Annotated in this window: 54 protein-coding genes and 3 tRNA genes (2 of these 57 running past the window's edge); 31 read left to right on the forward strand and 26 right to left on the reverse strand. The window is 65.9% G+C overall.

Translation table 11 applies throughout. The annotated features are described in order from the left end of the window. On the reverse strand, window positions 1-411 hold the 5' end (the start) of the coding sequence (locus tag IPF36_RS13370) for an efflux RND transporter periplasmic adaptor subunit (protein WP_255519758.1). 696 nt of this gene lie to the left of the window's left edge; the window shows 411 of its 1,107 coding nt (coding positions 1-411); its start codon is at window positions 409-411; its stop codon lies off the left edge, out of view. A 339-nt stretch (window positions 412-750) separates the two neighbouring features. On the opposite strand from IPF36_RS13370, the gene IPF36_RS13375 reads away from it, so the two are divergent. Continuing rightward, the gene (locus IPF36_RS13375) at window positions 751-1,464 is read left to right on the forward strand and encodes a TetR/AcrR family transcriptional regulator (RefSeq protein ID WP_195428172.1); all 714 of its coding nucleotides are present in this window, start codon (window positions 751-753) and stop codon (window positions 1,462-1,464) included. A 9-nt stretch (window positions 1,465-1,473) separates the two neighbouring features. On the opposite strand, the gene IPF36_RS13380 is transcribed toward IPF36_RS13375, so the two are convergent. Next, complete coding sequence (locus IPF36_RS13380) at window positions 1,474-2,121, reverse strand: TetR/AcrR family transcriptional regulator (protein ID WP_135704841.1); 648 nt, start codon at window positions 2,119-2,121, stop codon at window positions 1,474-1,476. A gap of 336 nt (window positions 2,122-2,457) precedes the next feature. On the opposite strand from IPF36_RS13380, the gene IPF36_RS13385 reads away from it, so the two are divergent. From IPF36_RS13385 to IPF36_RS13445, 13 genes are all read left to right on the forward strand, one after another. Further along, window positions 2,458-3,105, forward strand: a complete 648-nt coding sequence (locus IPF36_RS13385; RefSeq protein WP_135706230.1) for a paraquat-inducible protein A — start codon at window positions 2,458-2,460, stop codon at window positions 3,103-3,105. Then, window positions 3,102-3,776, forward strand: a complete 675-nt coding sequence (locus IPF36_RS13390; protein WP_195428174.1) for a paraquat-inducible protein A — start codon at window positions 3,102-3,104, stop codon at window positions 3,774-3,776. Before IPF36_RS13385 ends, IPF36_RS13390 begins: the two co-directional genes overlap by 4 nt. Continuing rightward, on the forward strand, window positions 3,760-5,391 hold the full coding sequence (locus IPF36_RS13395; RefSeq protein WP_195428346.1) for an intermembrane transport protein PqiB: 1,632 nt from the start codon (window positions 3,760-3,762) through the stop codon (window positions 5,389-5,391). The genes IPF36_RS13390 and IPF36_RS13395 overlap by 17 nt, the downstream gene beginning before the upstream one ends. Further along, window positions 5,388-5,993, forward strand: coding sequence for a membrane integrity-associated transporter subunit PqiC (locus tag IPF36_RS13400; RefSeq protein ID WP_195428176.1), 606 nt, complete (start codon window positions 5,388-5,390; stop codon window positions 5,991-5,993). The genes IPF36_RS13395 and IPF36_RS13400 overlap by 4 nt, the downstream gene beginning before the upstream one ends. Window positions 5,994-6,133: 140 nt before the next feature. Next, window positions 6,134-6,949, forward strand: coding sequence for a GntR family transcriptional regulator (locus IPF36_RS13405; RefSeq protein WP_135704839.1), 816 nt, complete (start codon window positions 6,134-6,136; stop codon window positions 6,947-6,949). 271 nt (window positions 6,950-7,220) lie between these two features. After that, complete coding sequence (locus tag IPF36_RS13410; protein ID WP_133094108.1) at window positions 7,221-7,769, forward strand: 2,4'-dihydroxyacetophenone dioxygenase family protein; 549 nt, start codon at window positions 7,221-7,223, stop codon at window positions 7,767-7,769. Between the two features lie 143 nt (window positions 7,770-7,912). Next, the gene (locus IPF36_RS13415; protein WP_255519759.1) at window positions 7,913-9,016 is read left to right on the forward strand and encodes an SMP-30/gluconolactonase/LRE family protein; all 1,104 of its coding nucleotides are present in this window, start codon (window positions 7,913-7,915) and stop codon (window positions 9,014-9,016) included. A 202-nt stretch (window positions 9,017-9,218) separates the two neighbouring features. Beyond that, on the forward strand, window positions 9,219-10,472 hold the full coding sequence (locus IPF36_RS13420; RefSeq protein ID WP_195428178.1) for a CaiB/BaiF CoA-transferase family protein: 1,254 nt from the start codon (window positions 9,219-9,221) through the stop codon (window positions 10,470-10,472). After that, window positions 10,465-11,232 (forward strand): enoyl-CoA hydratase/isomerase family protein, encoded by a 768-nt coding sequence (locus IPF36_RS13425; RefSeq protein ID WP_195428180.1) that lies wholly within the window; start codon window positions 10,465-10,467, stop codon window positions 11,230-11,232. The genes IPF36_RS13420 and IPF36_RS13425 overlap by 8 nt, the downstream gene beginning before the upstream one ends. A 10-nt stretch (window positions 11,233-11,242) precedes the next feature. Then, the gene (locus tag IPF36_RS13430) at window positions 11,243-13,033 is read left to right on the forward strand and encodes an acyclic terpene utilization AtuA family protein (RefSeq protein ID WP_195428181.1); all 1,791 of its coding nucleotides are present in this window, start codon (window positions 11,243-11,245) and stop codon (window positions 13,031-13,033) included. Further along, a complete protein-coding gene (locus IPF36_RS13435) occupies window positions 13,030-13,845 on the forward strand; it encodes a GntR family transcriptional regulator (RefSeq protein ID WP_195428183.1) in 816 nt (271 codons plus the stop codon). Before IPF36_RS13430 ends, IPF36_RS13435 begins: the two co-directional genes overlap by 4 nt. A gap of 38 nt (window positions 13,846-13,883) precedes the next feature. Then, on the forward strand, window positions 13,884-14,645 hold the full coding sequence (locus IPF36_RS13440; RefSeq protein ID WP_195428186.1) for a cupin domain-containing protein: 762 nt from the start codon (window positions 13,884-13,886) through the stop codon (window positions 14,643-14,645). Window positions 14,646-14,698: 53 nt separating this feature from the next. Next, window positions 14,699-15,691 (forward strand): tripartite tricarboxylate transporter substrate binding protein, encoded by a 993-nt coding sequence (locus IPF36_RS13445; protein ID WP_135704833.1) that lies wholly within the window; start codon window positions 14,699-14,701, stop codon window positions 15,689-15,691. 654 nt (window positions 15,692-16,345) lie between these two features. On the opposite strand, the gene ppk2 is transcribed toward IPF36_RS13445, so the two are convergent. Continuing rightward, complete coding sequence (gene ppk2, locus IPF36_RS13450) at window positions 16,346-17,263, reverse strand: polyphosphate kinase 2 (RefSeq protein ID WP_135704832.1); 918 nt, start codon at window positions 17,261-17,263, stop codon at window positions 16,346-16,348. A 79-nt stretch (window positions 17,264-17,342) separates the two neighbouring features. Further along, window positions 17,343-18,731, reverse strand: coding sequence for an FAD-binding oxidoreductase (locus IPF36_RS13455; protein WP_133094101.1), 1,389 nt, complete (start codon window positions 18,729-18,731; stop codon window positions 17,343-17,345). Window positions 18,732-18,962: 231 nt separating this feature from the next. Here IPF36_RS13455 and IPF36_RS13460 point away from each other — a divergent pair, with 231 nt between their 5' ends. Further along, complete coding sequence (locus IPF36_RS13460; RefSeq protein WP_133094100.1) at window positions 18,963-20,075, forward strand: CapA family protein; 1,113 nt, start codon at window positions 18,963-18,965, stop codon at window positions 20,073-20,075. 85 nt (window positions 20,076-20,160) lie between these two features. Here the strand turns inward: IPF36_RS13460 and IPF36_RS13465 are convergent, their stop codons facing one another. Beyond that, a complete protein-coding gene (locus tag IPF36_RS13465) occupies window positions 20,161-20,490 on the reverse strand; it encodes a hypothetical protein (protein ID WP_133094099.1) in 330 nt (109 codons plus the stop codon). Window positions 20,491-20,616: 126 nt separating this feature from the next. Further along, window positions 20,617-22,230 (reverse strand): DUF342 domain-containing protein, encoded by a 1,614-nt coding sequence (locus IPF36_RS13470; RefSeq protein ID WP_195428188.1) that lies wholly within the window; start codon window positions 22,228-22,230, stop codon window positions 20,617-20,619. A gap of 264 nt (window positions 22,231-22,494) precedes the next feature. On the opposite strand from IPF36_RS13470, the gene IPF36_RS13475 reads away from it, so the two are divergent. After that, window positions 22,495-23,352 (forward strand): SAM-dependent methyltransferase, encoded by an 858-nt coding sequence (locus IPF36_RS13475; RefSeq protein WP_133094097.1) that lies wholly within the window; start codon window positions 22,495-22,497, stop codon window positions 23,350-23,352. Window position 23,353: 1 nt separating this feature from the next. On the opposite strand, the gene IPF36_RS13480 is transcribed toward IPF36_RS13475, so the two are convergent. Next, window positions 23,354-23,971: a DUF1415 domain-containing protein gene (locus IPF36_RS13480; protein ID WP_135704829.1), complete on the reverse strand. Its 618-nt coding sequence runs from the start codon at window positions 23,969-23,971 to the stop codon at window positions 23,354-23,356. A gap of 89 nt (window positions 23,972-24,060) precedes the next feature. Here IPF36_RS13480 and IPF36_RS13485 point away from each other — a divergent pair, with 89 nt between their 5' ends. Further along, on the forward strand, window positions 24,061-25,335 hold the full coding sequence (locus IPF36_RS13485; RefSeq protein WP_135704828.1) for a TIGR03862 family flavoprotein: 1,275 nt from the start codon (window positions 24,061-24,063) through the stop codon (window positions 25,333-25,335). Here IPF36_RS13485 and IPF36_RS13490 read toward each other — a convergent pair. Both IPF36_RS13490 and IPF36_RS13495 read right to left on the reverse strand, forming a co-directional pair. Further along, the gene (locus IPF36_RS13490) at window positions 25,332-26,957 is read right to left on the reverse strand and encodes an NAD(P)/FAD-dependent oxidoreductase (protein ID WP_195428190.1); all 1,626 of its coding nucleotides are present in this window, start codon (window positions 26,955-26,957) and stop codon (window positions 25,332-25,334) included. The two genes, IPF36_RS13485 and IPF36_RS13490, sit on opposite strands and share 4 nt — an antisense overlap. A gap of 69 nt (window positions 26,958-27,026) precedes the next feature. Then, complete coding sequence (locus tag IPF36_RS13495) at window positions 27,027-27,416, reverse strand: hypothetical protein (protein WP_240745934.1); 390 nt, start codon at window positions 27,414-27,416, stop codon at window positions 27,027-27,029. A gap of 175 nt (window positions 27,417-27,591) precedes the next feature. Between IPF36_RS13495 and IPF36_RS13500 the strand changes: the two genes are divergently transcribed. Both IPF36_RS13500 and IPF36_RS13505 read left to right on the forward strand, forming a co-directional pair. Beyond that, complete coding sequence (locus IPF36_RS13500; protein WP_195428192.1) at window positions 27,592-29,028, forward strand: PLP-dependent aminotransferase family protein; 1,437 nt, start codon at window positions 27,592-27,594, stop codon at window positions 29,026-29,028. Window positions 29,029-29,228: 200 nt separating this feature from the next. Then, a complete protein-coding gene (locus IPF36_RS13505) occupies window positions 29,229-30,734 on the forward strand; it encodes a sensor domain-containing diguanylate cyclase (RefSeq protein WP_195428203.1) in 1,506 nt (501 codons plus the stop codon). A 58-nt stretch (window positions 30,735-30,792) separates the two neighbouring features. Here the strand turns inward: IPF36_RS13505 and lpxO are convergent, their stop codons facing one another. From lpxO to IPF36_RS13520, 3 genes are all read right to left on the reverse strand, one after another. Continuing rightward, window positions 30,793-31,695 carry a lipid A hydroxylase LpxO gene (gene lpxO, locus IPF36_RS13510; protein ID WP_195428213.1) on the reverse strand — a complete coding sequence of 301 codons (903 nt, stop codon included), beginning with the start codon at window positions 31,693-31,695 and terminating at the stop codon, window positions 30,793-30,795. Between the two features lie 138 nt (window positions 31,696-31,833). Continuing rightward, window positions 31,834-32,157, reverse strand: a complete 324-nt coding sequence (locus tag IPF36_RS13515) for a hypothetical protein (RefSeq protein WP_133094090.1) — start codon at window positions 32,155-32,157, stop codon at window positions 31,834-31,836. 247 nt (window positions 32,158-32,404) lie between these two features. Beyond that, window positions 32,405-32,848, reverse strand: a complete 444-nt coding sequence (locus IPF36_RS13520) for a carboxymuconolactone decarboxylase family protein (RefSeq protein WP_133094089.1) — start codon at window positions 32,846-32,848, stop codon at window positions 32,405-32,407. Window positions 32,849-32,979: 131 nt separating this feature from the next. Between IPF36_RS13520 and IPF36_RS13525 the strand changes: the two genes are divergently transcribed. After that, complete coding sequence (locus IPF36_RS13525) at window positions 32,980-34,428, forward strand: PLP-dependent aminotransferase family protein (RefSeq protein WP_195428215.1); 1,449 nt, start codon at window positions 32,980-32,982, stop codon at window positions 34,426-34,428. 154 nt (window positions 34,429-34,582) lie between these two features. Beyond that, entirely contained in the window at window positions 34,583-34,891 is a 309-nt protein-coding gene (locus IPF36_RS13530) for a hypothetical protein (RefSeq protein WP_116317469.1), read from the forward strand. 73 nt (window positions 34,892-34,964) lie between these two features. On the opposite strand, the gene IPF36_RS13535 is transcribed toward IPF36_RS13530, so the two are convergent. Next, window positions 34,965-35,648 (reverse strand): Fe2+-dependent dioxygenase, encoded by a 684-nt coding sequence (locus tag IPF36_RS13535; protein ID WP_135704826.1) that lies wholly within the window; start codon window positions 35,646-35,648, stop codon window positions 34,965-34,967. Between the two features lie 180 nt (window positions 35,649-35,828). On the opposite strand from IPF36_RS13535, the gene IPF36_RS13540 reads away from it, so the two are divergent. Then, complete coding sequence (locus tag IPF36_RS13540) at window positions 35,829-36,110, forward strand: hypothetical protein (RefSeq protein ID WP_133094086.1); 282 nt, start codon at window positions 35,829-35,831, stop codon at window positions 36,108-36,110. Between the two features lie 127 nt (window positions 36,111-36,237). On the opposite strand, the gene IPF36_RS13545 is transcribed toward IPF36_RS13540, so the two are convergent. The 3 genes from IPF36_RS13545 to IPF36_RS13555 all read right to left on the reverse strand — a co-directional run bounded on the left by IPF36_RS13545 (window position 36,238) and on the right by IPF36_RS13555 (window position 37,065). Next, window positions 36,238-36,313: transfer RNA gene (locus tag IPF36_RS13545), tRNA-Met, on the reverse strand. Window positions 36,314-36,538: 225 nt separating this feature from the next. Beyond that, window positions 36,539-36,799 carry a hypothetical protein gene (locus IPF36_RS13550; protein ID WP_063237150.1) on the reverse strand — a complete coding sequence of 87 codons (261 nt, stop codon included), beginning with the start codon at window positions 36,797-36,799 and terminating at the stop codon, window positions 36,539-36,541. 189 nt (window positions 36,800-36,988) lie between these two features. Beyond that, window positions 36,989-37,065: transfer RNA gene (locus tag IPF36_RS13555), tRNA-Arg, on the reverse strand. A 134-nt stretch (window positions 37,066-37,199) separates the two neighbouring features. Between IPF36_RS13555 and greB the strand changes: the two genes are divergently transcribed. Beyond that, window positions 37,200-37,763, forward strand: a complete 564-nt coding sequence (greB, locus tag IPF36_RS13560) for a transcription elongation factor GreB (protein ID WP_133094085.1) — start codon at window positions 37,200-37,202, stop codon at window positions 37,761-37,763. A 98-nt stretch (window positions 37,764-37,861) separates the two neighbouring features. On the opposite strand, the gene IPF36_RS13565 is transcribed toward greB, so the two are convergent. The 4 genes from IPF36_RS13565 to IPF36_RS13580 form a co-directional block, all read right to left on the reverse strand. After that, window positions 37,862-40,393, reverse strand: a complete 2,532-nt coding sequence (locus tag IPF36_RS13565) for a bifunctional (p)ppGpp synthetase/guanosine-3',5'-bis(diphosphate) 3'-pyrophosphohydrolase (RefSeq protein WP_218959574.1) — start codon at window positions 40,391-40,393, stop codon at window positions 37,862-37,864. Between the two features lie 91 nt (window positions 40,394-40,484). Beyond that, window positions 40,485-40,688 (reverse strand): DNA-directed RNA polymerase subunit omega, encoded by a 204-nt coding sequence (rpoZ, locus tag IPF36_RS13570; protein ID WP_006578656.1) that lies wholly within the window; start codon window positions 40,686-40,688, stop codon window positions 40,485-40,487. 95 nt (window positions 40,689-40,783) lie between these two features. Further along, window positions 40,784-41,446, reverse strand: a complete 663-nt coding sequence (gene gmk, locus IPF36_RS13575) for a guanylate kinase (protein ID WP_133094084.1) — start codon at window positions 41,444-41,446, stop codon at window positions 40,784-40,786. Window positions 41,447-41,491: 45 nt separating this feature from the next. Continuing rightward, complete coding sequence (locus IPF36_RS13580) at window positions 41,492-42,427, reverse strand: YicC/YloC family endoribonuclease (RefSeq protein ID WP_135704825.1); 936 nt, start codon at window positions 42,425-42,427, stop codon at window positions 41,492-41,494. Window positions 42,428-42,643: 216 nt separating this feature from the next. Between IPF36_RS13580 and IPF36_RS13585 the strand changes: the two genes are divergently transcribed. The 5 genes from IPF36_RS13585 to hemW all read left to right on the forward strand — a co-directional run bounded on the left by IPF36_RS13585 (window position 42,644) and on the right by hemW (window position 47,349). After that, window positions 42,644-43,678 (forward strand): serine/threonine-protein kinase, encoded by a 1,035-nt coding sequence (locus IPF36_RS13585; RefSeq protein WP_135704824.1) that lies wholly within the window; start codon window positions 42,644-42,646, stop codon window positions 43,676-43,678. Between the two features lie 55 nt (window positions 43,679-43,733). After that, window positions 43,734-44,648 (forward strand): PP2C family serine/threonine-protein phosphatase, encoded by a 915-nt coding sequence (locus IPF36_RS13590; protein WP_133094081.1) that lies wholly within the window; start codon window positions 43,734-43,736, stop codon window positions 44,646-44,648. 108 nt (window positions 44,649-44,756) lie between these two features. Further along, window positions 44,757-45,476 carry a ribonuclease PH gene (gene rph / locus IPF36_RS13595; RefSeq protein WP_133094080.1) on the forward strand — a complete coding sequence of 240 codons (720 nt, stop codon included), beginning with the start codon at window positions 44,757-44,759 and terminating at the stop codon, window positions 45,474-45,476. A gap of 14 nt (window positions 45,477-45,490) precedes the next feature. Further along, window positions 45,491-46,108: an RdgB/HAM1 family non-canonical purine NTP pyrophosphatase gene (gene rdgB, locus IPF36_RS13600; protein ID WP_133094079.1), complete on the forward strand. Its 618-nt coding sequence runs from the start codon at window positions 45,491-45,493 to the stop codon at window positions 46,106-46,108. After that, window positions 46,105-47,349: a radical SAM family heme chaperone HemW gene (hemW, locus tag IPF36_RS13605; RefSeq protein ID WP_133094078.1), complete on the forward strand. Its 1,245-nt coding sequence runs from the start codon at window positions 46,105-46,107 to the stop codon at window positions 47,347-47,349. Before rdgB ends, hemW begins: the two co-directional genes overlap by 4 nt. 86 nt (window positions 47,350-47,435) lie before the next feature. Here hemW and IPF36_RS13610 read toward each other — a convergent pair whose 3' ends face one another. After that, entirely contained in the window at window positions 47,436-47,942 is a 507-nt protein-coding gene (locus tag IPF36_RS13610; protein ID WP_133094077.1) for a glycine zipper 2TM domain-containing protein, read from the reverse strand. Window positions 47,943-48,254: 312 nt separating this feature from the next. Here IPF36_RS13610 and IPF36_RS13615 point away from each other — a divergent pair. Further along, window positions 48,255-48,344 (forward strand) — tRNA-Ser (locus tag IPF36_RS13615). 43 nt (window positions 48,345-48,387) lie between these two features. Here the strand turns inward: IPF36_RS13615 and IPF36_RS13620 are convergent. The 5 genes from IPF36_RS13620 to IPF36_RS13640 are packed head-to-tail and all read right to left on the reverse strand — an operon-like array spanning window position 48,388 to window position 52,337. Beyond that, complete coding sequence (locus IPF36_RS13620; RefSeq protein ID WP_195428217.1) at window positions 48,388-48,762, reverse strand: hypothetical protein; 375 nt, start codon at window positions 48,760-48,762, stop codon at window positions 48,388-48,390. 45 nt (window positions 48,763-48,807) lie between these two features. Next, entirely contained in the window at window positions 48,808-49,983 is a 1,176-nt protein-coding gene (locus tag IPF36_RS13625; RefSeq protein ID WP_135704822.1) for a betaine/proline/choline family ABC transporter ATP-binding protein, read from the reverse strand. After that, window positions 49,980-50,630, reverse strand: a complete 651-nt coding sequence (locus IPF36_RS13630) for an ABC transporter permease (RefSeq protein WP_133094239.1) — start codon at window positions 50,628-50,630, stop codon at window positions 49,980-49,982. The genes IPF36_RS13625 and IPF36_RS13630 overlap by 4 nt, the downstream gene beginning before the upstream one ends. A 22-nt stretch (window positions 50,631-50,652) precedes the next feature. Further along, window positions 50,653-51,594 carry a glycine betaine ABC transporter substrate-binding protein gene (locus IPF36_RS13635; protein ID WP_135704821.1) on the reverse strand — a complete coding sequence of 314 codons (942 nt, stop codon included), beginning with the start codon at window positions 51,592-51,594 and terminating at the stop codon, window positions 50,653-50,655. Window positions 51,595-51,620: 26 nt separating this feature from the next. Continuing rightward, complete coding sequence (locus IPF36_RS13640) at window positions 51,621-52,337, reverse strand: ABC transporter permease (RefSeq protein ID WP_133094073.1); 717 nt, start codon at window positions 52,335-52,337, stop codon at window positions 51,621-51,623. A 675-nt stretch (window positions 52,338-53,012) separates the two neighbouring features. Here IPF36_RS13640 and IPF36_RS13645 point away from each other — a divergent pair. Together IPF36_RS13645 and IPF36_RS13650 are read left to right on the forward strand one after the other, a co-directional pair. Beyond that, window positions 53,013-53,951 (forward strand): pirin family protein, encoded by a 939-nt coding sequence (locus tag IPF36_RS13645; protein WP_195428219.1) that lies wholly within the window; start codon window positions 53,013-53,015, stop codon window positions 53,949-53,951. A 355-nt stretch (window positions 53,952-54,306) separates the two neighbouring features. Beyond that, a protein-coding gene (locus tag IPF36_RS13650; protein ID WP_195428221.1) for an ABC transporter ATP-binding protein crosses the window boundary here: on the forward strand, window positions 54,307-55,296 show its 5' portion. 570 nt of this gene lie beyond the right edge of the window; only the first 990 of its 1,560 coding nucleotides appear in the window; the start codon lies at window positions 54,307-54,309; its stop codon lies off the right edge, out of view.

Here is a 55,296-nt window from a genome sequence, read left to right on the forward strand (position 1 = left end):
CAGCTCGGCTTGCGAAGCAAAGTTCTGGGCCAGCAGTTGCTCGGTACGCTTAACGTCCACCCGCGCCTGGGCTACCCGGCTTCTTGCCGCATCAGCCTCCGCGCCCGCCGCGGCTACCTGCAACGTTTCTTGCGTGGGATCGAGCTGGAACAACGGCTGGCCGCGCTTGACATGGCTGCCGACTTCCACCATGCGCGCGACGATCTTGCCGCTGGTGCGGAATCCCAGCTGACTTTCGTAACGCGCACGAATCTCGCCTGAATAGGTCGCACCGACCGACCCGGCGGTGCGCCCGGCGACCACTGTCCGCACTGGCCTCACGTCCTTGCGTTCGGGTTCCGGACCCGGTGTGCACGCGGCCAGATGTGCCGCGATGACGGTAAGAGCTGCCGCTCGAAGGTTCCTGTTCAATTTCTGCGCTCCACTAAGGTCCGTCGCTCGCCTGCGATTCATCAGCGATCCACGCCACGGACTCGTGCTGGCTTCATTGACGGCAGGCCTGTTCGGGCTTTCGCCCTTCCTGAAAGCCCGAAGTCTACTTCATAATGATTTATTTGTCATGATGACATACAATGTATTTTTGTGTGTGTGAGGACGGGTCGCCTTTGAGGTCCCGGAGCGCAGGAGACGAAGACAGCCCGTGCGCAAAACGACAATGGCGATACGCGAAGTGATGCGACGGAGGCTGCAGATGCAGGAAGACCGGCGCGCGGGTCGCCGACGCATTAACCATGAGGAGAGAACAGATCAATGGCCCCGATGCAGACCCGATTCGCAACGGAAGCAGAACCGTGGAAGACTGGCGACCACCGTCAGCGCGTCGCGGCAAAACGGCGGCAGCGTATGCGCTCACTGTTGCTGAACAGTGCGATGCGCCTGATGCTGGAGAACAGGGTCTCGACGCCGTCCATCGACGACATCATCTCGGCAGCAGGGGTTTCACGCGGAACGTTCTACAAGTACTTTCCGTCGTCCGACGCGATCGTGCAGGAGATTGTCGGGAAGATGGCCGAGCAGTGGGTGCGGGCGGCCGACCCCATTGTGCGCGACCATGACGACCCGGCCGAGCACATCGCCAGGGGAATACGGCTGGCGTCGATCCTGACGGTACACCAGCCGGAGGTGGCTGGCATCCTTGGCCGGCTCGGATGGACGGCCTACCAGGCGCCGAATATGCTGGAGTTTGTCCGCAGGGACATAGAGGAAGGCGTTCGGCTCAATCGCTTCAAGCGCATGCCGATCGCCCTCGGCTTCAATATCGTTGCCGGAGCCGCAATGAGCGCAATGCAGAGCATGCTTGAGACCGAATGTCGCGAAGATTTTTCGGAGCTCGCCGCTGCCGTGGCATTGCGCGCCCTGGGCGTGGAGGAATCAGCGGCCGATGCGATATCCAGGTCGCCGCTGCATGCGAGTGAAGCGCTATTCGATGGCTTGCTCGCGAAAACGATCAGCGATATGCCATAGCGCTGGCTGCTAGTTGGAGGGCTCGGCCTTGGCGGCGAGCTTCTCCTGGGCCTTTTCGAGCAAGGATTCCGGCGGAGCCACCAGCTTTGGCAAAGGCGGGGAGGTCAACCGTACCGCACTCGCTGCAGGCACGCCGAGCGACTGCAACACCGCCCGGACAATCCGTTCCGGATAATCCTTGGCTGTTCTTCCCTTGGCCATGCGGTGAACGGCGATCAACCCGGCGCCGGCCACCATGTCCAACGCCACATCGGCCGCAACCTCGTCAAACGTGCCTCTCTTCAGGCCTTCCTTGATATCCGAGGGCAGGTATTCGTAGACGGCAGCACCCTTGCTGCCGACCAAAAGCAGGCCCGTACCGGAAAGAAACTGCGCCACGACAGGATAGGAGCGCGCAAGGTGGAGGTATAAGCGTATCCCCGTTGCAACCCGCAACGCCGGGTCTTCGATATCGCCGACCACGCTCTCAATCATTTGCACCATGTCGTGACTGAGCGCGTCACCGACAGCCGCCAGCAGATCCTCGTTAGTACGGAAATGGTTGTAGAAGGAACCTTGCGAGACGCCAGCAGACGCGATGACTTCCGGGATCACGCTGGCCCCCACACCCCTTTGCCCAAAAACGATCATCGCGCTTTCAATGAGACGTTTGCGCATCCGTTCACGACGTTCTGCGGCAACGCGAGGGCGATGGTCTTTGGGATCAGGAGCGGCAGGCATCTTCAGTTAGAGGACCTTATGTGACGAGGCGATTATATCAATACGCCGCTTCAACGCCGCCAGCATGGCGTACGCCATGCTGGCGGCAGCGGGCGCCGGCGCTCTTCTTATAACATACAACATGTCATGATGACATCTAAGTCATTATGTGGAAGAATACGGAACTCATCAAAGATCCCGATGCGCACACGCGCTACTTGCCTCACGCAACGAGGCCCAATCATTTTCCCGAGGACATCAGTGCATCAGAACCACGCGTCGCTGCCAGTGGCCATGCAGGATCCGGACAAGCTGGTGGCATGCGAACATTGCGACGCACTCCATACACGAGCGGCGCTGAAACAGGACGAACGTGCCACGTGCCTGCGCTGCGGCGGCGCGCTGTATCGCGACAGTTCGCGAGCCTATCGCCGCTTGCTGCCGCTCGTGGTGACTGCCTTGATCCTGCTTCTGGTTTCGAACGCGTACCCGATTGTCGCCATGGACCTCAAGGGCTCGCGCATGGAGACCACGCTATGGAGCGCGGTACAGGCACTCTACGCGGACGATATGGCGCCGGTGGCGATGCTCGTGTTCGCCACGACCATCCTGTTTCCGCTCGCCGAACTGCTGATGATGTGCTACCTGCTCGTGTCGATGGCGCAGAACCGCACGCCACCCGGGTTCGAGCGCATCTTGCGCGGCATTTGCCGGACGCGGCCGTGGGGCATGATCGAAGTCTTCATGATCGGCGTGCTGGTTACGCTGGTGAAGCTGTCGACCATAGCGCAAGTGATGCCTGGTGTCGCGCTCTGGTCGTTCGGCGCCCTGGTGGTTGTACTGGCCGTCATCCTGTCGTTCGACCCGCGTGAACTCTGGCACCACCTCGATGTGCACGATGCAGATGACGTACCGGCCCGCTCGCGGGATACCGCGCCATGACCGAGCCGCTTTCGCCCCTCCCCACCGCCACCTCGCGCGGACTGCTGTCGTGCCACACGTGCGACCGGCTCAGTCCGATGACGCTCGAGGCGGAACCGTGTCCGCGCTGCGGCACCGTACTGCATCATCGCAAGCCGGCCAGCCTGGCGCGCGCCTGGGCCTTCCTGCTGGCTGCCTACCTACTGTATATCCCGGCCAATCTGTTGCCGATCATGGTGACGCAGTCAATTTTCGGCACGCAGCGCGACACCATCATGTCCGGCGTGATCTATCTGTGGTTGTCCGGCTCATACATGCTGGCAATCGTGGTGCTGATCGCCAGCATCGTCGTCCCGTTGCTGAAGATGATGATCCTCACCTTGTTGCTGCTATCGGTGCGCCGCGGATCGACCTGGCGCCTCCGCGAGCAGAGCAGCCTCTACACCCTGGTCGAAGTCATCGGCCGGTGGTCCATGCTCGACATCTTCGTGGTGGCACTGCTGGCATCGCTGGTGCGCGCCGGGGCGCTGGCCACCATTGCGCCCGGTGCCGGAGCCCTGGCCTTTGCCTCGGTTGTCGTACTGACCATGCTCGCGTCACTGAGCTTTGATCCCCGTCTGCTGTGGGATGCGCTCGAGACCTCTCCTTCCCCCACCGAATTTCAGCACTCCGAAAATGCCCGAACACACTAACCATCCTCCCCCAAACGGTATTCCACCGCCAGGACGCAAGCCCCGCGCGCGCTGGCTACCTTCCCTCGTCTGGGTAGTCCCGATCGTTGCCGCGGTGGTCGGACTCTCGCTGCTGGTCAGCACGCTTGCGTCACGCGGGCCCGAGATCACCGTCACATTCCGCACCGCGGAGGGCCTGACGCCAGGCAAGACCGCCGTGCGCTACAAGGACGTCGATATCGGACTGGTCAAGACAGCACGTCTGGCAGCGGACCGTTCGCATGTGATCGCGACGATTGCTCTCACCAAGGACGCCAGGAACTTCGCCGTGGCCGACACACGGTTCTGGGTGGTACGGCCCCGCTTTGCCGTGAGCGGCGTGTCAGGACTGGAGACGCTGCTATCGGGCGCATATATCGGCGTGGATGCCGGCAAGTCGGCCGAGACGAAGCACAGCTTCACCGGGCTCGAAAATCCGCCGGTCATCACCACCGACGCTACCGGCAGGCAGTTCGTGCTGCGTGCGCAGGACCTGGGCTCGCTCGACATCGGCTCACCGGTCTACTATCGTCGCGTGCGGGTCGGCCACGTGGTGGCGTACCAGCTCGAACCGAATGGCCGCGATATATCGCTGCGCGTATTCGTCAACAAGCCCTATGACAAGCTCGTTTCCGCCGACACACGCTTCTGGCACGCCAGCGGTGTCGACCTCAAGCTCGACGCGAACGGCCTGAAGTTGTCCACGCAGTCGCTGGCCACCGTGATGCTTGGCGGGGTGGCCTTCCAGGCCCCGGACCACTCCACCGCGCATGCCCCGGCCGCCGAGAACACCGAGTACCTGCTGGCGGCGGACCAGTCCGAAGCCATGAAGGAACCGGACGAGCTCGCTCCCGCGCTGGCAGTGCTCAACTTCGATCAGTCCGTGCGCGGCCTGTCGCCCGGTGCGCCGGTCGATTTCCGCGGCGTGACCGTCGGGCAGGTGCGCTCGATCGGTATCGAATACCAGCGTGACAAGAAGGCCTTCCGCATGCCCGTGGTCGTGGAGCTCTATCCGTCTCGCATGGGTCTGCGCGAGAAGGACGTGGCTGACGACGCGCGCAAGCGCGCCATTGTGCATAGCATGGTACAGCGCGGCATGCGTGCGCAGATGCGCACCGGCAATCTGCTGACCGGCCAGATGTATGTGGCACTCGATTTCTTTCCGAAAGCGTCCTCGCCGGTTAACCTGGACCTGAACGCGTCGGTGCCTGAGCTCCCCACCACACCGGGCACCTTCGACGAGTTGCAGGCCAAGCTTGGCGACATCATCACCAAGATCGGCAAGGTGCCGTTCGACCAGATCGGACAGGACGCGCGCACGGCGATGGTGTCGATGAACAAGATGCTCGTCAAGGCGGACAAGCTCGTGGCACAGGTCAACGGCGATGTGGCTCCGCAGGTGGTCGCTGCCCTGCAGGATATGCGCCGCACGCTCGATACGGCCAATGGCGCGCTGGCGCCCGACGCATCACTGCAACAGGATACGCGCAGGATGATGCAGGAACTCACGCAAACAGCCGTCTCGCTGCGCATGCTCACCGATTATCTCGAGCGGCATCCCGAAGCGCTCCTGCAAGGCAAGAGGGAAGAGAAATGATGAAACGTCTAACGATGCTCCTTACGCTGGCCGCCGCGGCCACGACCCTGATAAACGGCTGCGCGTCGCCCGAGGCGCGCTACTACACGCTGGCGGCCAGTCCCTCCGACGCCGCGCCGGCCGGTACCTCGCGAGCCGGCCGTAGCGGCGACCCATTATGGATCGAAGTCACGCCGGTGCGCGTGCCGGAGCGCCTGAACCGTATTCAGCTGGTGGTGCGTGACGGCAATGGGGGCCTCAAGCTTTCCGACACCTCTCGCTGGACGTCGCCATTACCCAACGAACTGCGCGATGCGCTGTCGCAGCAGCTGCAGGCGAGCCTCGATGCGGTGGATGTCTACCAGCGCGGCCTGTCGGCGACGCAGCCGGCATTCCGTGTGACGACCGATGTGGTAGCCCTCGACGCCGACGTGGGCAAGCGGGCAGCGGCGACCATCGCCTGGACCGTGCGGCGGCTGCCGGACGGCAAGGTCCTGAGCGGCCGCACCGAAACGGAGGTGCCCGCGCCCGGGCAGGTGGAGGGCGTGGTGAAAGCATATCGGGAGATCCTCGCGACAACCGCGGCCGATATAGCAGTTGGCGTGCAATCGCTAAACCGCTAGACGTGACGTTCGTACCCGGCGCCACCGCGCCACATCTCGACGCAGCCGGTTCCGGCCGACCGACGGTGGACGCCTGCCAGCTAAGGGGCCACCCGTTTTTCTGGGGCATACTCCAAGGTTCTGAGTGTCAGGCAACTGGAATGACGGACGATCGAACTACGGGGAATGAGTGGCCGGACCTGTCGGCTGAACGGGGCGTTGCGCAATATCAGCGGCTGGCCTCGTTGCTGAGGCACCGGATCGCAAAGGGCGAGTATCCGCTCGGCATGCTGCTGCCGCCGATAACGCAGCTCGCCGCTGACCTGGGCGTGGCCGTCGTTACCGTCCGGCAGGCGTATGAGCTGCTTTCCAAGGAAGGCCTGATTCGTAGCCAGCGAGGCATCGGGACCCACGTGGCTGCCCTGCCCGCCGCCACCGGCGACCTCGAACTGGCGATCAACGATCCGTTCGCGGCGCCGGAGGCGCTCGCCTTCGAAGTACTCGAAGTCCGGCGCCGCACCAAGGTGCCGCAGGAACTGCTCGGACCGGGCGACCGGTCGGACGGCGAGTACGTCTGTGTCCGCAAGCTACACACCTATTCCGGCGAGCCGTTCTGCTACGCGGAGATCTATGTGTTGACCCTGGTCTTCGACGCATTGCCCAAGGACACCGCCAGGAACAAAAAGCTTCTCGCCGCGCTGCTCGATGAACTGGGCTCGCGGGGCAAACGTGTGCGACAACGGTTGACCGTAATGCCGGCGGATTTTCCCCTGTGCGACATGCTGAAAATCCCGTTCGCCACACCCGTCGCGAAGATGTCGCGACGTCTTCTTGATAACAAAGGCAACGTACTCTACGCCGGCGTCACATGGTATCGGGGTGACCGCTACGTCTCCGAAATTGACATCCCGGCGTCCGCATTGAAGGCGGTGCCTGCCATTACCGAACCTCGCAGGGCCGCTGGCGAGCGCAAGTAAGGCTAAAAATCCTGGTCGTTCAGCCCCTAGGGTAAACAAGGGGCAGAAAAATCCTTCCTCAGCCACTAACATTCCAACATTAGAACTTTAGAAGTATCAACTTGACATGCAAGCCCGTTAGCCAGGCTTCGCCGTTGCACTGGGCGCTTCTATTCCTCCGGCGCGTTGCCGCCGTACTGAGTTCCCCGCCGAAGCGGCGTCCCTCTTCCGTGTCGTCAAAGGGCGACTTCCTTCTCAAGGATTCACATCCTCTAACAAACGGAGACAACTCATGACTGCAAGAGTACTTACACAGCCCACGACGTCCACCGGCGCCAAGCTGCCGCTGCCCGCCTTGCCGCAGGACAAGCTCCTGACCGTCAATATCGAGCAGATCCCGCTGATCAAGGATGTCTTTCCGGGCATCCACATCAGGCCGCTGCGCATGGACCCGGAGCGTGGTGAGTGGGTCATCATGGCCATCGTGGAACCCGGCTGTTCCCTTCCGATTCACTACCACACCGGAACGGCGCAGGTGTGGACAATCCAGGGCTGCTGGAAGTATCGCGAGTACCCTGACCAGCCGCAGACGGCCGGCTCCTACCTGTACGAACCCGGCGGCTCGGTGCACACCTTCTACACCCCCGAGGACAACACCGAGGACACGATCACCATCGCCTGGATCGAAGGCGCGCAGGTGAGCTTCAACGAGGACGGCACGTTCCACTCGCTCAATGACGCACTCTCGATCCAGTACGCGATCCAGGCTCTCGCGGCTGCGCGCGGCATCGGACCGGTGCCCTACGTCCGCGGTAACGGCACCGACGTTATCGAGGGATAAGAAGCGACTGACACCAAGGCAGGCCGCTCGCCGGCCTGCGCGGTGCCGTTCCTCTGCTCCTTACAGGCCAGCGTGTACGACACCGATCAGATCAATCAGTGACGATCCATCAATCCGCGAGATTGAGAGAGTGCAAGATGAGAATGATCAAAGCCGAGAGGATGTCGATACTGCCGATGCTGTTGTTGCTCGCTTTGCTGGCGACGCCGCTAGCCACAAGAGCGTGGGAACGCGGCAAGGTCGAAACCTTCGCCAAGTTGCCCGCTGGTGAGGCGCATCCCGAGGGGATCACCGTGGACCGCGAGGGCAATGTCTACGTCGTCACGGTGGCGGCGAACAAGCCCAGGACGAGCGAGGGCACGCTACTTGTGTTCGATCCGCGGGGCAAGCACCTGCGCACTGTCACCATCAAGGGCTCGAGCAGATTGTTGCTTGACCTCGGCTTCCATCCCCGGACGGGCCAGTTGCTCGTCGTCGACTACAAGGGTGCGAAGGTCCTGAGCGTCGACCCCAGGACGGGTGCCTCGTCCGTGTTCATGACGGTCACCGGCAAGAACCCCGGCCTCGACGGGTTGACGTTCGACCCCGCCGGAAACGTCTACGTGACCGACGCCCATCAGGGGATCATCTGGAAGGTCGGACCCGATGGCGGCGAAGGGACGGCCTGGGTCACCAGCGCGCTGCTGAAGCCCACGCGGATACCACCGACCATCGGCGCCAATGGCCTGGCGTTCAACAACAAGAAGACGGCATTGTTCGTTGCCAATACGGCGAACGACATCGTTGTCAGGATACCGGTGAGCGGCCCGACGCTCGAGCCCGGCACCCCTGAAGTCTTCGTCAACCGGATCGGCGGCGGACCCGACGGCCTGATCATCGACGAGCACGACAACCTCTGGATCGCGTGCAACCAGTCCAACGAGATTCTCGTGCTCGAGCCGACGCAAGGCCGGGTCATTGCCAAGCTCGGCGATTTCGGCGGCATCGATCGCAACGGGGCGCCGATCGGCTTCCTCTGGTCGAACAGCCTCGTCTTCCATGGCGACGACATTCTGGTCACCAACCTCTCACTCGATGTCGAGACGGCCATTTCGCAGCTCAGTGACGAGCTTGGCCTGGCGCATCTTGTGCCCAGGAATCTGCGCACCATCGATGGGCCGTGGGCGCGCCAGGTGAAGACCCACACCATCTCGAGAATCAAGAAGCCGATACCAGAACGTCTTGCGCTCGACCGCGGTCCACGCTAACCAGATCCTGGTCGCTGACCGCACGACACCGGTCGATGAAAGCTTGCAGCCGATGATGGTGGACGAATTCAACTGAGTTAATCCAGCCGGAGCCCGACCGATGAACGATGCGTTGTTGCAAGCCCGAGGTCGCGGCCGATCGGCACGGAACGGCGGCCTTCCGGCCAGCCGTCATACATTGCCCCAACGGGATGAAAAGGATATGAAGAAAGAGGAGACAACGGGGCCGCTGGCCGGCGTGAAAGTCGTCGACATCACGTCAGTATTCATGGGGCCTTCTGCCACCCAGATGCTGGCTGACCTGGGCGCCGACGTGATCAAGGTCGAGCCTCCGGGCGGAGACAGTACGCGCGGCATCGGTCCCTGCGGCGATGAGAAGATGGGCCCGCTATTCCTGGGTCTGAATCGCAACAAGCGCAGCATCGTGCTTGACCTGAAAGCGCCCGCGGGGCGTGAGGCCCTGCTTTGCCTGGTACGGGATGCCGACGTGCTGGCCTACAACGTGCGCCCGCAGGCGATGCAGCGGCTGGGGCTGGACTATGAAACGCTGTCGGCCATCAATCCGCGCCTGGTCTATGTCGGCATGTTCGGCTTTTCGCAGCGGGGACGCTACGCGCCCCAGGCTGCCTTCGATGACCTGATCCAGGCCGCAACCGGCCTGCCGCTGGCCGTTTCGCTGGGCAGCGGCGACAGTCCCCGGTATCTGCCCATCACCATCGCGGATCGCTCGGTGGGGCTCTATGCTTTCGGTGTGATCTGCGCCGCCCTGTATTCGCGCATGAGCACTGGCAAGGGCCAGCGCGTTGATGTGCCCATGTTCGAGACGATGGTTCCCTATGTGATGGGAGACCACCTGTATGGCGAGACCTTCGTCCCGCCGAAGGGCGGCTTCGGCTATCCGCGACTGCTCTCGCCCGAGCGGCGCCCGTATAAGACGAAGGACGGACATGTCTGCTGCCTGATCTATCACGATCACCATTGGCGGGCCTTCCTCCGGGTCATTGGCAAGCCTGAGTTGTATGACACCGATCCGCGCTTCGCCAACATCAACACCCGCACCGCCCACATCACCGACCTGTATGCCATGGTCAGCAACGAAATGGCCAGGCGCAGCACCGAGGAATGGCGCACCCTGCTCAAGGAGGCCGATGTTCCGGTCTTTCCGATGCACACGTTCGAGTCGCTGCTGGACGATCCGCATTTGCAGGACATCAGCTTCTTCAGCGAATCGGACCACCCGGCCGTCGGGCGTATCCGGGAGATGGCGGTGCCCAGCGAATGGCATGGCACCCCACCGACCAGCCGCCGCCATGCACCTGGCCTGGGTGAGCACAGCCGCGAGGTACTGCGTGAGGCCGGCTACGACGACGCCACCATCGATGCGCTGCACGCGTCCGGCATCTTGGGGGACTGGCCGAAAGCGCTCCACGCCAAAGGAGAAACCAGCCATGAGTGAAGAATTGCTGAGCGAGGTCCGGGGCGCAGTGCTCTACCTGACCATCAACCGCCCGGGGCGCCGCAATGCCATCACGCCGGGCGTAGTGCAGGGACTTCGCGACGGCATCCTGCGCGCCGATCGTGATGCCGACATCCGCGCTGTGGTCATTACCGGAACGGGCGAGCAGGCGTTCTGCGCCGGCGCCGATCTGCAGACCGGCAGATCCTTTGCCTTCGATTACGCCGAGCCCTACCTGGGGATGGCGGACCTTTTCCGCTGCGCCAGACAGTCGACGGTACCGCTGATCGCCCGTGTCAACGGCGCCTGCATGGCGGGCGGCATGGGGCTGATGGCGATGTGCGATCTGGCGATCGCCAGCGAAGGCGCCCGCTTCGGCCTGCCGGAGGTCAAGCTGGGCTTGTTCCCGGCACAGGTCTTGAGCGTGCTGCAGCACCTGGTGCCACGCCGCACGCTCACCGAATTGTGCCTGTGCGGCGAGCCGCTGTCCGCGAGGGAAGCGCTGGCCGCAGGACTCGTCAACGATGTCAGCGACGCTCTCGACGCCAGGCTGGACTTGCTGCTGGCCCGCCTGCTGAACAATTCGCCCGCCGCCATTCGTCGGGGGCTGTACACGCTCAAGCATACGGAAAACATGTCGTTCGAGCAGTCCATGGCGTTCACGGAAAGCCAGATCGGGCTCTTTGCACTGACCGAGGACGCGCGCGAAGGCCAGCTGGCATTCCGCGAGAAGCGCGAGCCCTTGTGGACTGGCAGATAGGGAGATGGGAATGGACGTGAAAACGGTACGCATTGGCGGGGCTTCCGGGTTCTGGGGCGACAGCAGCGTTGGCGCGCCACAGCTTGTGCGCCACGGCGATATCGATTACCTGGTGTTCGACTACCTGGCCGAACTGACCATGTCGATTCTCGCCGCCGCCCGATTGCGCAAGCCGGAACTGGGTTACGCCACCGATTTCGTGACGGTGACAATGAAGCACCTGCTCGGAGAAATTGCCGCGCGCGGGATCCGCGTGGTCAGCAATGCCGGCGGCATGAACCCGCACGGGTGTGCGCAGGCCATTGCCGCGCTGGCCGCGGAACAGGGCCTGACAGTGCGCATCGCCGTGGTGGAAGGCGATGACGTGATGCCCCTGCTTCCACACCTGCGCGAAGCCGGTGTGCAGGACATGCAGAAAGGCCGCCCCCTTCCGGAGAAGGTAGTCAGCGCCAACGCGTACCTGGGGGCCTTGCCGATCAAACAGGCGCTGGACCAGGGAGCCCAGATCGTCATCACCGGACGCTGCGTGGACAGTGCCGTGACGCTCGGCGTGCTGATGCACGAGTTCGGTTGGCAGGCCGACGACTATGACCGCCTGGCGCAAGGCAGTCTGGCCGGGCACATCATCGAGTGCGGGTGCCAGGCCACGGGCGGCTTGCATACCGACTGGGAAAGCGTCCCGGACTGGCACGACATCGGCTATCCGGTGGTCGAGTGCCGTGCCGACGGCACCTTCCTGGTCGGCAAGCCCCCCGCCACGGGGGGACTGGTCAATACCGCCACGGTCGGCGAGCAGGTGTTGTACGAGATCGGCGACCCGGCCACCTATCTGCTGCCAGACGTCACCTGCGATTTCACGCAGGTAACCCTTCGGCAGGCCGCAGCCGACCTGGTGGAAGTCAGCGGCGCGCGCGGGCGGGCCCCAGGCAATGCCTACAAGGTCTGTGCCACCTATATCGACGGCTTTCGCTGCAATGCCCAGCTTTCCATCGTCGGCATCGACGCGGTGGCCAAGGCGGAACGCACGGCGCAGGCGATCCTTGCCCGCACGCGCAAGCTGTTCGGGGAGAACGGGTGGGGAGACTACAGCCGCACCCACGTTGAGGTGCTGGGAGCGGAGTCCTGCTTTGGGCCACATGCTGCCGTCCGTCACACCCGCGAGGCGGTGATGCGGCTGGCGGTTATGCATCCCGAGAAGGCGGCGCTGGAATTGTTCGCGCGGGAAATTGCCGCGGCGGGGACCAGTTGGGCGCCGGGCACGACGGGCTCGGCTGGCGGGCGTTCCAGTCCCTCGCCATCGATCCGCCAGTATGCATTCCTGCTCGACAAGGGCACCTTGATCCCGGCGGTGGTGATAGACGGCGTACGCAGCGGCGTCACTGTTCCTTCGGGCGGCCAGGCGGTACCCGTCGCCCCGGTGGCGTCTTCACTCGCGGAAGCGCCGGCCACGGGCCCGGCAGAAAGCGACACCGTCGAAGTTCCGCTGATCCGGCTTGCCTATGGCCGTAGCGGCGACAAGGGGGATACCTCGAACATCGGACTGATCGCCCGCCGGCCGGCGTACCTGCCCGTGCTGCGGGCGGAAGTGACGGTGGCGCGCGTGGCGGAGTGGCTTGGCTACCTTGTGAAAGGGCCGGTGACCTGCTACGACCTGCCTGGCTTCGACGCCATGAACTTTGTCTGCGAGTCGGCACTGGATGGCGGTGGCATGGCGTCGCTGCGCAATGATCCGCTCGGCAAGGGAATGGCGCAGATTCTGCTTACCATGCCCGTGCGCGTGCCGCGGGAGTTGTTGTCATGACCAGCAATGCGACCAGCGCTGCGGCCAACGAGAGCGTCATCCTCGCCGACGACGGCACCGGCGGCGTGACGCGATATCGACAACTCGCCAGCGTCATCCGGCACAAGATCGTGTCAGGCGAGTACCCGGTGGGCATGCAGCTACCAACCGTGGACAGCCTCGCCCAAAGCTACGGGATCGCCAAGGTCACCGTGCGCCAGGCCTTTGCCGCGCTGACGGAAGAGGGGCTAATCAGCAGCCAGCGCGGTCGTGGCACCCACGTCATGAAGCAGCCGCCAGCACCCGGAGAAGGCCTGCGCTCCGCCATCAATGACGAATCGGCCCATGGCAGCGAACTGGAAATCCGCATCCTCGAACTGCGCGAGGGCGTGGCGCTGCGGCCGGGGCTGGCCCGCCGCGGCACGCCGCTGGACAGTTATGTCATGGTCCGCAAACTGCATTTGCATGGCGGCACGCCATTCTGCCTGATCGAGGTGTATGTGGCCTCGTCAGTCTTTGCCCGCTTTCCCCGCGGTGGCGAAAGACACCACAAGCTCGGTCACCTGCTGCGCCAGGTCGAAGGTGACCGCCTTGGCATGATGCAGCAGACCATGACAGTGGAGCCGGCCGACTACATCCTGGCGCGCGACCTCGCCTATGGCTTCGGGGCGCCTATTGCCAGGATCGTCCGGTCGACGCTGGACGTCGACGGCAATGTACTGCTGGCAGGGGAGTTCTGGTATCGCGGCGACCGGTTCATCCTGGACGTGGAAATGCCCGCCAAGCTGACCGAGCACTACCCCGCGCTCGCCATCCCCGACAGCCGTCGCTGAGCGCGACAGATTTCACCTTCAAGCGAGGAGACATCCGAATGACATCATCCTATGTACGGCGGGCCGCTGACGTGCCCGCGTACGCACCGGACAACCATACGGGAACGGCGAACCAGCGCATCATCGGCAAGGAGACTGTCGGCGCGCGCCGGCTCGAGGTCCTGCTGGGCACGATTTCGCGGGGCCACGGCGCGTTGCCGCATGCACACCCGAATCTTGAGCAGGCGTCGTTCCTGCTCGCCGGCGAGGGTCTTGGCGAACTACCGGGAAAGCAGCGCATCTTGCGCGCGGGTGACTGGAGCTTCAACGCCGCCGGCGTCTTCCATCGCTTCGAGGTCATCAGCGACGAACCGGTACAGGTGATGGTGGTCTACGCGCCGCCGTACAGCGAAAACCCGAACGCTGCAGTGACCGCGGCCGGCCCGGACGACCCACGCCTTCAGACCGGTGCTGCCGATGTCCGCGACGTTCCTGCCAGCACCGAACCGATCGCGCTGCCGCACTACCGTGGCGCGCTCGTCAGGCCGGTCATCACACGCGAGACCGTCAATTCCCGCTTTCTCGACATCTATATGGTCGAACTTGATCCCGATGGCGGCGCCGAGCCGCACAGGCTTGGCGAGACCGAGCAGGTGCTCTTCGTGCGTGGCGGCACGCTCCACGGGCACATTGAAGAGGAGCGCTTCGCAGCCGGGACCGGGGAGTGGGTCTACGTTCCCGACGGTGCGGAACTCAGCCTCGAATCGGCGGACGGGACGTGTGAGCTGATTGTCATTCGCGCACACGATCCGCTGTCTTGACGCAAGCTCGGCCAAGTCAATCCATCAGATCCCGAGATGCGGGAGGAGACAAGATGATCCAGCGATTTCCCCGGCGGCGCATGCTCGCCCTGCTGTCCGGACTGGCCGCTGCTTCCGCGGCCCCGCAATGGGTGTGGGCAGCGGGCCTCAACGAGTATCCGGACAAGCCGATCCGTGTCGTGGTGCCGTTCCCTGCAGGCAGTGGCACGGACAACATCGCGCGCTACATCGCGCGGATTATCACTGACCAGACCGGACAGTCCGTCGTCGTGGAAAACCGCCCCGGTGCCAACGGCTTCATCGCGGCAACGGCGGTCGCGACTGCGCCCGGCGATGGCTACACGATGCTCATCACGACAAATACCACCCACGCGGCCAATGCGTCCCTGTTCAAAAAGCTGCCCTATGATCCCATCAAGGACTACGCGCCGGTGTCGTTGATCGCAAGAAGCGGATTGGTCCTGGTGGTGCCATCCGACAGCCCGGTGCAGAAGGTCTCAGAACTGACCACGCTGGCGAAAAGCCGGCAAGGCAAGTTGACCTTCGCCAGCGGCAGTTCCTCCACCCGGGTCGCCAGTGAGCTCTACAAGATGATGAGCGGCGCACCGGCACTGCATGTGCCCTACAAGGGCGTGCCGCAGGGCCTGACCGACTTGATGGGCCACCAGGTCGACTTTATGATTTCCGACATCAATCCGGCCCTGCCCCTGATCCAGAACGGCAAGCTGCGCGCAGTCGCCGTGACCACGTCCAGGCGCCATCCCCTGCTCGCCAATGTTCCGACCATGGCGGAAAGCGGCCTGGCAGGGTATGAGATGACGGCCTGGGTTGCTGCCTTCTTTCCTGCCACCACGCCGAAACCCGTCGTCGCGCGCATGAGCCAGCTGATTCGGCATGGGCTGACGAGCCCGGCGGCTACCGAACACTTCAGCCGGACAGGAGGCCAACCCTTCCCATCGACGCCAGAAGAACTGGCAGCGTTCGTGCGCAGCGAGACCGTCAAATGGTCTGAGGCAATCAAAGCCGCCGGCATTCAGCCGGAATGACCTGCGCCGCCGTCGGAGGCCGGGAATACTCGGCCGGCCCCCTGGCGGTAGTCAGAACATCCGGATCAGTCGGATCTGGGTGAACTTTCCGTGCTTGGCATTGCGCGACGGCGCCACGAATAGGATTTAACTCGTTGATTTTTAAGGAGTATGACAACGGAAATCGCCTCTCTTCGGCACCAAAAAGAATTCAGGGCATCGCCCACGCAAACCCGGACAGCCCTCACGCTCTCCGGGTTTTTTGTTGCCTGATCTCCGAAGCGCGGCCCAGGCCAGCGCAAGCGGATCTTCTTCCGTCTCGATAAGCTCCCATCCTCGCGGCATCTAGCGCATGGCGTCTGCCCACGGCGCGCATGATGCCACCGCAGACGCGTCGGCCATGGCGTTCCGGCAAACGGGGAGAGGCAGGCTACCGCCCCAACCGCCGCGCCCACCAATACCGGAACGGATGGTCGAAGTCGGGATAGAGCACCGGCTGGCTGAAGCAGCCAGCGTGCTTCATCAGGAGGTAGGCGACAAGCATGGTCGCCCAAAAAGCAAACAGGTCCACGATGCACGGCCACCCTTGTTTGCCAGGTGGCCGTTTTCATTATAGGGAGCGCTGCCGCTGCGGGGCCGATACCGCACTCCGCACTTACCCTAACGCCAGGTGCGTCAGTACACTTCCGGCACGAACATCTCTTGCGGCACCGGATGCCGCACATAGTCCTCATGCCGCTCGCGCGCCGGCAGCACGATCGTGGGTGCGTCCACGTCCTGGTAAGGCACCAGGCTGAGCAGGTGGTGGATGCAGTTCAGCCGTGCGCGCTTCTTGTCGTCGGCCTGCACCACCCACCACGGCGCCTCGGGGATGTGGGTGCGCTCGAGCATGATCTCCTTGGCCTTGGTGTAGTCCTCCCAGCGCCGCTGCGATTCCAGGTCCATCGGGCTGAGCTTCCATTGCTTGAGCGGATCGTGGATACGGCTGAGGAAGCGCAGGCGCTGTTCGTCGTGCGTGATCGAGAACCAGTACTTGACGACCTGGATGCCGGAGCGCACCAGCATCTTCTCGAACTCTGGCACCGAGCGGAAGAATTCTTCGTACTGCTCGTCGTTGCAGAACCCCATCACGCGCTCGACGCCGGCGCGGTTGTACCAGCTGCGGTCGAACAGCACGATCTCGCCTGCCGCGGGCAGTTGCGCCGCGTAGCGCTGGAAGTACCACTGGGTGCGTTCGCGGTCGTTGGGCGCGGGCAGCGCGGCCACGCGGCATACGCGCGGGTTCAGCCGCTGCGTGATGCGCTTGATCACGCCGCCCTTGCCGGCGGCGTCACGCCCTTCGAACAGGATCACCAGCTTGTGGCCGGTGGCCGCGACCCAGCTCTGCAGCCTGACCAGCTCGCCCTGCAGGCGGAACAGCTCGCGGAAATAGTGGCGGCGGCTGTCCTGCTCGGCCCCTTCGGGCAGATGTACCGGGTCGCCGAAGGCTTCGCTGGCTTCGCGGTCGTCCAGCTCCAGTTCGATCTCTTCGTCGTAGTAGTCGGCCACTTCATTGTGGATGCGCCGTACCAGCTCTGCCTCGCCCGGTCTCATCTGCTCCTCCTGTCGGATACATCGCGGTCGCGCCGATGCTGGCACGCCAGTGTTGCAGCCGCGTGAACGCCTGCGCGCGCTATGCCGCCGGGTTGATGTTGTGGTTGTGGCGGAACAGGTTGCCCGGGTCGTAGCGGCGCTTGACCTCGACCAGCCGTGCGAAGTTGGGACCGTAGGCGGCGCCGATGCGGTCGGTTTCTTCCTGCGTCAGGAAATTGACGTAGACGCTGCCCAGCGCGAACGGCGCCGCGGCGCGGAATACTTCGCGGGCCCAGCCGATGCACGCGTCGTCCTCGGCCGGCGTGTCCCAGCGCCCGTGCAGGTTCATGATGAACTGCGCGTCGCGGTTGGCATAGGCGGTGGCGTCCGGCGCCACGCGGTTGGTCTGGCCGCCCATCGCGCCGACGAACACCTCGCATTGCGGCGACGGCAGCTTGCCGATCTGCTCGACCAGCATCGCGATCAGGCCGTCGTCGAGCCCGGCGAAGTTGTGCGATTTCCAGTAGTTGCGCGCTCCCGGCGTCAGCAAGGGATCGAAGGCCTGCTGCCATGCCGTGAACGGCATCGGTCCGACATGCTCGCCATAAGGCGTGCCCAGTTTGCGCAGCGGCTCGACCAGCGCGGCGCCATGCTCCGGCGGGCCGATATAGCAGATCGCCAGCGCCACGATCGGCTTGCCATGCGCCTCCGGTGGCAGGAACGGCAGCGGTGGGGCCTGGCGCAACACCGCCCATACCGTCAATTCATCCGGCATCGACTTGAACTGCTCGCGAAAGGCCGGCAGCACGGTGGGACCCTGCTCGAGGGGGTAGATGATCAGGCCGCCATAGACCTCGGGGCCGACGGGGTGCAGCCGGAACTCGAACATTGTGACCACGCCGAAATTGCCGCCGCCGCCGCGCAGTGCCCAGAACAGGTCGGGGTGCTCGTCGGCGCTGGCGCGCAGCAGCTTGCCGTCGGCAGTGACCACCTGCGCCGAGACCAGGTTGTCGACGGTGGTGCCGAACTTGCGGCTGAGCCAGCCGAAGCCGCCGCCAAGGGTCAGACCCGCGACGCCGGTGGTCGAGTTGATGCCCAGCGGCGTGGCCAGCCCGAAGGCCTGCGCCTCATGGTCGAAGTCGCGCAGCGTGGCGCCGGGCTCTACCCAGGCACGCTGTGCCCGCGGGTCAATGCGCACCGAGCGCATCGCCGTCAGGTCGAGCACCATGCCGCCGTCGCAGATCGCCAGCCCGCCGATATTGTGGCCGCCGCCGCGTATTGCCAGCAGCACACCGTGCTCGCGCGCAAAGTTGACCGCGGCGATCACGTCGGCGACGCCGGCGGCCTGCACGATCAGTTGCGGCCGGCGGTCGATCATTGCGTTCCAGATGCGGCGGGCATCATCGTAGGCGGCGTCGGCGGGCTGCAGCAGCCGTCCGCGCATTTGCGCCTTTAGTGATTCGATATGTTCTTGCGATAACTGGCCCATGATCAGCCTCCCGATGCGGGTTTGGAAACATCGGACGACGCGCGGCTGCCGGGGTGCAGGAAGATGGCCACGAGGACCGATGACTTCACCATTTAAGGCAGGCCCCCGGCGAATGTAAACGCGGCGTGCAGCGCGCCCCGCTCAAGTGCCGCAACGCGATCATGGCGCCGTGCCCGCCTATCATGGAAGCAACGCCGGCACGGTGCAAACGGGCGCCGGCCGGCTGCGCAAATGGACACAACCAGCCACCCTCCCCTGTTCCTGTGCGGCGATGTGATGACCGGGCGCGGCATCGACCAGATCCTGGCGCATCCCAGCCAGCCGCTGCTCCACGAGTCGTATGTGCATTCGGCGCTCGACTATGTGCGCCTGGCCGAGCGCAAGGCGGGCCCGATCGCTCATCCGGTGGCGCCCGCGTATCCGTGGGGCGATGCGCTTGCCGAACTCGACAGTCGCGGCGCATGGCCGCGCATTGCCAACCTGGAGACGGCGATCACCACCAGCGACGACGCATGGCCCGGCAAGGCCGTGCATTACCGCATGCATCCGGACAATGTCGATTGCCTGCAGGCGGCAGGCATCGACTGCGTGTCACTGGCCAACAACCATGTGCTCGACTGGGGACGCGCTGGCCTGGCCGATACGCTGGCGGCGCTCGATGCCGCGCGTATCGCGCATGCCGGTGCCGGCCCCGATGAGGACAGCGCGATGCGGCCGGCGTGGCTGCCGCGGCCGGGCGGCGGGCGCGTCGCGGTATTTGCCTTCGCCATGCATAACTGCGGCACGCCCGCTGCATGGCGCGCCACCGCCGGCCACTCCGGCGTGAACCTGCTGGATGACTGGTCCGCCGCCTCGTGCGACCGCATTGCCGCGTGGATTGGCAGGGACAAGCGTGCCGGCGACCTCGTGGTGGCATCGATCCACTGGGGTGGCAACTGGGGCTACGACATCGACCCGGCGCAACGCGCCTTCGCGCACGGGCTGGTGGAGCGGGCCGGCGTGGATATCGTGCATGGGCATTCCTCGCACCATCCGCTCGGCATCGAGCTGCATGCCGGCAAGCCCATCCTTTATGGCTGCGGCGACTTCATCAACGACTACGAGGGCATCGGCGGCTACGACGACTACCGGCCGGACCTGGCGCTGATGGTATTCGTCCGCTTCGATGCGGCAGGCAACGCAGACCTGCGGCTGGTTCCGCTGCGGCGCAGCCATTTCCGGCTCGAATATGCGGGCGAAGTCGACATCGCCTGGCTGCTGGCGATGTTCGCCTATGAAGGACGCACGCTCGGCACGCGGGTCGAGCGCAGCGGGCTGCACGAACTGCGCCTGTCGGCGGCATGAGATCGCACCATGAGGCCGGCGCCATGAAAAAGCCCGCCGGCACGGCGGGCTCTTGCGGCACGTACCGCCAGGCTGCGGTGCGGCGCTAGTGGCGGTGAATCATATGGTCGAACCATGTGCGTACCGACTGCTCCTGCTGCTGCAGCAGCGTCGGATTCTTTTCGCGCATGATCCAGATGGCAAAGGCGGCACAGGCCACCAGGGCGATCAGCGCCAGTGCCGTGATCAGTGCGGCAGTCATAGCAACCTCCTGTAGAAGACTGGTTGCACCTTCAGTGTAGGTCGGATCGCGCGCGATGCAGGGGACGTGCAAAAGCAGGAAGGCCAGCCGCATTGGCTGGCCTTCCGGTATCTCAAGTGCCACGTGAGTCGGTTCCGTGTAACGCTTCCACAGTTTGCTGGTCCGCTTCTGCATTCACTGCCCGAGACTAGCTCTCTCGCCCATCCTGCGGCACCCCAGGACATACCTGCAGGATAGTACAAATTCGGGCGCGGGGAAGCGCGCGCGCTGATGCGGGCACAGGTCACGCACAGGTCACGCTCACGTCACCTCAATACGGTCGTCGACGAGGCGGATCTGGCCACCGGGCTTGTCTTCCACCACCTTGAGCACGCGGCTGCCCACCTGCAGCGTGACGCCGCCATGGATGCGCCGTGCCGCGTCGATGACGGCACCGGCTGCGGGCTGCATCTGCTGGCCCAGTTCGGCCAGGCGGCCTTCCAGCTCGAACAGGTCACGCGAGAGCTTGAACAGCGTGGCACGCGCCTTCTCGCGCAGGTCGCCGACGGCCTTCTCCGGATGCCTGGCAAAGAACGCCACCAGCTGCCTGACCTTGTTCTGCTCGTCCAGCAGCCGCCGGCGGTCTGCCTCGAGCGCGGCGCGTTGCGCGTCGGCATAGGGATTCAGTCCCACCTGCACGCTGGTGGCGCTGCCGGCAGGACTGCCGAGCACCGCGGCGTGCACCGCCAGCATGGCGCGCGTGCGCCCGCCGCTGATGCTGCCCTGCACGCCGGGGCCTCCGACCACGATGCGCGCGCCCGCGGCAACATCGCTCTGGCGGATGCCGCTGTCGACGTTCACCTCGGTACCGGCCTCGACCACGGCGTTCTCGATGAAGCGGGCCTTGACCGCGCCCTTGCAGCGCACGCTGGCGCGGCTGATGCCGCCGTCGGCATGGCCGGTCTCGGACTTGCCGATGATGCCGCCCTTGACCACGACATTGCCGCCGGCGTCGATGTCGGCGGCTTCGATGGTGCCTTCGACCAGCACGTCGCCGCTGACGCGCACCGACATGCCGGTACGGATATCGCCCGCCACCCGCAGCGTGCCGTCAAATGCGACGTTGCCCGAATGCAGGTCGACCGCCTCCACCTGCACCACCGGGCTGACGGCGATGCCATGCACGCCGGCTACTGGGGCGCCGGCGATCACGGCAACCAGCAGGTCGGGGTCGTCGGGATCGGCGGCGGCGCCGGTCAGGCCCTCGGCAAAGGGCGGATCGTCCATCGGATCGGCGGCAATGGGCTTGCCGAACACGTCGACGCCATCATGGCCGGGCACCGCCGGGATGCGGCGCATCAGCGGCATGCCGGGACTGACCAGCAGCAGGTTGCCGAGGTCGCGCAGGTCGACGCGCGAATCGTCCTCATCGGCCTGCACTGGCTTGCGCGGCTGCAGCAGGTTGACGAAGCGTGCCGGCTCGCCCTGGCGCGGCGCCACGCCGGCGGCGATGGTGCGCAGCTCGCTGCGGCCTTCGGCCAGCGCGGCGTCGAGCGCCAGCGCCTGGATCGGCGCCACCACGCCGCGCTCGGCGACGGCGCGGCGGATCTCGTCCTCCGTGACCGGGCGGCCGCCTTCGGCGGGCATCAGCGTGAGCCGCGCGGCCAGGCCGTCGTCCGTGATATCGAGCTCGAACGCGCCATCGACGAGCACACCGATGGCGGCGTCGATCTCATGCTCGGCGCGCTGGCACTGCTGCAGGAACTGCGCGACCGCGCGTGCATCCAGCCTCGCGCCGGCCCAGCCGTGGCTGTCCAGGCACTGCCTCAGGCTGGCGTGATCCGGAGCCAGCCTGCCTGGCTCCGGTGTGTAGCGTGCATGCACCTGCTCACCTGGCTCGGTCAGCTCCAGGCGCAATCCCGACTCGTGCATCATGAGTCCCCTGACGTTGGTTGCGGAGCTGCATGGCGCTCGGCCACGGCGGCCTGCCCGCGCTGGCGGACAGCGCGTGCCCGGACGGCTGGCGCTCCACTTGTTATCGATCCAAGACCATCGGCAGCGGGAGTACGAAACTTGAGCGGGCAACGGCCCCCGCCGAGGAGGGGTGGGCCAGGCCATCAGCGGATGGCATCGCCGGACTTTTCGGTAAACTGTCGGCATTTCCGGGACGCGCCGCGTCCCGCAGCCTGTGCAGTCCCCATGTCAAATACCCACGAAATCCGCCCCGGCCAGTCCCTCGAGCTGCTCAAGGAACTCCATATCCTGACGCGCGACGGCAAGATGAACCAGGACAGCCGGCGCAAGCTAAAGCAGGTCTACCACCTGTTCCAGTTCATCGAGCCGCTGCTGCAGCAGGTCAAGGATGAGCGCGGCCGTGTCACGCTGGTCGACCATGGCGCCGGCAAGTCGTACCTCGGCTTCATCCTGTACGACCTGTTCTTCAAGGCCTTGAAGGACGATTCCCATATCTACGGCATCGAGACGCGCGAGGAACTGGTGAAGACCTCGCAGGCGCTGGCAGCGCGGCTGGGCTTTCCCGGGATGTCGTTCCTGAACCTGTCGGTGGCGGACTCGATCACCTCGCCACAGTTGCCGCCGACCGTCGACGTGGTCACCGCGCTGCATGCGTGCAATACCGCCACCGACGACGCCATCCGCTTCGCGCTGGCCAAGCGCGCGCAGCACATCGTGCTGGTGCCCTGTTGCCAGGCCGAAGTGGCCAGCGTGCTGCGCAAGCACAAGGGCAAGCTGCTGGCGGGCAATCCGCTGACCGAGATCTGGCGCCACCCGCTGCATACGCGCGAATTCGGCAGCCAGGTGACCAATGTGCTGCGCTGCCTGCAGCTGGAGGCGCATGGCTACCAGGTCAGCGTGACCGAGCTGGTGGGCTGGGAACACTCGATGAAGAACGAGCTGATCATCGCCCAGTACAAGGACCTGCCGCGCCGGCGCCCGGCGGAGCGGCTGCAGAACGTGCTGGAAACGCTGGGACTGGAAGAGATGAACGAGCGCTTCTTCACCGCCCCGGTTTCGGACAAGCCGGCCGAGCCAGCGTAAGTCAGTCTTTCGGGGGCGGGTTCTTGCCGGTGGCTTTGTCTTCGGCTTTGTCTTCGGCTTCGTCCTCGCCCGCCATCACGCGGCGCCAGCCCGCATGCCCCAGGCGGCGCATGGTTGCCTGGTTGCGCTCGTAGATATCCGCCGCATCCGGGAAGGCCGCCGCCGCGCGCGCGATGCTGTCCTCGCGCAGCAAGTGCAGGATCGGATACGGTGCGCGGTTGGTGTAGTTCTCGATGTCGTCAGGCTCGCTATCGGCGAACTGGTACTGCGGATGGAAGCTGGCGATCTGCAGCGTGCCTTCCAGGCCCAGGCTGCCGAGCAGGCGGTCGGCGAAGTACAGCAGGTCGTTGTAGTCGAGGAAATCGGCCACCGCGTGGGGCAGGATCAGCAGCGTGGTGTCGATCTCCGCCGGATCCGTCTCATCGAGCAGGCGCAACTCGCGCTCGAGTTCACCCAGCACATCCGGCGCTTCGGTGGCGGTGCTGACCACGTAGCGCACCTGCTCCTTCACATAAACACTCTTGGCAAATGGGCACAGGTTGAGCCCGATCACCGCGCGCTCAAGCCAGTGGCGGGTGGCGGCGATGACAGCGTCTGCGGAAGTGGCGGCGGAGGGCATGATGGGGATACCGGGCAAACCGTCATTCTAGCGCTGCCGCAGGCTCTATAATCCGCGGCGGAAACACTGCTGTCCTTGCCGAGCGCCCCATGTCCCCTGCCACGCCTCCCGCTGCCACCGCCAACCCACCAGATGTCGCCATCATCGGCGGAGGACCGGCCGGGCTGATGGCTGCCGAAGTGCTGGTGGCGCAAGGCGCCAGCGTGGCGGTCTATGACGCGATGCCGTCGGTCGGGCGCAAGTTCCTGATGGCCGGCAAGGGCGGCATGAACCTCACGCATGCCGAGCCGGAACCGGCCTTCCTCGGCCGCTATGGCGCCCGTGCCGCGCAGATCGCGCCGATGCTTGCGGACTTCGGCCCGCAGGCGCTGCGCGAGTGGGTGCACGGGCTTGGCATCGACACCTTCGTCGGCAGCTCGGGCCGCGTTTTCCCGACCGACATGAAGGCCGCGCCGATGCTGCGCGCATGGCTGCACCGGTTGCGCGAGGCCGGCGTGCAGTTCCATATGCGGCATCGCTGGCTGGGTTGGGAGGACCGGGATCAGGGAGCGCTGCACGTGCTGCGCTTCGCCACGCCGCATGGCGAAGTGCCGGTGCCCGCGCGTGCCGTGGTGCTGGCGCTCGGCGGCGCAAGCTGGGCGCGGCTGGGATCGGATGGTGCGTGGGTGCCGCGGCTGGCTGACCGTGGCGTCGATATCGCGCCGCTGCGGCCGGCTAACTGCGGTTTCGATGTGGCATGGAGCGAATCGTTTGCCGACCGTTTCGCCGGCACGCCGGTCAAGCCGGTGGCGATCGCACTGACCGATCGCGATGGCAACGCGCACTATCGCCAGGGCGAGTTCGTCATCAGCGCTACGGGCATCGAAGGCAGCCTGGTCTATGCGTTATCGGCGCCGATGCGCGACCGGCTCGAAGCCGATGGCAGCGCGGTGATCCACCTCGACCTGCTGCCCTCGCACACCGCGGAACAGGTCGGCAACGAAGTGAACCATCCGCGCGGCTCGCGTTCGCTGTCGAGCCACCTGCAGAGCCGGCTCGGCATCACCGGCGTCAAGGCCGGGCTGCTGCGCGAATGCCTGACGAAAGATGCGATGCAGGATCCCGGCACGCTGGCCGTATCGCTCAAGGCGCTGCCGTTGCGCCTGCTGCGCCCGCGTCCGATTGACGAGGTCATCAGCAGCGCCGGCGGCGTGCGTTTCGAAGCGATGGATGAACGGCTGATGCTGCGCGCCCTGCCGGGCGTCTTCTGCGCGGGCGAAATGCTGGACTGGGAAGCGCCCACCGGCGGCTACCTGCTGACGGCATGCTTCGCCAGCGGACGCACCGCGGCGCTGGGCGCCGCGGCGTATCTGAGGCAAACCTAAGCCTGCTTGCCGCCGACGATGCTGAGCGCCACCGCCTCGGCCACCTCGATGCCATCGATCGCGGCCGAGTAGATGCCGCCGGCATAGCCAGCGCCCTCGCCCGCCGGGTACAGGCCCCTGACGTTGATGCTCTGGTAGTCGTCGTTGTTACGGCGGATGCGCAGCGGCGACGAGGTGCGCGTCTCCACGCCGGTCAGCACCGCGTCATGCAGCGCGAAGCCGGGCAGCTTCTTGTCGATCTCCGGAATGCCTTCGCGGATCGCCTCGATCACGTAGTCGGGCAATGACGTGCTCAGGTCGGTCGGCGTCACGCCCGGCTTGTACGAAGGCTCGACCGAGCCCAGCGACGTCGACGCACGGCCGGCGATAAAGTCGCCCACCAGCTGTCCCGGCGCGTTGTAGTTGCTGCCGCCAAGCTCGAACGCGCGCTCTTCCCACTTGCGCTGGAACTCGATGCCGGCCAGCGGGCCGCCCGGATAGTCTTCCGGCGTGATGCCGACCACGATGCCGGCGTTGGCATTGCGCTCGGCGCGCTTGTACTGGCTCATGCCGTTGGTCACCACGCGCCCCGGCTCCGACGCCGCCGCCACCACCGTGCCGCCCGGGCACATGCAGAAGCTGTACACCGAACGCCCGTTGCTGCAGTGGTGCACCACCTTGTAGTCGGCCGCGCCCAGCAGCTTGTTGCCGGCGAACTTGCCGAAGCGGCTGCGGTTGATCAGGCCCTGCGGATGCTCGATGCGGAAGCCCAGCGAGAACGGCTTGGCCTCCATGAACACGCCGCGGTCGTGCAGCATCTGGAAGGTATCGCGCGCGCTGTGGCCGACCGCCATGATGACGTGGTCGGCTTCCAGGTACTCGCCATTCGACAGCTTCAGGCCGCGCACCTTGCCGCCGTCGATGTCGATATCGTCGACGCGCGTTTCGAAGCGGATCTCGCCGCCCAGCTCGATGATCTCGGCGCGCATCTTCTCGACCATGCTGACCAGGCGGAAAGTGCCGATATGCGGGCGCGCCTTGTACAGGATGTCTTCCGGCGCGCCGGCGCGCACGAACTCGTTCAGCACCTTGCGCCCGTAGTGCTTCGGGTCCTTGATCTGGCTGTACAGCTTGCCGTCCGAGAACGTGCCCGCGCCGCCTTCGCCGAACTGCACGTTCGACTCCGGGTTGAGCACGCTCTTGCGCCACAGGCCGAACGTGTCCTTGGTGCGCTCGCGCACTTCCTTGCCGCGCTCCAGCACGATCGGGCGGAAGCCGGATTGCGCCAGGATCAGGCCGGCGAGCAGCCCGCACGGGCCCATGCCGATCACCACCGGCCGCAGCGCGGGCCCGCCCTGCGGGGCGCGCGCGACGAAGTGGTACTCCATATCGGGCGTCACGCTCCAGTTGGGCTTGCCGGCCATGCGCTTGCGCGCCGCGGCTTCGTCGCTGACTTCGAGATCGATGATGTAGGTCAGCTTGATGTCGGAGCGCTTGCGCGCATCGTGGGCGCGGCGGAATACGGTATAGCCGATCAGGCCGTCTCCCTTGACACCGATCTGCGCGGCGCTGGTACGCACGGCGGCGTCCAGGTCGGCTTCGGCATGGTCGAGCGGGAGTTTGACTTCACTTAGACGTAGCATGGGGAACCCGGGAACTGCGGCCGGGGGGGTTGGGCACACCAATGTGCCAGGTCCGGCCGGAGCGCAATTTTATAGTTTTTCGGGCGCCGGGTCGGCAATCGATTGCGGCTGGTGCCGCGATAGCCATGGCACGCGGCGCTTGCGCCACTCCAGCAGCGCCGCCAGGCGGGAGAACAGGCCAGGCGGCACCGCGATGGTAAAGACGGCGTCGCAGCCCGCCGCCACCTGCACCCAGCCTCGCGCCGGCATGGTCAGGGACTCGCCCGCACGCAGGCGCCGGCGCGGAATGTGGCAGGTTTCGGCCAGCCATTGCGGCGGCCCGCTGATCTCGACCTGCCCTGCGCCGGCATGCAGCACCGTACCCGCTGGCACATGCAGATGCAGGCATTGCCCGGCGGACAGGCGCGTGGCTGACACCTGCGGGACGGCTGCTGAAGTGTCGATCGATACGCTTGGCATGGCTTGGCTCCGGTAACAGGCACAGGACTCCAGCCTATCGACCGCCTCTCGCGCGCGGCAGGCACACCCCCGTGCGACCTCGACCGTAACAGCAAGGCAAAACCGGGGCTGTTACGATACAGAGGCCCCGCATCTGTATCTGTAACCCGATGGCCTTCCGCGCCACCATGCCGCCATGGAATCCACCCCGCTCTACCGCCAGGTTGCCGGCCACTACCGCCGCGCCATCGAAGCCGGCACCCTGACCGCCGGCGACCGCATGCCCTCCGTGCGCGCGCTGATGGGACTGCACGGCGTCAGCCTGTCCACGGCGCTGCAGGCCTGCCGCCAGCTGGAGAGCGACGGCCTGCTCGAAGCCCGCCCGCGCGCCGGCTATTTTGTTTCGGCGCCCCAGCGCGCGCCGCTCGCGCCGCTGACCGAGCCCGACGCAGCGCTGCCCGATCCCGCGCAGTACGTCGGCATCCACCAGCGCATTTCGGGGCTGCTGGCGCGCAGCCAGCACCAGCATGTCCATACCAACCTGGGCGGCGCCTACTGCGCGCCCTCGCTGTATCCCGCCGATGCGCTGCGCAGCGCCGCGGCGCGCGCCCTGCGCCGGCATCCGATGCTGTTCGCCGAGGCGGTCGAGCCGGAGGGCCATGCGCCGCTGCGCGGCGCCATCGCGCGCCAGGCGCTGCACGCGCGGATGCAGCTGGCGCCGGAGGAGATCGTCATCACGCACGGCTGTACCGAGGCGCTCAACCTGGCGCTGCGCGCGGTGGCCGGCCCGGGCGACGTGATCGCGGTGGAATCGCCCACCTACTACGGGCTGCTGCAGATCCTCGAAAGCCTCGGCATGCGCGCGCTGGAAATCCCGTGCAGCCCGCAGACCGGGATGTCGCTCGAAGCGCTCGAACTGGCGGCACAGCACTACGACAATATCCGCGCGGTGGCGGTGGTGCCCAACCTGCAGAACCCGCTCGGCTGCATCATGCCCGACGCGCACAAGGCGCGGCTGGTGCAGTGGTGCGAGGCGCGCGGCATCGCGCTGATCGAGGACGACTGCTTCTCCGCCACCGCCGACGGCGATACGCAGCCGGCGGCGGCCAAGGCCTGGGATAGCAGCGGCAACGTGATCCACTGCGCTTCGCTGCACAAGGTGCTGGCGCCGGGCATGCGGCTCGGCTGGATCGCCGCCGGCAAATGGCAGCCGCGCGTGGAAATGCTCAAGTTCGGGCTGTCGCGGCCCAACGAGATGCTGTCGCAGATGGCGGCGGCGGACTTCCTCGCCAGCGGCGCGCATGAACGGCACCTGCGCCGCCTGCGCACGCGGCTGCAGCTGCAGCGCGAATGGTTCGCCCAGGCGGTGGCGGCCAGCTTCCCGGCCGGCACGCGGCTGGGCTCGCCGCGCGGCGGCATGCACCTGTGGGTGGAGATGCCCGCGCAGGTCTCGTCCGAGGCGGTTTTCGACCAGGCGCTGCAGGCCGGCATCCGCGTCATGCCCGGGGTGATGTTCTCCAACGCCGGGCGCTTCGACCATTGCCTGCGCATCAACTGCGGCACGCCGCGCTCGGCGCAGATCGAGCGCGCGCTGGCCACACTCGCCGGCGTGGTCCAGAAGCTGGCGGGCTGAGCATCCGCTGCCGCTACGCATTTTTGCAGCACCGGCCCGATCCGCCCTTCCCGATCGACCGGCTTTTTTGCGCCGGTTTGTCCCCATTTGCCGCCGCCTCGCCTATCCTAGTGCGCTGGCGCGGCGGCCATGGCCCGGCTGGTCCCCGGTAACTTGCGAGCTCCGCCGCCAGACGGGAACAAGAACAAAGGAGAGTGGCCTTGAGCAGTCCATCCGCGGCATCGCGCAACCGCCCTGCCGGCACCGAGCCGGGCAACAGCTTCGACGATTACCAGACACTGTTCCAGCTCGCCCCGGTGTCACTGTGGCTGGAAGACTTCAGCGACGTGCGGGTGCACTTCGAACAGTTGCGCCGCGACGGGGTCACCGACCTGCGCGCCTACCTGCGCGCCAATCCGCACCAGGTGGCGCAATGCTCGTCGCTGATCCGCGTGATCGGCGTCAACCAGCGCACGCTCGACTTGTTCCGCGCGGCCGACCTCGATGACCTCATCGCCAATCTCGAGACGGTCTTCCGCGACGACATGTTCGACCAGCATGTGGAAGAACTCGGCCAGCTCTGGGACGGCGGCAACCGCTTTGCCAGCCAGACCGTCAACTACACGCTGGACGGCGAACGCCTCGACATCCGGCTCGAAGCCACGGTGATGCCCGGCCATGAAGGCAGCTGGGAGCGCGTACTGCTGTCGATCGAGGACATCACCGCGCGCGTGCGCACCGAACGCGAGCTGCGCCGCAGCGAGCAATACGCCGTTGGCCTGTTCGAACACTCGCCGGTATCGCTGTGGGTGGAAGACTTCAGCGCGGTCAAGATGCTGCTCGATGAAGTGCGCGCAGCCGGCATCACCGACTTCCGCACTTTCCTCAACGTGCATCCGGACTTCGTCTCGCGCTGCATGCAGGAGATCCGCGTGCTCGACGTCAACCGGCAGACGCTGCTGATGTTTGGCGCCGAGTCCAAGGAGATCCTGCTGTCGCGCCTCGGCGACGTGTTCCGCGACGACATGCGCATCCACTTTGCCGAGCAGCTGATCGACCTCTGGCACGAGAAGCTGTGGCAGCAGCGCGAAGTCATCAACTACGCGCTCGATGGCCGCCAGGTCGACGTCTTCATGCAGTGGTCGGTCTTCCCCGGCTGCGAGGCCGACTGGGACCAGGTGCTGGTGTCGCTGACCGACATCACCGCGCGCAAGAAGGCCGAGGCCTATGTCGAATTCCTGGGCAAGCACGACGTGCTGACCAAGCTCTACAACCGCGCCTACTATGAAGACGAACTGGCTCGGCTCGGCCGCAAGGGACCATGGCCGGTCAGCGTGGTGGCGGTGGATTTGAACGGACTGAAGGTGGTCAACGACCAGTTCGGCCACGGGGACGGCGACGGCCTGCTGCGCCGCACCGGCGAGGTGCTGAAGAAAGCGGTGGGCGAGCAGGCCTGCGTGGCGCGCATCGGCGGCGACGAATTCATGGTGCTGCTGCCCGGCCGCGACGAGCGCGGCGCCGCCACGGTGGTCGAGCAGATCGAGAAGGTGGTCGAGCTGAACAACACCTTCTATCCCGGCGTGCGCCTGAGCTTCTCTATCGGCCACGCCACCTGCGTGCAGGGCGAGCGCCTGACCGACTCGGTCAAGGTGGCCGACAGCCGCATGTACGAAGCCAAGCGCGCGCACTACGAGGCGCTGGGCAACGAGCGCCGCCGCGAGAACTGAAGCAGCCCAGCGCAAAAGAGCCGGCTTGCGCCGGCTCTTTTGCTGATGACATCGCGTACTACAGGAAGATGACCAGGGCCACGCCCCCCACGATCAGGCCGAACTTGGCCACGTAGTACAGCTGGCGGTTCCACGCCTTGAAGCGGCGGCGATATTGCCCGCCCAGCCAGACAAAGCGGAACAGCTTGTTGATCATGCCGGTCTGGTCGTGCTCGTCATTGGGCGAGCTGGCCGCGGTCATGACCTTGCGGCCCATCCAGTGGTTGAACCTGGCGGCCCAGCCATAGCGCATCGGCCGCTCGATATCGCAGAACAGGATCAGCCGGTTGGCGTCGCTGCGGTTCTCGGCCCAGTGCAGGTAGGTTTCGTCGAACACCACGCCCTCGCCGTCGCGCCAGCTGTGGCGCTCGCCGTCGACCTCGATGAAGCAGCGGTCATCGTTGGGCGTGGCCAGGCCCAGGTGGTAGCGCAGCGAGCCCGCGAACGGGTCGCGGTGCGGATTGAGCTTGCCGCCCGGGGGCAGCTCGGCGAACATCGCGGCCTTCACGCTCGGCAGCTCGCGCAGCAGCGCCACGGTCTTAGGGCATAGCACTTCGGCGGACGGGTGCTGGGCCTCGTACCACTTCAGGTAGAAACGCTTCCAGCCGTACTTGAAGAAGGAATTGAAGCCGGCGTCGTCGTTCTCGTCCGCGGCCTTGATCTTGCGCATCGCGGCCAGCGCCAGGCCTTCGTCGCGGATCTCCGGCCACGCGGCGCGCAGCTTCTCCAGGTCGGGGAAATTTTTGACCGGAATATACGGCGTGCGCGGCACGCCCGAGAACGCGTACATAAAGCAGTTGATCGGCGCGACCAGCGCCGAATGGTCCAGCAGCTGGCGCCAGATCTTCAGCCTTACCTTGCCGCGGAAGTGCACATACAGGATGGCACCGAGGTAGCCCGCGACGATTATCCACTTGATCACCCGAAATCCTCCTGGTTGGCCGCCCTGGCGCGCATGATGACGGGCGCAGCGGGCAGTTGGGCGAAAACCGGCATTTTACCGAAATGGCCGCCACAGCGCAGCCAGTGGCGGCTGCAGCACATCGCAACGGAGCGGCTGTCAGGACTCGCGATCCGGGCCGCCGCGCGACTGGCGCGCGATCCGATCGATCAGCGCCTGGGCATCTTCGGGCATGCCCTGCAGCGTCAGCAGGCGGGCGTTAAGCACCAGGTTTTCCAGCACCAGCTTGGCGGTCGAGGCCCACATCGTGGCCAGCAGCGCTTCCATCGGCATGCCGGAGGCTTCCAGCTGCTCGGAGCGCTCGGCGATCAGCCGGCATGCCAGCTGGCGCAGCGCGCGGTCATCGAACGGCAGGTCGGCGTAGTCGATCGGGTCTTCCTTCTCGACCTCGGCCATCAATTGCAGCAGGGTGTCTTCTGTCATGGGCAGACTCCTGGCACAGCATGAACGCGATGGGCATCGCCAGTCACGCGGCGACGAACTACGTGCCATCGCGCTCGACCTGATCGGCGTAGCCATTGCCATAGCCTACCATCGCATGGCCTGTCGGGCCACGATGCCTGCCCGCCACCCGCGTGGGATTGTGCCTTCCGCTCGGCGCCACAGACGCGAGCAAATGCAGCGCGCCGGGGCCTGTGGACCGGCCGCGGCGGCGAGCGTGGCGCTATGTTCAGAGCGCCGGCGGCTGGCGGCGGAAGCCGACGCCGAAGCGGTTCCACGCATTGATCATCGAGATCAGCAGCGTCAGGTCGGCAATTTCCTTTTCCGAGAACTGCTCGCGCACCGCGTTGTAGTCGGCGTCGGGCGCCTGGCTTTGCGGCAGCAGCGTCAGCGCCTCGGTCCAGGCCAGCGCGGCACGCTCGCGCGCGCTGAACCAGCTCACTTCGCGCCATGCCGGCAGCAGGCTCAGGCGGCGATCGCTCTCGCCGTGCTTGCGCGCGTCGGTCACATGCATATCCAGGCAGAAGGCACAGCCGTTGATCTGCGAGGCACGGATCTTCACCAGTTCCTTCAGGCTGTTTTCCAGCCCGCAGCGGGCAATGTAGATCTCTACGCCGACCATGGCCTTGTAGGCATCAGGGGCCACGTCTTGCCAGTTCATACGTTCTTCCATGTCGATTCTCCAGGGATCCGGTTGAGTGATTGGCGGGCGCTGGCCCGTTGGACTCAAAGATAGCCGCCGCGATTGGCTCCGTACACAGCCAATTTCCGGCAAAATCGGTAGACCAATTCCACGCAACGACCATGGAGCTCCATCTCGCGCTGGACCACGCCGGCGACCTGACCGCGCAGATCGTCCACCAGATCCGCGACGCCATCCAGTCGGGGCGCCTGGAGGCCGGCGCACGCATGCCGCCCACGCGGCTGCTCGGCACGCAGCTGGGCGTCGCGCGCAAGACCGTGACCACGGCCTACGAGCGGCTGGTGGCGGAGGGCTGGCTGCACGCCCGCGTCGGCGATGGCACCTATGTCGCCGAGGGACTGGCGCGCAAGCCGGTGCGCATCGCCGCCGCGCCGGTGCTGCCGCCGGCAGTTCTGCGCTGGATGGCGGCCGAGGCGCCCTTCCTCGGGCCGGCCGGCGGCGCGCGCTACGCCTTCCAGCCAGGCCAGGCCGACACCGCGCGCTTTCCGCACGAAGCCTGGTCGCGCTGCGTGCGCGCGGCACTCGCGGCGGAGCGGCAACGCGCGCCCAGGCCCGCGGATCCCAGTGGCGAGATGCCGCTGCGGCAGGCCATTGCCACTCATATTGCCTTCACCCGCGGCGTGCAGGGCGCTCCCACCGATATCCTGGTCACCGCCGGCGCGCAGCAGGGCATCGACCTGGCCGCGCGGCTGCTGCTTGGGCCGGGCGCCGTGGTAGCCATGGAGAATCCCGGCTACCCGATGGCCCGCGCGTTGTTCCAGGGGCTGGGCGCGCGCGTGGTGCCGGTACCGGTGGACGGCGAAGGACTGGTGGTGGAGGCGCTGCCCGGCGAGGCGACGCTGGTCTTCGTCACGCCGTCGCACCAGTCGCCGCTGGGCGTGCCGATGAGCCTGGCGCGGCGGCAGGCGCTGCTCGACTGGGCCGCGCGCCGCCACGCGGTGATCCTGGAGGACGACTACGACAGCGAGTTCCGCTATGGCGGGCAGGCGCTGGACGCACTGCAGACGCTGGACCGCCACGGCCGCGTGGTGTACCTGGGGACGTTTTCCAAGACGCTGCTGGCCAACCTGCGCTGCGGCTATCTGGTGGTGCCGCCATGGCTGATGCCGGCGGCACGCAAGGTCAAGCACCTGATGGACTGGTACACCCCGACGCTGATCCAGCAGGCGCTGGCGCGCTTCATGTCGGAGGGACACCTGCTGCGCCATATCCGGCGTTCTCACGCGCGCCATGCGCAGCGGCGCGCGCGTCTGCTGGCGCGGCTGCACGGCGACCTGTCACCGTGGCTCGAAGCCCTGCCGGCAATGGCCGGGTTTCACCTGGCGGCGCGGCTGCGCGTGCCAATGGCTTCCGACGCGCTGGTGGCGATGGCACGGCTCGCGGACCTGGAACTGGCCACCCTCGACCCCTTCTACGCCACGCCGCCACCGACCTGCGCCGGCCTGCTGCTCGGCTTCGGCGCCATCGACCTGCTCGACATCGATCCGGCGCTCGACCGGCTGGCAATGGTACTCTCTGCCTTGGCCCCCGAGCCGGCGCGCGTCGTGTGACGCTGCCGCCATCCAGCAAAAGTGCCGGCCTCAGGGTACGCACCGAATGCGTAGTAGCGCACGCGCAGTCATACTGGCGTTCGCAAGCTTCCGTTGAACAAATCGGACCGGAAGCAGTCTTATTCGCACTTCCAACCACACCAGAGTCGCGTTCATGACCAAGCGTTTGTTGTCCGCCATGCGTCAGTACGCATGGTTTTCAGGGGTGAAGCATCATGTCGTGCAGGGCGTCGAAGCCCTGGCGGAGTTGCTCAAGTCCCCTTCCGCCGCGGCGCGTGCCGTCGCGGCCGTGATCGCCGAAACCGAACACGGCGTGCAGGTCTGGGTCTCGTATCTCGGCAAGCCGCTGGACCCGCACACCAACTACGTGCTGTGGCCGAACCGCGCCCTGCGGCCGGCACGGCGCCGCATCCAGCCCTCCCCCATCGAGCAGTTGCAGATGCGGCGACGGCGCGACGAATAGCCCGAACAGCCGCGCCCTCCGCTGCATCGACGCAGCGCCCCGCCGGTATCCCGGCGCCGGGCGCTGGCGGCGCTCAGGCGTCCGCCCAGCGGCGCAGCAGGTTGTGATAGACGCCGGTCAGGCCGATAACGGCTTCATGCGACTGACCGAGTTCCTGCGCGGTCTGGCGGATGCGCCCGTCCATCTCGAACAGCAGCGCACGCTGGCCGTCGTCGCGCACCATGCTCTGGATCCAGAAGAACGACGACACCCGCGCGCCGCGCGTGACCGGCGTCACGTGGTGGATGCTGGTGGCCGGGTACAGCACCATATGCCCGGCGGGCAGCTTCACGCGCTGCTGGCCGTAGGTGTCCTCGATCACCAGTTCGCCACCGTCGTACTGGTCCGGTCCGGTCAGGAACAGCGTTGCCGACAGGTCGCTGCGGATGCGGAAGCTGGTGCCGCGCAGGTAGCGGATCGCGTTGTCGACATGGTTGGCAAAGGTGTGCCCGCCCTCGTAGCGGTTGAACAGCGGCGGATATACCTTCAGCGGCAGTGCCGCCGAGAAGAACAACGCGTTGTTGCCCAGCGCATCCTGGATCAGGTCGCCAACCTGGCGCGCCGCGGGCGAGCCTTCGGGCAGCTGCAGGTTGCGCTTGGCCAGCGCCGACTGGTAGCCCGAGGTTTCATTGCCATCGGTCCACGGCGCGGCGTCGATGATCTGCCGCACCTGCGCCACCTGGTCCTTGGAAAGTACGTCTGGAATCTGCAGCAACATGGTGGCGACAACCTCTGGGCAAGAATGGGGAAAGCGCGCACGCCGGACGGACGCGTCGTGAACGCGTATTGTATGTGAACCCTGATGCCGCTCGAACAAGAATCATTATTGTTTGAGCTTGCGCAGGCGCCGGTTCCACTACAATGGTTTTTGTGTTCCCGTCATCGCCAAGGAGAAGACATGTCCGAACCGCTACACGACGAAGCGCTGGTCAATCTCTACCTGGAACGCATTTCAGCCCTGTCGGTGAGCGCCTTCGATGGTGCCGATGTCGGCGCCGAGCTCGATGCCGTGATGCGCGAAGCGGTGGCCAAGTGCCAGGCAGCAGGCGGTCCGCAGGCACAAGGCACGCTGGCGGTGCTGGCCAAGCGATTGCGGGAGCGCGCCGATGCAGCCGAGCGCGAAGACCAGTCGCTGGTGCGCAATACCTTCCTGCAGGCGGCGCAACGATTGCCGGCCTGACGACGAGCAAGCACCGAGCGCGATCATCGCGGAGGTTCGCAGTTCAGTTCGGAGCTGGGAATGAATCAGGCCGGACGGCCTTGAGAACAACACCTTGAAGAATTGCGGCGGACACCGCGAAAGGTGTTGGTTGCGGGGGCAGGACTTGAACCTGCGACCTTCGGGTTATGAGCCCGACGAGCTGCCAACTGCTCCACCCCGCGTCTGAAGAAGTAAATTATGCAGCATTCGCGCGGATCTGGCAAGTCTTTTCTTGACCGGCTGCAAAAATCGCCAGCGTGCTCACACGCGATGCCTGGCGGTGTCACCACATCCAGCGTAGGAATGCCGGCCCGGATCAAAAATGATCCAGGTCAACGGCCACAGATCATGCCGTGATATATGCCATTGCGAACCGCGCAACGGCGCGCAAGTGGCGCGCGGGGGCATCACTCGGGCGGCGGCCCGAGCAGGCGGTCCACCAGCGCATAGCCAGCACCGAACGCCGCCACTTCCGCCGCATGGCGCGTAGCGAACTGTTGCGAGCCGCTCACCAGCACTTCGGTATCGCCCGCATCGGCGGGATCGACGCCTTCCTGGGCCACGCGCACTTCATAGCCCCATCGACCGATGCTTCCCTGGCCCTGCGGCGACACCTGGACGTAGACATCCATGTCGCGGTACTGCTCGACGCGCCAGTCGTTTTCCATGCCCATTGCTCCGGTTTGGCTTGTACTGCCCTTGAGTCGAGCCTAGGAGGCGGCAAGGACGCGCGCAAGCCGTGGCGCAGCAAAAACGCTGGCGGCGCGGGGACTACAAGCGATGCGAAAGACAGGGAGAGAGAGGCAGGAAAACAAAAAGGGCTTCCGTTTCCGGAAGCCCTTTTCTTACTGCATAGGTGGCGCGGCTGGCAGGATTCGAACCCACGACCCCTTGGTTCGTAGCCAAGTACTCTATCCAACTGAGCTACAGCCGCACTCGAGAAAAGAGATTATATCTGAGATTTCAGATTTGTGAACCCCCTTCTGCACTTTTTTCTCATCTTTTTGCGAGCGTGGGTCTGTCCGCAGCGTTTTTCTATAATGAGAACCCGAAGATGTGATCCGGACCATGAACAAGGCATTTGTCAAAGAGTCCTCTGGCGACGAGGACGACGACCTCCCCGAAGGCGCAACGCCGCTGCCACCCGGCACCAAGAACTACATCACCGCCGAAGGCTACCACCGCCTGCGCAATGAGCTGATGCAGCTGATCGACGTCGACCGGCCCGATGTGGTGCAGATCGTCTCGTGGGCGGCATCCAATGGCGACCGCTCCGAGAACGGCGACTATCTCTACGGCAAGAAGCGCCTGCGCGAGATCGACCGCCGCATCCGCTTCCTGACGCGCCGCCTGGACAAGGCCGAGGTGGTCGATCCCTCATTGCAGGGCGACAACGACCAGATCTTCTTCGGCGCCACCGTCACCTACGCCAACCGCGCCGGCGAAGAGACCACCATCACTATCGTGGGCATGGATGAAGTGGACCTGGACAGCAACTGCGTGAGCTGGATCTCGCCGATCGCCAAGGCACTGATCAAGGCGCGCGAAGGCGACACCGTGCCACTGCGCACGCCGGCCGGGATCGAGCAGATCGATATCCTGGAAGTGAGCTACCCGTCAAAGAAACAATAAGTGGGCATGTGCCCTGGCGCGGCGTGCGGCCGCAGACTGTACAAGTAGCACGGCAACAAGGCCGCACAACGACGCCAGGGCCGTCCTGAAACGCCCGCCTAGCCGTCGTTGCGGTCGCGGAAGATGCGGATGACGTCGGGGTTGCGGCGCAGCCCGCGCATCACGTTGGCCAGGTGCAGGCGGTTCTGCACCTGGATAATGAACTGCATGTAGGTGGCTTCCTGGTGGCTGCCGTCCTGCTGCTCCATCGCCACGTGCGCGACGTTGGCATCGGCGGCGGTCAGGTCCGCGGCGACGCGGGCGACGATGCCCTTGACGTTGCGCACCATCACTTTGATCGACACGTCGAAGGCACGCGTGGTTTTCTTGGCCCACATCACGTCGATCCAGTGCTCCGGATCCTTGCTGTGCAGGCGCTTGGCGATCTTGCAGTCCTGCACGTGGATCTGCAGCCCTTCGCCCTTGCCCAGGTAGCCCACGATCGAATCGCCGGGGATCGGACGGCAGCACGCCGAGAAGATTATCGACATGCCCTCGTCGCCGGTGATCGGCACCGCGGGCGCCTCTTCGCCGGCAAAGGTCTGCACCGCCGCCAGCAGCGCGCTGTCGACGTCGCCGGACAGCTCCTGCAGCAGGATCTCCATGCGCTTGGCCACCACCGCCGGCACGCGCCGGCCCAGCGCCAGGTCGGCGAAGATGTCTTCGCGCTGCTTGTTGCCGGTCCACTGGATCATGCGGTCCCACACCGACTGCGGCACCGCCTTCAGCTCGATGCCGAGCTGGCGCGCGGATTGTTCCAGCAACCGCTCGCCGAGCTGGATCGCTTCGTCCAGCTTGGTGGTCTTCAGGTAATGGCGAATCGCCGCGCGCGCCTTGCCGGTGCGCACGAACGACAGCCACGCCGGATTCGGCTTGGAGTACGGCGCCGTCACCACCTCGACGATATCGCCGCTCTTGAGTTCGGTGCGCAGCGGCAGCAGCTCGTTGTTGATCTTGACCGCGACGCACTGGTTGCCCAGGTCGCTGTGCACCGCGTAGGCAAAGTCCAGCGCGGTGGCGCCGCGCGGCAGCGCGCGGATATGGCCCTTGGGCGTGAACACGTAGACCGCATCCGGGAACAGGTCGATCTTGACGTGCTCGAGGAATTCCTGCGAATCGCCGGTCTGGCTCTGGATATCGAGCAGCGACTGCAGCCACTGGTGCGCCTGCTGCTGGATATCGTTGGCGTGGTCGGCCTGGTGCTTGTACATCCAGTGCGCGGCCACGCCGGCCTCGGCGATCTGGTGCATGTCGCGCGTGCGGATCTGGAACTCGACCGGCGTGCCGAACGGGCCCACCAGCGTGGTGTGCAGCGACTGGTAGCCGTTGATCTTGGGGATCGCGATATAGTCCTTGAACTTGCCGGGCATCGGCTTGTACAGACCGTGCAGCGCGCCCATCGCCATGTAGCAGTGCATCTGCGTTTCCACCACCACGCGGAAACCATACACGTCGAGCACCTGCGAGAACGACAGCTGCTTGTCGTGCATCTTGCGGTAGATGCTGTACAGCGTTTTCTCGCGGCCGGACAGTTCGGCCACGATGCCGGCATCGGCCAGCCCCTTCTGCGCCGCCTCGAGAATGCGCTTGACCACCTCGCGCCGGTTGCCGCGCGCGGCCTTGACCGCTTTTTCAAGCGTGGCGTAACGGAACGGCGAGCCGACCTTGAACGACAGTTCCTGCAGTTCGCGGTAGATGGTGTTGAGACCGAGACGGTGCGCGATCGGCGCATAGATCTCCATGGTCTCCAGCGCGATGCGGCGGCGCTTCTCCGGCGGCACGAAGTCGAGCGTGCGCATGTTGTGCGTACGGTCGGCCAGCTTCACCAGGATCACGCGCACGTCGCGCGCCATCGCCAGCAGCATCTTGCGGAAGCTTTCCGCCTGCGCCTGCTCGCGGCTCTGGAATTCGAGCTTGTCCAGCTTGGTCAGGCCATCGACCAGTTCGGCGACCTTGGGGCCGAATTTCTCGGCCAGTTCGCTCTTGGTGATGCCCTGGTCTTCCATCACGTCGTGCAGCAGCGCCGCCATGATGGACTGCACATCCAGCTTCCAGTCCGCGCACAGCTCCGCCACCGCCACCGGATGGGTGATGTAGGGCTCGCCGCTCTGGCGGTACTGGCCCAGGTGGGCCTCGTCGGAAAACTGGAAGGCTTCGCGTACGCGCGCCAGGTCGGGCGCCTTCAGGTACGCGAGCTTTTCCATCAGCCGGGTGATGGAAATGACCTGCTGGCGCGGCGGTACCGCCGGCTGCGAGGTCGGCCCGAAGAAGTGCCGGTATGACTGCGCCAGCACTGCATCGATAAACAGGCTGTCCGCCACCGGAGGCGTCGCTTCCTGCACTGCGGCCAGCTCATCCTGCAGCGCGGGCGCCCTCGCCTTGCCCGGCGCCAGCGCGGGCGCGACGGCACGCTCCCCGACGACATCGTCGCCGAGCGGATCGGGAAGATTGGGAGCGCCGGTGCGCGCGTTCACGGAAGACTGGCCCGGGATGGTGCGCTTACGCGCCGTGGGCGGTGCCGCATCGCCGTGCGCGCCCGCCGCGGGCGTCGACGGAGAGGAAGGCTGGGAGGGCGGTTGCGGCGAAGGCATGGCGGCGGCCCCTGGAATCCGGCTGGAGAGCCTGGAAATATGCTGGCACGTTGCGAGGATGAGCCATGGGCCGGCCGCTCGATCGGGTCGATCAGGTCGGGACCTTCTTCAGCATCTCGATGCCGACCTGGCCCGACGCGATCTCGCGCAGTGCCACCACGGTCGGCTTGTCCTTGGCCTCGACCTTGGGCGTGTGGCCCTGCACCAGCTGGCGCGCACGGTACGTGGCCGCCAGGGCGAGCTCGAAACGATTCGGGATGTGTTTCAGACAATCTTCGACGGTAATACGCGCCATATCAAATCCACCTTGGGACAAAACCTTGTGTTGGGTTGCTATTTTACAGCACGCGGCGGAAAACGCCGGCGGCGCCTGCGCTCGCGTGCCTCGGCTCAGTGGATGCCGAGCTCGATGAACAGCTCCGCGTGCCGTGCCTTTTGCGACGAAAAGCGCAGACGGGTGGCCCGAACCACGTTGCGCAGCTCTTCCAGCGCATCGTCGAAGACCTCGTTGATGATGACGTAGTCCGACTCCGACGCATGCGACATCTCGCTGCCCGCCGCCAGCAGCCGGCGCACGATCACGTTGGGCTCGTCCTGGCCGCGCTTCTTCAGGCGCTCTTCCAGCGCGGTCAGCGACGGCGGCAGGATAAAGATCTCGACCGCGTTGGAGAAGCGCTGGTGCACCTGCTGCGCGCCCTGCCAGTCGATCTCGAGCAGCACGTCGTTGCCTTGCGCCATCTGCTGCTCGATCCACACGCGCGAGGTCGCGTAGTAGTTGCCATGGACCTCGGCCCACTCCAGGAAATCGCCGCGGTCGCGCGCGGCGCGGAAGGCGTCGACGGTGACGAAGTGGTATTCGCGACCGTCCTGCTCGCCCGGGCGCGGCGCGCGCGTGGTGTGCGAGATCGACAGCCGGATGGCCGGGTCCTGCGCCAGCAGCGCGTTGACCAGCGTCGACTTGCCGGCTCCCGACGGCGCCACCACCATGAACAGGTTGCCCGGGTAGACGGTGTCGATGGGAGGATGCGGCGCGGTTTGAGACGTTTGGCTCATGATGATGATTCGGTGACTTCGGGGTGATTCTGGTTTTTTACTGCGTTATTCGAGGTTCTGGACCTGCTCGCGCATCTGCTCGATCAGCAGCTTGAGCTCCATCGAGGCATCGGCCAGTTCCTTGGCGGCGGCCTTGGAACCGAGCGTGTTGGCCTCGCGATTGAGCTCCTGCATCATGAAGTCGAGTCGCTTGCCGACCTGCCCACCCTTCTTCAGGATATGGCGGGTCTCGTTCAGGTGTGCCTGCAGCCGCGACAGCTCTTCCGCGATGTCGATGCGGATGCCGTAGACGGTGGCTTCCTGGCGGATGCGCTCGGCAATCTCGTCGCGGCTCATCGACGGCATGCCGGTGGGCGCGGCCAGGTTGAACGCTTCCTGCAGGCGCTCGGTCAGCTTCTGCTGGTGGTGCGCGATCAGCTGCGGGATCGCCGGCGTCAGGCGCTCGACGATCGCCAGCATGGCATCGACGCGCTCCATCAGCGCCGACTTGAGCGCCTCGCCCTCGCGGCGGCGCGCTTCCAGCAGCTGATCCAGTGCCTCGCGCGCGGCGCCGGTCACGGCTTCGCGCAGCGCGTCCTGCGACAGCTCGGGCTCGACCAGCACGCCCGGCCAGCGCAGGATCTCGCCCATGCGCAGCGTGCCGGCGCTGGGGAAGGTGCCGGCCACGGTGGTCTCCAGCGCGCGGATCTGCGACAGCAGGCTGTCGTTGAGCGCCAGCGTGGCGCCGCCCGAATCGGTGCGCTGCAGGTTGATGCGGCATTCCAGCTTGCCGCGCGACAGCTCGGCCATCAGCATCTCGCGCAGCGCCGGCTCAAAGGCGCGGCACTCTTCCGGGGCCCGGAACAACAGGTCGAGGAAACGCGAATTGACAGTGCGGAATTCCACCGAAACGGAGGCGGTGCGACCGCTCGGCTCGCCCTGTGCGTTGGTCAGTGGCGCCTGGCGCGTCGCCAGGCCATAGCCTGTCATGCTGTGGATCATTGGATGTTCTCGTGAGTGGAGGCGGCCCCGGGGGCGCTGGCGGCCCGCGGGCACCCTCCCCGAGCCTCCCGCAACCGGACCGGGAGCGCTCTCAAAACGTTGAAAGGAGGGCAACAATGCCCGTATTTGTGTTCTTTACAAGTGACCGATTAGCCCGGACAATCCGTTGGCAAATCTGCGGAGTCATCCGCGGAGGCAAATCCGGCCCCTATTCCCATGACAGAGTCCAAGGGCACGACACAACCGAAGAGTGCACCGCTGCCCGTCGGCACGCTGTTGTCCAACTATCGTATTGTAAAGAAGTTGGCCAGCGGGGGGTTCAGTTTCGTCTACCTGGCCACCGATGAAACCGGCGCGCCGGTCGCGATCAAGGAGTACCTGCCGTCGTCGCTGGCGCGGCGCAACCCGGGCGAACTGATCCCCGTGGTGCCCGAGGAAAACGCCGCGGCATTCCGCCTCGGCCTCAAGTACTTCTTTGAAGAAGGCCGCTCGCTGGCCCGCATTTCCCATCCGAGCGTGGTGCGCGTGGTGAATTTCTTCCGCGAGAACGCCACGGTCTACATGGTGATGAACTACGAGCTGGGCAAGACGCTGCAGGAGCACGTGCTGGCGGCCCGGCAGCAGGGCCGCGCCAAGGTGCTGCGCGAGCATTTCATGCGCAAGGTCTTCCACGACCTGATGAGCGGCCTGCGTGAAGTGCATATCCACAAGCTGCTGCACCTGGACATCAAGCCCGGCAACATCTACCTGCGCGAGGACGAGTCGCCGATCCTGCTGGATTTCGGCGCCGCGCGGCAGACGCTGACCATGGAAGCGGCGCGCTTCCAGCCGATGTACACGCCCGGCTTCGCCGCGCCCGAACTGTACGGCAAGCATTCCGACCTGGGGCCCTGGACCGATATCTACAGCCTGGGCGCCACGCTCTATGCCTGCATGGCCGGCATGCCGCCGCAGGAAGCCAACCAGCGCGAGAAGGAAGACCGCATGGGCGAGGCGCTGGTGCGGCTGCGCAGCAGCTATACCAACGGCCTGGTCGACCTGGTCGAATGGTGCCTGCGGCTGGTGCCGTCGGAGCGGCCGCAGAGCGTATTCAGGCTGCAGAAGGAACTGCGCGAGCAGACCAACGCGCTGAGCGGGCAGGCGCTGCTGGCGCCGCCGCCGGCCCCCGTCGAGCGCCCTGCCCCCGCTTCGCGCTTCCTTACGCTGCTGCGCCGCCGCGACGAGCCGGGCTCCGGCGCGAGCGTAGAATAAATCACAAATCGCGCCCATCGGGGCGCGGTGACCTTACTGAATTTCCGAAGCCAACATGCGATTCTCTGTCTACCAGGAAAGCAGGAAAGGCGGCCGCCGCGTCAACCAGGACCGCATGGGCTATTGCTTCACGCGCGACGCGCTGCTGATGGTGCTGGCCGACGGGCTCGGCGGCCACGCGCACGGTGAAGTCGCAGCGCAGCAGGCGCTGCAGACGCTGGCGCGGCAGTTCCAGGCCCAGGCCCGCCCGGCGATACGAAACCCCGCGGAGTTCCTGCAGGACACTATCATGCTGGCGCATCGCGAGATCCACCGCTACGCGGAAGCCAATCGCATGGCCGACGTGCCGCGCACCACGGTGGTCTGCTGCCTGGTCCAGCACGGCCAGGTCTACTGGGCCCATGCCGGCGATTCGCGCTACTACCTGTTGCGCAAGGGCCGGCTGCTGACGCGCACGCGCGACCATTCCAAGATCGAGAACCTGCTGCAGCAGGAACGCGTGCTGCCGATGCACGTGGCCAACCACCCCGAGCGCAACAAGCTCTACAACTGCCTGGGCTCGCCCAACCTGCCGCTGATCGACCTGGGCGGCCCGGTGCGGCTGGAGCCCGGCGATGTCGCCCTGCTCTGCTCCGACGGCCTGTGGGGGCCGCTGGACGACCAGGCGCTGGTCGACAAGCTGTCGCGGCTGTCGGTGGTGCAGGCGGTGCCGGCGCTGATCGAGCAGGCGCTGCAGAACGCCGGCGAAGGTGCCGACAACACCACCGGCATCGCCATGATGTGGGAGCTGGACAACAACACCACCGGGCCGGATTCGGTGATGACCGATACGCTGCCGCTGAACGCGTTCACCACGTCGATCCTGGACCGCACCGGCACGGACAGCGACCTGCTGTCCGAGGAAGAGATCGAGCGCTCGATCGCCGAGATCCGCGCCGCCATCGACAAGACCAGCAACCTGATGCGCTGACCCGGTTCGCGGGCGGCCTTTGCCCTTCACCGCGCGCCGGTATGCAGCGCGCGCGGGCCGGCGGCGGTAGAATCGCGGTCTCTCCCCCGATTCCGACCCGAACATTCCATGCGACCCAGCGGCCGCGCAGCCGATGCGCTGCGTTCCATCAGCCTTACCCGCCACTACACCCGCCACGCCGAGGGCTCAGTCCTCTGTGCCTTTGGCGATACCAAGGTGCTGTGCACCGCCAGCGTGCTCGCCAAGGTGCCGCCGCACAAGAAAGGCAGCGGCGAAGGCTGGGTGACGGCCGAGTACGGCATGCTGCCCCGCGCCACCCACACGCGCTCGGACCGCGAGGCCGCGCGCGGCAAGCAGACCGGCCGCACGCAGGAAATCCAGCGCCTGATCGGCCGTGCCATGCGCTCGGTGTTCGACCTGGCGGCGCTGGGCGAATACACCATCCACCTCGACTGCGACGTGCTGCAGGCCGACGGCGGCACCCGCACCGCAGCCATCACCGGCGCCTTCGTCGCCGCGCACGACGCGGTCGCCACGATGCTGCGCGATGGCCTGATTGCCGCCAGCCCGATCCGCGACCACGTGGCCGCGGTCTCGGTCGGCATGGTCGACGGCGTGCCGGTGCTCGACCTCGACTACGCCGAGGACAGCAGCTGCGACACCGACATGAACGTGGTCATGACCGGCAGCGGCGGCTTTGTGGAGGTGCAGGGCACTGCCGAAGGCGCGCCATTCAGCCGCGCCGACCTCGACGCCATGACGCGCCTGGCCGAAGCCGGCATCGCCCGCCTGGTGCGGCACCAGCGCGAAGCGCTCGGCCTGGCCTAAAGCGGGATCCGACCATGCAACGACTGGTACTGGCCTCCAACAATCCCGGCAAGCTGCGCGAGTTCGGCACGCTGCTGGCACCGCTCGGCTTCGACGTGGTGCCGCAGGGCGAACTGGGCATCCCGGAGGCCGAGGAGCCCTTCGTCACCTTTGTCGAGAATGCCCTGGCCAAGGCACGCCACGCCAGCCGGCTGTCCGGGCTGCCCGCGCTGGCCGATGACTCCGGCATCAGTGCGCGCGCGCTCGGCGGCGCGCCCGGCGTCTATTCGGCGCGCTATGCGCAGATGGCCGGCAAGCCCAGGTCGGATGCGGCCAACAACGCTTACCTGGTGTCGCAACTGGCCGGCAAGCTGGACCGCCATGCGCACTACTACTGCGTGCTGGTGTTCGTGCGCCATGCCGAGGATCCCTGCCCGCTGATCGCCGAAGGCGTGTGGCATGGCGAGGTCGTCGACGCGCCCCGCGGCGCGGGCGGCTTTGGCTACGATCCGCATTTCCTGCTGCCGGGGCTGGGCAGGACTGCCGCCGAGCTGTCGGCGGAAGAGAAGAACGCCGTCAGCCACCGCGCGCAAGCTCTGCGCGCACTGGTGGCCAGGCTGCAAGCCGACGCCGCGCAGCGCAACGGCCGATGATCCCGATCGTACCGGCCGGCAGCGCGCCGTCCGCCGCCTCCCCCGTCGACAGCAAGCAGCTGTGGCTCAAGCCCGGGCAGATCAGCCTGCCGGGGTCGCCGCCGCTGTCGCTGTACGTGCATATCCCGTGGTGCGTGCGAAAGTGCCCGTATTGCGATTTCAATTCGCACGCGGCGCCGGGCGCCGACAACCACGAGATCCCGGAAGAGATCTACCTGGACGCATTGCGCGCGGACCTCGAGCAATCGCTGCCGCTGGTGTGGGGCCGCCCTGTCCATACCGTCTTTATCGGCGGCGGCACGCCCAGCCTGCTGTCGGCCGCTGGCATGGACCGGCTGCTGTCCGATATCCGCGCCTTGCTGCCGCTCGATGCCGACGCCGAGATCACGATGGAAGCCAACCCCGGCACCTTCGAGTCCGACAAGTTTGCCAGCTACCGCGCCAGCGGCATCAACCGGCTGTCGATCGGCATCCAGAGCTTCAACGACCGGCACCTGCAGGCGCTCGGGCGCATCCATGGCGGCGCCGAGGCGCGCAAGGCGATCGATATCGCGCAGGCGAGCTTCGACAACATCAACCTCGACGTGATGTACGCCCTGCCCGGGCAGACGCTGGAAGAATGCCGGCAGGACCTGGAGACCGCGCTGTCGTACGGCACCACGCACCTGTCGCTGTATCACCTGACGCTGGAGCCGAACACGCTGTTCGCCAAGTTCCCGCCCGCGCTGCCGGACGACGACAGCGCGTACGAGATGCAGGACCTGATCGAGGCACGCACGGCCGAGGCGGGCTATCGCCACTACGAGACCTCGGCCTATGCCAGGCCGCATCGCGAGGCGCGCCATAACCTCAACTACTGGCGTTTCGGCGATTACCTCGGCATCGGCGCGGGCGCGCACGGCAAGCTGTCGTTCCCGCACCGCATCCTGCGCCAGATGCGGCACAAGCATCCCGCTACCTACATGGAGCAGGCGCTTGCCGGCAATGCCGTGCAGGAGGCGCGCGATGTGAGCGCCGACGAGTTGCCGTTCGAGTTCATGCTCAATGCGTTGCGTCTGACCGATGGCGTGCCGGCATCGAGCTTCCACGACTACACCGGGCTGCCGCTGCACACCATCAGCAAGCAACTCGCCGAAGCCGAGAAGAAGGGACTGCTGGAAGCGGACCTGACCACCATCCGGCCGACGGAGCTGGGGCGGCGCTTCCTGAATGACCTGCAGGAGATGTTCCTGAAGGACTGAGTTGTGGACGCTGCGGCGTCCCGGTAAGTCTCAACGAGAAAGGCCACGCAAGCGCGTGGCCTTCTGCTTTCTGACCGCCGTCAGCGTCAGTACGGCGTCGCCATATCGTTGGCCACGCGTGCGCGCATGCCCACTTGCAGGTTGCCCAGGTTCGACTGGGTCACCGTCGCGACGCGGCCGTCGTCCAGGCGCACGTTGACGCGATACGCGGTCTGCGTATTGCTGCCCGCACGCTTCTCGATCTGGTTGCCCGCTACCGCGCCGACCACGGCACCGCCGATGGTGGCCGCGGTCTGCCCGCGCCCGCCGCCGATCTGATGGCCCAGCAGGCCGCCGGCGGCACCGCCGATGACCGTGCCCAGCAGGCCAGAGCTGCCTTGCGTGGAGGTGATCGGCTCGATCGATTCCACACGGCCGTAGTACACCGAGCCGGCAGGCGCCTGCGTGGTGTTGGGGGTCTGGTAGCCCGGGGGCGGCGCCGTGTTGTAGCCGGTATTGCTGTAACCGCCGTTGTACGGCGCAGCACAACCGGCCAGCACCGCCACCGCGGTAGCTGCCGGCAGGATCAGCCATTTCTTGCTTTGCATTCGCATTTTGAGTTCTCCTCTGTTGCCAGTCGAAGCAGGGATTGCAGCACACACCGGCAGCAAACACCGGCGGCACACGCCGCGACCCCGTGCACTCCAATATGAGCAGCAGTCCCATGTGAAGGTTCCGCGGTGTCAGACAGACGCCGACAGCCGAGGCCAGCGGTGTGGCAGGAAGTTTACGCATGCCGCCTCGCCGCGCTGCAAGAGCACCCCGTTGCCCGCGTGGCCTTGTATAATGCGCGGCCTGACCTTCAGGTCGATGGCAACGCGGCGCCGAGGGACCCGCCCTTTCGCGCTACAATGCCCGCACTTTCCGGAAGCGTGGCCGAGTGGTTTAAGGCAGCAGTCTTGAAAACTGCCGATGGGGTGACCCATCCGTGAGTTCGAATCTCACCGCTTCCGCCAGACAGCAAGACGGCCCGCACCAGGCAACCGGTGCGGGCCCTTCTTATTTGGAAGTGGATTCGGGACTCTGCGTCAGCAACCGGTAGGCTTCCGCCTCAGAAATCTTCAGCCGGTACTTCTGAGCCAGCACGCGCGCAAAGGCGTGTGCCGAGTCCGGGTGACAGTACCGCAACTGCTCCCGGTACGCCTCCACTTCATAGCGCAGCCGCCAGCGTCGGCTGGCGAGATACAGCACGCCCATCAGCCCCCAGCTGCGCCAGAACTGGCGCACGTGGACCTTCTCGTGCTCGATCAGCGCGTCGCTGGCGCCGGGCCGCAGCAGGATCAGCGGCCCGGGCGTAAAGCCGTCAAACCCGCGCGGGATCAGCCAGCGGGTTTCGACGACGAGGCATAGCGGCGAGCGGCAGCAGCGGAGCATGTGTCAAGCATAGCCCGGATGCCCGCACTCTGCCGTGCGTTGCGCTCAGGCCGCCGCGCGCAGCGTCGCCGGCGCGGGAACCGCCGGCAGCGCCAGCGCCGACTGGCCGCGCGAGCGGCCGGAACTGAGGTAGCCCGCGATCGATTCCTGCGTCACTTCGCCCAGGTAGTCGCCGTCCGCGCCCATCACCGGCAGCCAGCTGGTGTTGTGCTGGTACATGCGCGACAGCACGATGCGCAGGTGCTCGTCGAACGCAGCGGTGACCGCGAACGGGCGCATCACGTCGCTGCACACGCCCTTGCCCGGGCGCGCGTCGCGGCGCGTGACATAGCCCAGCGCGCGCTGCGCATCGTCCACCACCGGCAGGTGGCGCACGTCGGCATCATCCATCACGCCCAGCGCCTCGGCCAGCGGCATGTCGGGGCGGCAGCTCGGCGGCATGGTGGCGGCGTCGCCGGCGCGCACCAGCAGCAGGCGCTTGAGCGTATTGTCGTGGCCGACAAAGGCCTGCACGAACTCATCGGCCGGGTGCGCCAGCAGCGCGTCGGGGTGGTCGAACTGCACCAGCTTGCCACGGCGGAACACCGCCACCTTGTCGGCCAGCTTGATCGCCTCGTCGATATCGTGCGAGACCATGATCACGGTCTTGCCGAGCTGGCGCTGCATCTGCAGGAATTCGTTCTGGATGCTCTCGCGGTTGATCGGGTCGACCGCTCCGAACGGCTCGTCCATCAGCAACACCGGCGCATCGGCCGCCAGCGCTCGGATCACGCCGATGCGCTGCTGCTGCCCGCCAGACAGCTCGCGCGGGTAGCGGCCGAGCATCAGGTTGGGATCGAGCTGCACCATCGCCATCAGCTCGCGCGCGCGCTCGCGGCACTGCTTCTTGTCCCAGCCGAGCAGGCGCGGCACGACCATGATGTTCTCTTCGATGGTCATGTTGGGGAACAGGCCGATCTGCTGGATCACGTAGCCGATCTTGCGGCGCAGGGTCACGCCGTCGATGCCGCGCGTGTCCTCGCCCTCGATGCGCACCGTGCCGGAAGTGGGCTCGATCAGCCGGTTGATCATCTTCAGCGTGGTGGTCTTGCCGCAGCCCGACGGGCCCAGGAAGACGCAGATCTCGCCGCGCGGCACCGTCAGCGACACGGCGTCGACGGCACGCACTTCGGTGCCGTCTTTCTGCTGGAAGGACTTGGTGAGTTGGTCGAGTTCGATCATAGACGGATCCCCTTCGGCGTCAGCGCCCGCTGCAACCACTGCAGGAAAGCGTCCGCCACGATGGCAAGCAGGCTGACCAGGACCGCGCCCACGGCCAGCTTGCTCATGTTGCTCTGGCTGATCGCTTGCAGGATCAGCACCCCAAGGCCACCCGCGCCGATGATGGCGGCAATGGTGGCAACCCCGATATTCATCACCACGGCGGTACGCACGCCGCCGAGGATCACCGGCACCGCCAGCGGCAGGTCGACCAGCCGCATCCGTTGCCAGGTGGTCATGCCGATGCCGCGGCCCGCTTCCTGGATGCCGGGGTCGACATTGGCCAGCGCGGTGTAGGTGTTGCGCATGATGGGCAGCAGCGAGTACAGGAACACCGCCGTCACCGCCGGCACGTAGCCGAGCGCATGGCCGAAGCGCGCGAAGATCGGGATCATCAGTCCGAACAGCGCGATCGACGGCAGCGTCAGCACGATGGTGGCCAGCGCCAGCAGCGGCGTGGCCAGCGCGCGGAAGCGCGTGATCACGATGCCCAGCGGCACCCCGATCAGGATCGCCAGCCCTACCGCCGAGCCGACCAGCGCGAGATGCTCGCCGGTCATTTTCAGCAGCGTGGGCCAGCTGTGCTGCAGGTAACCAAATATGTCCATTCGCAGGTCCATGCGGCCCTCCTCAGATCAGTCCGTGGCTGCGCAGGAAGTCCTCCGCGACCTTGTCCACCGGCTGCTGGCCGATGTCCACCTTGTAGTTCATGTCGGTCATGCTCTGGTTGTCGAGCTTGGCAGCGAGTGCATTGAGCAGGCCGGCTAGTTCCGGATGCTTGTCGAGCACCGGCTTGCGTACCACCGGCACCGCGTTGTAAGGCGGGAAGAAATGCAGATCGTCTTCCAGCAGCACGAGGTCGAAGCCCTTGACGCGGCCATCGGTGGCATAGACCAGGCCCAGCTCGACCTGGTTGTTCTTCAGCGCGGTGTAGACCAGGCCGGGGTCGAGCTGGATCACGTCGCGGCGCGAGAACGGCAGCTTGTACAGGTCCTTGAGCGGCTCCAGGCCATCCGGGCGCGCTGCGAATTCCATGTCGACCGCGAACGGATGGGTGGCGTCGGCGCCGGCCTTGCGCATCTGCTCGGCAAACGCCGACAGCGTAGTCACGCCTTTGCCGGCGCGTTCCTTCGGCATCGCCAGCGCGTAGGTGTTGTTGATGCCCGAGGCATCCAGCCACACCAGGCCGCGTGCGCCGTCCATCTGCCTGACGCGCTCATAGCTTTCCTTCGCGCCCAGCTTTTCCTGGACCTTGTTGAACACGATCAGCGCGGTGCCGGTGTAGTCCCAGACCACGTCGAGCTGGTTGCTCTCCATGGCCTGGCGCATCAGCGTGCTGCCCAGCCCGGCGGTCAGCTCGGTGGTGAGGCCCTTGGCGCGCAGGTACTTAGACGTCATCGACGACAGCAGCAGCTGCTCGGTAAAGTTCTTGCCGCCCACGCGGATCGGTGCTGCGGCAGCATCGGCGGCGTGCGCATCGGGCGCCGTTGCCAGCGCCAGCCCTGCCGCGAACGCGGTAACAGCCGCCACCAGCATCGCGGCGCGCCGCGCGCGGCGGCGGATAAATTGCATTGGATCTTTCATGTCGGCCCCTCTGTTCAGCGCACCAGCCCGCGGCGGCGCAGGTACACCTGGCCGGCAGCGGCGAACAACGCGTCCAGTGCCAGTGCCAGCAGCGCGGTGGCGGCCGCGCCCAGCAGCAGCAGCGACTGGTTGTTCAGGTAGATGCCCGGGAAGATCAGTTCGCCCAGGCTGTTGGCACCGATCAGGAACGACAGCGGCACCGTGCCGACGTTGATCACCAGCGCAATGCGGATGCCGGCCAGCATCACCGGCAGCGCGTTGGGCAGTTCCACGCGCACCAGCCGCTGCACCGGGGTCATGCCGATGCCGCGCGCCGCTTCCAGCAGCGTGGGCGAAACGTTGCGCAGCCCCTCGTAGGTGTTGCGCACGATCGGCAGCAGCGAAGCCAGCCACAGCGCCAGGATCGCCGGGCGCTCGCCGATGCCGAGCACTGCCAGCGCGAGTGCCAGCACCGCCAGCGACGGCACCGTGTTGCCGACGTTGAAGACCTGCATCAGCCGGTCGGCCCAGCGGCGCATGCACGGGCGGCTCAGCGCGATGCCGGCCGGGATGCCGGTGGCCAGCGCCAGCGTCATCGAGATCGCGACCAGGCGCAGGTGGTCGGCAACGTCGTAAATCAGGCGTTCCTGATATTTCCGAATCACATCGACGCCGATCCACGCGACCAGTGCGGCGATCGCGGCAAGCGTCAGTCCTGCCCAGGCGAAAGACCGGGCCGATTGCTTTGACATACTCTCCCCTTTTCCGGCCGGAAAAGAGCGCAAGACGCCACTTCCAGATCGCGGAAAACAATATGGGCTGGTGGTTGCGGAGATGTAGGCGCCACCCGCCCGGTTCAGATTGCATTGCCGCCATGACCGGCACGATTGCCGGCGGACGGTCTGTGGGCCTTCCGCGTTGGCGGGGAGCCCGATTGACGGGATGCCGGCATGCGGCCGGACATTCCCTGAAGCGGCGCAACCGGCGACGCTTCAAGCGTGGCGACCAGTTGGCCTGTGGCAGCGCAGGTATTGAGGTTTTTCGACGCGCCGCCGATCCATCGGCCGTTGACTGGCAAGGGCTGGCGCGGAATCGGCCACCTTGCAACTCACATCAACGGATGACAATGAGAGCGCTATTATAGCGATCTTCTTTTATTTTGTCATCTTTCCGCCTTCCGGCGCCAATTTTGCGGCAATTTTATGCTTTTGGGAGGCGTTCAGGGCACCGGTTTTCCCGGGCTTGCGGCGCCGGGTGCGCCGTTCCAATTTTGATAGCGACTCCTTCGCGCTATGCCTATGAGTAGAACAATCTGTTCCCTTCCCGCCCTCTACTCTTTCCCAGCCAAACCACTAAATTGACGGGGTAGCTGAAACGACGGGACCGCGCGGCACGATCGCAGCGCTTCCCGCCCACCGGAGAAAGACATGGACATCCGTACCCCCTTCACCACCGTTCCCGCCACCACCGCGGAAAGCGTGCAACGCTCGCGCACCGTGGACCGCGTCGTGCGGGGCATTGCCACGTCCGACGGCGCCGGCGTCAAGCTGACCCGCGTGCTGACACAGAACCTGCAGCGCCGGCTGGACCCGTTCCTGATGCTCGATGCCTTCGGCACCGACAGCAAGGACGACTACATCGGCGGCTTCCCCGATCACCCGCACCGCGGCTTCGAGACCATCACCTACATGCTGGCCGGCCGCATGCGCCATCGCGACAGCGCCGGCAACGAAGGCCTGCTGCAGAACGGCGGCGCCCAGTGGATGGTGGCCGGCGCCGGCGTGGTGCACTCGGAAATGCCCGAGCAGGAAGACGGCCGCATGGAAGGCTTCCAGCTCTGGCTGAACCTGCCGGCCGCGGACAAGATGACCGCGCCGTGGTACCGCGACATGCCGTCGGCCGAGATTCCGACGGTGGCACTGGACAATGGGGGCACGGTTCGCGTGCTGGCCGGCGCCAGCCATGGCGTGGCCGGCGCGGTGGCGCGCCCGGTGACCGAGCCGCTCTACCTCGACGTGCACCTGCCGGCAGGCCAGGTGTTCACGCAGGCGCTGCCGGCCGGGCATAACGCCTTTGTGTACGTGTACCAGGGCGAGGTGTCGATCGGCGACGAGGGCGACGACGGCGACCGCGCGGTGGTCGAGGCCCAGCGCATGGGCGTACTGGACAACGCCGGCACGGCTGACGGCGTGGTGGTGCGGGCCAACGCCGACGCGCGCTTCCTGCTGATCGCCGGCAAGCCGCTGAACGAGCCGATTGCGCAGTACGGCCCGTTCGTGATGAACACGCAGGAGCAGATCTACCAGACGCTGGCGGATTTCCGGGATGGGCGATTCGCGACCATCGCGGCTGGGAACGGTGCCTGAGGACGGGCTCCAGGCCGTCACCGCGCCGCCGGCTTGCGCCCCTCTCCCGCCCGCGGGAGAGGGGCGCAAGGGGAGAAAACAATCTCAAAGGCCGCCGCCTCCACCAGGAGGCCGCGGCTTTTTTTCGTGCCGCAACCGGCACGCGACTTGCAACCCGCCTGCAACCGTTGCAGGGACTGGACACTCGCTCGTTTCAAGCCTTCCATCCCCTGCTCACTTATATAATTCGTCACCTATATCGAGCATCACCAGTTCATGATGAATGCTGCAATGCGTCGCGGCGATCCTGCGCCACGCACTGCCGCGCTTTGACTCATCCGACGTTGCTGCCCTCACAACAACCCGAGCCGCCTCAGTGACATCACAAACCCCTCCCAGGCTGGCGCTTTCCCATATCAGCAAGCGCTATCCGGGCGTCGTCGCCAACGACGACGTCAGCCTTACCGTCGCACCCGGCGAGATCCACGCGGTCCTGGGCGAGAACGGCGCCGGCAAATCCACCCTGATGAAGATCATCTTCGGCGCCGTCCGGCCCGATGCCGGCGAGATGCACTTCAACGGGGCGCCGGTCACGATCAACAGCCCGCACGATGCCCGCAACCTGGGCATTGCCATGGTGTTCCAGCATTTCTCGCTGTTCGACACGCTGACCGTGACCGAGAACATTGCGCTCGGCCTGCCGGCCAGCCAGCAAGGCAACATGAAGCAGCTGGCCGAGCGCATCCGCGTCACCGCCGAACGCTACGGCCTGCCGCTGGAACCGAACCGCCACGTGCACACGCTGTCGGTCGGCGAGCGCCAGCGCGTGGAGATCGTGCGCGCGCTGCTGGCCAATCCGCAGCTGCTGATCCTGGACGAGCCCACTTCGGTGCTGACGCCGCAGGCGGTGGAGACGCTCTTCGTCACGCTGCGCCAGCTGGCCGGCGAAGGCACCAGCATCCTCTACATCAGCCACAAGCTCGACGAGATCCGCGCGCTGTGCCATCACGCCACCGTGATGCGCATGGGCAAGGTCACCGGCGTGTGCGATCCGCGGCAGGAAACCGCGGCGTCGCTGTCGCGGCTGATGATCGGCGGCGAACCGCCGCGCGAGGCGCGCGTGACTGCCTTCCGCGGTCCGGTGCAACTGAGCGTGCAGGAGCTGTCGCTGCCGCGCGCGCATGCCTTCGCCACCGAGCTGAGCCGGATTTCGCTGGACCTGCATGCGGGCGAGGTCGTCGGCATCGCCGGCGTCTCCGGCAACGGCCAGCAGGAGTTGTTGGCGGCGCTCTCGGGCGAGGACACGCGCGCGGCCAGCGCATCGGTGCAGATCGGCGGCAGGCCGGTGGGCAAGCTCGACGCGCGC

The sequence above is a fragment of the Cupriavidus sp. IK-TO18 genome, from assembly GCF_015549295.1.
In the GTDB taxonomy this organism is placed as follows: Bacteria; Pseudomonadota; Gammaproteobacteria; order Burkholderiales; family Burkholderiaceae; genus Cupriavidus; species Cupriavidus oxalaticus_A.

Bases quoted from the DNA above. Each gene is read 5' to 3' on its own strand.
- IPF36_RS13405 (WP_135704839.1), top strand. From the start codon at position 6,134: ATGACGGACGATCGAACTACGGGGAATGAGTGGCCGGACCTGTCGGCT.
- greB (WP_133094085.1), top strand. From the start codon at position 37,200: ATGAACAAGGCATTTGTCAAAGAGTCCTCTGGCGACGAGGACGACGAC.
- IPF36_RS13465 (WP_133094099.1), bottom strand. From the start codon at position 20,490: ATGCAGAAGCGGACCAGCAAACTGTGGAAGCGTTACACGGAACCGACT.
- IPF36_RS13535 (WP_135704826.1), bottom strand. From the start codon at position 35,648: ATGTTGCTGCAGATTCCAGACGTACTTTCCAAGGACCAGGTGGCGCAG.
- IPF36_RS13440 (WP_195428186.1), top strand. From the start codon at position 13,884: ATGACATCATCCTATGTACGGCGGGCCGCTGACGTGCCCGCGTACGCA.
- IPF36_RS13495 (WP_240745934.1), bottom strand. From the start codon at position 27,416: ATGCCAAGCGTATCGATCGACACTTCAGCAGCCGTCCCGCAGGTGTCA.
- IPF36_RS13520 (WP_133094089.1), bottom strand. From the start codon at position 32,848: ATGGAAGAACGTATGAACTGGCAAGACGTGGCCCCTGATGCCTACAAG.
- IPF36_RS13620 (WP_195428217.1), bottom strand. From the start codon at position 48,762: ATGCTCCGCTGCTGCCGCTCGCCGCTATGCCTCGTCGTCGAAACCCGC.
- IPF36_RS13400 (WP_195428176.1), top strand. From the start codon at position 5,388: ATGATGAAACGTCTAACGATGCTCCTTACGCTGGCCGCCGCGGCCACG.
- IPF36_RS13455 (WP_133094101.1), bottom strand. From the start codon at position 18,731: ATGGGCCAGTTATCGCAAGAACATATCGAATCACTAAAGGCGCAAATG.
- ppk2 (WP_135704832.1), bottom strand. From the start codon at position 17,263: ATGAGACCGGGCGAGGCAGAGCTGGTACGGCGCATCCACAATGAAGTG.
- IPF36_RS13585 (WP_135704824.1), top strand. From the start codon at position 42,644: ATGACAGAGTCCAAGGGCACGACACAACCGAAGAGTGCACCGCTGCCC.
- gmk (WP_133094084.1), bottom strand. From the start codon at position 41,446: ATGAGCCAAACGTCTCAAACCGCGCCGCATCCTCCCATCGACACCGTC.
- IPF36_RS13420 (WP_195428178.1), top strand. From the start codon at position 9,219: ATGAAGAAAGAGGAGACAACGGGGCCGCTGGCCGGCGTGAAAGTCGTC.
- IPF36_RS13385 (WP_135706230.1), top strand. From the start codon at position 2,458: ATGCAGGATCCGGACAAGCTGGTGGCATGCGAACATTGCGACGCACTC.
- IPF36_RS13530 (WP_116317469.1), top strand. From the start codon at position 34,583: ATGACCAAGCGTTTGTTGTCCGCCATGCGTCAGTACGCATGGTTTTCA.
- IPF36_RS13410 (WP_133094108.1), top strand. From the start codon at position 7,221: ATGACTGCAAGAGTACTTACACAGCCCACGACGTCCACCGGCGCCAAG.
- IPF36_RS13640 (WP_133094073.1), bottom strand. From the start codon at position 52,337: ATGTCAAAGCAATCGGCCCGGTCTTTCGCCTGGGCAGGACTGACGCTT.
- IPF36_RS13625 (WP_135704822.1), bottom strand. From the start codon at position 49,983: ATGATCGAACTCGACCAACTCACCAAGTCCTTCCAGCAGAAAGACGGC.
- IPF36_RS13435 (WP_195428183.1), top strand. From the start codon at position 13,030: ATGACCAGCAATGCGACCAGCGCTGCGGCCAACGAGAGCGTCATCCTC.
- IPF36_RS13630 (WP_133094239.1), bottom strand. From the start codon at position 50,630: ATGGACATATTTGGTTACCTGCAGCACAGCTGGCCCACGCTGCTGAAA.
- rdgB (WP_133094079.1), top strand. From the start codon at position 45,491: ATGCAACGACTGGTACTGGCCTCCAACAATCCCGGCAAGCTGCGCGAG.
- IPF36_RS13460 (WP_133094100.1), top strand. From the start codon at position 18,963: ATGGACACAACCAGCCACCCTCCCCTGTTCCTGTGCGGCGATGTGATG.
- IPF36_RS13480 (WP_135704829.1), bottom strand. From the start codon at position 23,971: ATGCCCTCCGCCGCCACTTCCGCAGACGCTGTCATCGCCGCCACCCGC.
- IPF36_RS13380 (WP_135704841.1), bottom strand. From the start codon at position 2,121: ATGCGCAAACGTCTCATTGAAAGCGCGATGATCGTTTTTGGGCAAAGG.
- IPF36_RS13525 (WP_195428215.1), top strand. From the start codon at position 32,980: ATGGAGCTCCATCTCGCGCTGGACCACGCCGGCGACCTGACCGCGCAG.
- IPF36_RS13565 (WP_218959574.1), bottom strand. From the start codon at position 40,393: ATGCCTTCGCCGCAACCGCCCTCCCAGCCTTCCTCTCCGTCGACGCCC.
- IPF36_RS13550 (WP_063237150.1), bottom strand. From the start codon at position 36,799: ATGGAAAACGACTGGCGCGTCGAGCAGTACCGCGACATGGATGTCTAC.
- rph (WP_133094080.1), top strand. From the start codon at position 44,757: ATGCGACCCAGCGGCCGCGCAGCCGATGCGCTGCGTTCCATCAGCCTT.
- IPF36_RS13500 (WP_195428192.1), top strand. From the start codon at position 27,592: ATGGAATCCACCCCGCTCTACCGCCAGGTTGCCGGCCACTACCGCCGC.
- IPF36_RS13430 (WP_195428181.1), top strand. From the start codon at position 11,243: ATGGACGTGAAAACGGTACGCATTGGCGGGGCTTCCGGGTTCTGGGGC.
- IPF36_RS13415 (WP_255519759.1), top strand. From the start codon at position 7,913: ATGATCAAAGCCGAGAGGATGTCGATACTGCCGATGCTGTTGTTGCTC.
- IPF36_RS13515 (WP_133094090.1), bottom strand. From the start codon at position 32,157: ATGACAGAAGACACCCTGCTGCAATTGATGGCCGAGGTCGAGAAGGAA.
- IPF36_RS13445 (WP_135704833.1), top strand. From the start codon at position 14,699: ATGATCCAGCGATTTCCCCGGCGGCGCATGCTCGCCCTGCTGTCCGGA.
- IPF36_RS13580 (WP_135704825.1), bottom strand. From the start codon at position 42,427: ATGATCCACAGCATGACAGGCTATGGCCTGGCGACGCGCCAGGCGCCA.
- IPF36_RS13485 (WP_135704828.1), top strand. From the start codon at position 24,061: ATGTCCCCTGCCACGCCTCCCGCTGCCACCGCCAACCCACCAGATGTC.
- IPF36_RS13635 (WP_135704821.1), bottom strand. From the start codon at position 51,594: ATGCAATTTATCCGCCGCCGCGCGCGGCGCGCCGCGATGCTGGTGGCG.
- IPF36_RS13470 (WP_195428188.1), bottom strand. From the start codon at position 22,230: ATGATGCACGAGTCGGGATTGCGCCTGGAGCTGACCGAGCCAGGTGAG.
- rpoZ (WP_006578656.1), bottom strand. From the start codon at position 40,688: ATGGCGCGTATTACCGTCGAAGATTGTCTGAAACACATCCCGAATCGT.
- hemW (WP_133094078.1), top strand. From the start codon at position 46,105: ATGATCCCGATCGTACCGGCCGGCAGCGCGCCGTCCGCCGCCTCCCCC.
- IPF36_RS13645 (WP_195428219.1), top strand. From the start codon at position 53,013: ATGGACATCCGTACCCCCTTCACCACCGTTCCCGCCACCACCGCGGAA.
- IPF36_RS13425 (WP_195428180.1), top strand. From the start codon at position 10,465: ATGAGTGAAGAATTGCTGAGCGAGGTCCGGGGCGCAGTGCTCTACCTG.
- IPF36_RS13390 (WP_195428174.1), top strand. From the start codon at position 3,102: ATGACCGAGCCGCTTTCGCCCCTCCCCACCGCCACCTCGCGCGGACTG.
- IPF36_RS13490 (WP_195428190.1), bottom strand. From the start codon at position 26,957: ATGCTACGTCTAAGTGAAGTCAAACTCCCGCTCGACCATGCCGAAGCC.
- IPF36_RS13610 (WP_133094077.1), bottom strand. From the start codon at position 47,942: ATGCGAATGCAAAGCAAGAAATGGCTGATCCTGCCGGCAGCTACCGCG.
- IPF36_RS13590 (WP_133094081.1), top strand. From the start codon at position 43,734: ATGCGATTCTCTGTCTACCAGGAAAGCAGGAAAGGCGGCCGCCGCGTC.
- IPF36_RS13475 (WP_133094097.1), top strand. From the start codon at position 22,495: ATGTCAAATACCCACGAAATCCGCCCCGGCCAGTCCCTCGAGCTGCTC.
- IPF36_RS13375 (WP_195428172.1), top strand. From the start codon at position 751: ATGGCCCCGATGCAGACCCGATTCGCAACGGAAGCAGAACCGTGGAAG.
- IPF36_RS13540 (WP_133094086.1), top strand. From the start codon at position 35,829: ATGTCCGAACCGCTACACGACGAAGCGCTGGTCAATCTCTACCTGGAA.
- IPF36_RS13395 (WP_195428346.1), top strand. From the start codon at position 3,760: ATGCCCGAACACACTAACCATCCTCCCCCAAACGGTATTCCACCGCCA.